Consider the following 57,671-nt stretch of genomic DNA (forward strand, 5'->3'; position numbering starts at 1 on the left):
ACGCGCCATTTTCTCGCTGAACGACCCGCGTTGGGGTCGGGGCGACGGCAATGGCCAGCGCTCTGACGACGGGCGCCGCCCGTCGGGCAATAACGGCAACAAGGGCGGCAACGGCGACAAGGGCGACGGTCCGCCGGATCTCGACGAAATGTGGCGCGACTTCAACCGCCGCGTGTCCGCTTTGTTCGGCCGCAAGGGCAAGGGGCCGGGCGGCTTCGGGCCGCGCCCGGACAATGGCCAGGGCGCGCGCATCGGCGTGGGCATCGTGCTCGGCGTGCTCATTGCGATCTACGTGGGCAGCGGCGTGTTCGTCGTCCAGGAAGGCCAGGCCGGCGTCGTGCTGCAGTTCGGCCAGTATCGCCACACGGTGGGCCAGGGCGTGCACTGGCGCATGCCGTATCCGTTCCAGACGCATGAAATCGTCAACGTCGGTCAGATCCGCACGGTCGAGATCGGCCGCACCAACCTCGTGCGCCCGGCGAACGTGAAGGACGCGGCGGTCATCACGCACGACGGCGACATTCTCAACGTGCGCCTTACCGTGCAATACCAGGTCAAGCAGCCAACCGACTACCTGTTCCGCAGCGTCGATCCCGACCTCACGGTCACGCAGGCGGCGCAGGCGGCGGTGCGCACCGTCGTCGGCGCGCGCAGCACGAACGACATGCTGTATGCAGACCGCGAGCCGATTCGCGCCCAGCTTGCCGACTCGATCCAGCACGCGCTCGACGAATATAAGACGGGCCTCGGCGTGACCGGCGTAACGATCCAGAGCGTCTCGGCGCCCGATCAGGTGCAGGCGGCGCTCGACGACGAAGCGAAGGCCCGCCAGGACCGCGACCGCGCGAAGCGCGATGCGCAGGCCTATGCCGACCAGTTGCTGCCGCGCGCACAGGCCGACGCCGCGCGTCTCATCGACGAAGCCAAGGCGTACAGCGAGCGCGTGGTTTCGCAGGCGCAAGGCGACGCGCAACGTTTCACGCAGGTCTACGAACAATATGCGAAGGCGCCGGCTGTGATTCGCGAGCGCATGTATCTCGAGACGATGCAGCACATCTATTCGAATGCGACGAAGGTGTTCGTCGACAGCAAGTCGGGCAACAACGTGATTTACCTGCCGCTCGACAAACTCGTCGACATGACGCGTCAGCGCGCCGCCGTGGCGGCGGGCGCAACGGGCGCGGCTGCGGCCTCCGCCTCGGGCGCTGCTGCTGTTGGCGGCGCCGCGGCAGGCGCGGCTTCGGATGCCAACGCGGCTTCCGCGCCGGCAGCCGGCAGCGACGCACAGCCCGTTGTTCAGCCGACTGTTCAACCGACTGTCCAGCCGGGCGTCCAGCAGCAGGGCGCCGCTCCCGCCACCACGGCCAGCGACGCGGCTGCCGCCGCGAGCGACGCCTTCCGTTCGCGCGATGCGTTCCGCTCGCGCGGCCGCGAAAGCGACGTGCAATAAGGGGAGCGCCACTATGAACAAGATCATCGCGCTCGTCGTTGCCGTCGTGGTTGTCGTGCTGGTTGCGTCGTCGGCCATCTTCATGGTCGACCCGCGCCACGTCGCCATAATTTCCTCCTCGGGCGGGGCCAACGCCACGCTCGCGGGTCCCGGGCTGCATGTGAAGCTGCCGCCGCCGTTCCAGACCGTCACGTTCATCGACACGCGCATTCAGGCGTTCGATGCGCCCGATGCCGACCGCTACACGACCTCGGACAAGACCGAACTGCTCGTGAACCCGGTCGTGCGCTATCGCATTTCCGATCCGCTCAAGCTTTTCGCGGCGACGAAGGGCGATGCGCAGACGCTTTCTGACCGCCTCGCTTCGCTCTCGCGCGACGCGCTCGGCGACGCGATCTCGAAGGTCACGCTCACCGAGGCGCTCGCGCAGCAGGAAGCCATCGCCAACGGCGCGCGCGACGCGCTCAGGCAAACCGCCGCCGCGCTCGGCATCGACGTGATAGCGATCGAACTCACGCGCGTCGATTACCCGCCGGAACTCGCGCAGACGATCTTCAAGCGCATGAGCGCCGCGCGCGAACAGGCCGCTGCCGAAATTCGCGAGAAGGGCGCGGCCGAGGCGCAGCAGATCAAGGACGACGCGGAGCGCAAGCAGCAGGGCGTGCTGGCCGATGCCTACGCTCAGGCGCAAGCGATCAAGGGCGAGGGCGACGGCAAGGCCGCCGCGATTGCCGCCGAGGCGTTCGGGCGCGACCCGGACTTCTACCGGTTCTATCAAAGCATGCTCGCGTATCGCGAGAGCTTCCGGCCCGGCGACGTCATCGTGGTCGATTCGTCGAGCGACTTCTTCCGCTTCATGCGTGGTCCGAACGGCGGCGCGAATAGCGGAGACAACGCTCCGGCTTCCGCCAACCCGCGCAAACACTAGACAAAACGAGACACATGCGCCGCGCACTGCGCGGCGTCTTTCTTCGCATGGACATAGCTGGCTCCCTCTTGCTCGCGATCGCGCTGATGCTGATTATCGAGGGCATGTTCCCGTTCGTCTTCCCGACGGCGTGGCGTGACACATTCCGTAAAATCGCGGAACGGCCGCCCCATCACATCAGGATCGGCGGCCTCATCGTGATGGCGCTCGGGCTCGTATTGCTGATGCTGGCGACGTGACGACCTGATGGCCTGATGGTCTCGCGCCGCCGCTGTCTTCCGATGCGGCGTGCGCCTGACGTTTTGGACGGATTCCGAATTATCGGGCCGCGTGGCGTTTCGTCGCGCGCGGCCCCCATTTGTGGCAGGACTCAACCGATGTCGACCTGGTTACTCCCCGAGAATATTGCGGACGTGCTGCCGTCCGAAGCGCGCAAGATCGAAGAGCTGCGCCGCCGCCTGCTGGACCGTTTCCGCGCCTATGGCTACGAAATGGTGATGCCGCCGTTGCTCGAGTATCTCGAGTCGCTGCTCGTGGGCAGCGGGCGCGATCTGAACCTGCGCACATTCAAGCTCGTCGATCAACTGTCGGGCCGCACGCTCGGCCTGCGCGCCGACATGACGCCGCAGGTCGCGCGCATCGACGCGCATCTGCTGAATCGCCAGGGCGTGACTCGCCTGTGCTACGCGGGCAACGTGCTGCACACGCTTCCGCGCGGCCTGCACGCCACGCGCGAACAGATCCAGACCGGCGCGGAAATCTACGGCCACGCCGGTCTCGAAGCCGACCTCGAAATCCAGCAGTTGATGCTGGATGCACTGCGTCTCGCCGGCCTCGCGAAAGTGCGCCTCGACCTCTCGCACGCGGGCGTGCTCGCGGCGATCTTCGAAGCGGACCCGGCTGCCGCGGCGCTCGGCGACGCTTTGTATGAAGCGCTCGCTGGCAAGGACGTGCCGCGCCTCGCGGAACTCACGCAGAACCTCCAGGCCGCCACGCGCGACGCCCTGCGCGCGCTGCCGTCGCTCTACGGCGACGCGAGCGTGATCGACGAGGCGCGCGCGCGTCTGCCGGCGCTGCCGGGCATCGCTCGCGCGCTCGACGACCTCGCGTTCCTCGTGCGCGAGATCGAGGGTGCGGAACTGATGATCGACCTCGCGGATCTCGGTGGCTACGCGTACCACAGCGGCGTGATGTTCTCGGCTTACGTGGACGGCGTGCCGAACGCCGTGGCCCGGGGCGGCCGTTACGACAAGGTGGGTGAGGCCTATGGTCGCGCTCGCGCGGCAACGGGCTTCTCGCTCGATCTGCGCGAAGTGGCGCGTATTTCGCCGGTGGAGGCGCGCAGCAGCGCGATCCTCGCGCCCTGGCGCCATGACGAGGCGCTGCGCGCCGCGGTCGTCGCGCTGCGCGACGCGGGCGAGGTCGTGATCCAGGCGCTGCCGGGCCACGAACACGACATGGACGAGTTCGCCTGCGACCGCGTACTCATCGAGCGCGACGGTGTCTGGGTCGTCGAAAAGCACGCCTGATGCCGCGTTCGGGTGCACTTCGGCGTGCGTGCGCGACCCCGTCGCACACGCGCGTCGAAGTGCACCTCGCATTGCGCATGCCGTTGAGTGCAAAAGGAAATTCCGCGAAATTCGGGAAAAAAAGGCGGCCTTGCCGCTGAACCCAGGTAGAATACGTTTTTAACCAGCTAACGAAACACCATGTCTGCCAGCGCAGTGAATGTAACCCCGGGACGCAATGTCGTCGTCGTGGGCACCCAATGGGGCGATGAGGGCAAGGGCAAGATCGTCGACTGGCTGACGGATCACGCGCAAGGCGTGGTGCGTTTCCAGGGCGGTCACAACGCCGGCCATACGCTCATCATCGGCGGCAAGAAGACCATTCTCCGGCTGATCCCGTCGGGCATCATGCGCGCCGGCGTCGCCTGCTACATCGGCAACGGCGTGGTGCTCTCGCCCGAAGCGCTCTTCAAGGAAATCGGCGAGCTGGAAGAAGCGGGCGTCGACGTTCAGAAGCGCCTGTTCATCTCCGAAGCCACCACCCTCATCCTGCCGTACCACATCGCCATCGACCAGGCGCGCGAAGCGAAGCGCGGCGCTGCGAAGATCGGCACGACCGGTCGCGGCATCGGCCCGGCCTACGAAGACAAGGTGGCGCGCCGCGGTTTGCGCGTGCAGGACCTGTTCGAGCCGGAAACCTTCGCCGAACGCCTGCGCGAAAATCTCGACTATCACAACTTCGTGCTCACGCAGTACCTGGGCGCGCCGGCCGTGGATTATCAGCAAACGCTCGACACGATGCTCTCGTACGCCGATCGTCTGAAGCCGATGGTCACGGACGTTTCGCGTCGCCTGTACGACGTGAATCACGAAGGCGGCAACCTGCTGTTCGAAGGCGCGCAAGGCACGCTGCTCGACATCGACCACGGCACCTATCCGTTCGTCACGTCGAGCAACTGCGTCGCGGGTGCGGCGTCGGCTGGCGCAGGCGTCGGTCCGCAAAAGCTCAACTACGTGCTCGGCATCACCAAGGCGTACTGCACGCGCGTCGGTTCGGGCCCGTTCCCGAGCGAACTGTACGACGCCGACAACGCCGATCGCCAGGAAGAAGTGGGCCTCACGCTCGCGAAGGTCGGCAAGGAATTCGGTTCGGTCACGGGCCGTCCGCGCCGCACCGGCTGGCTCGATGCCGCCGCGCTGCGCCGCTCGATCCAGATCAACGGCGTGACGGGTCTGTGCATCACGAAGCTCGACGTGCTCGACGGCCTCGACGAAGTGAAGCTCTGCGTCGGCTACAAGGTCGCTGGCCAGGACGTGGACATTCTGCCGCGCGGCGCCTCGCAGGTGGCCGCATGCGAGCCGGTTTACGAGACGTTCGAAGGCTGGAACGAAAGCACCATCGGCATCACGCAGTTCGACGCGCTGCCGAAGAGCGCGCAGGCGTATCTCACGCGCGTGCAGGAAGTCGCCGGCGTGCCGATCGACATGGTTTCGACCGGCCCGGATCGCGACGAAACGATCCTGCTGCGTCATCCGTTCAAGGTCTGAGTAGCAAGAAGGCAGAAGCAAAAATGATTCAAATGATGGACCCGCGCAACGACGAAAAGAACCTGTGGGTGGGCTGGGACGAGTATCACCGGCTGATCGAACTGCTCGCGCTCAAGGTGCACGAGTCGCGCTGGAAGTTCGACCAGATCCTGTGTCTCGCGCGTGGCGGCCTGCGCGTGGGCGACCAGCTCTCGCGCATCTACGATCTGCCGCTGGCGATCCTCGCAACGAGTTCGTATCGCGAAGCCGCGGGCACGGAGCAGGGCGACCTGGACATCGCGCAATACATCACGATGACGCGCGGCCACCTGGAAGGCAACGTGCTGCTCGTCGACGATCTCGTCGATTCGGGCGTCACGCTCGCTCGCGTGCAGGAGCATCTCAAGGAGCGTTACCCGGCGGTGACGGGCGTGCGCTCGGCGGTGCTCTGGTACAAGGGCTGCTCGAAGGTCACGCCGGACTATTTCGTCCAGCATCTGCCGACCAATCCGTGGATCCACCAGCCGTTCGAGGAGTGGGACACGGTGCGCCCGCACAATCTCGGTGCCTGGATCAAGCGCGGTTTGCAGCAGGCGCAAGACGGGCAGAAGTAATCGGGCGTTGTACCGCCGCCGGTTTTTCGGACCCGAGGCGCACAGTTCCAGAGACGGAGTCTTCACGGCTCCGTTTTTTTATGCGCATCGCTCACGTTCCCGAGCGCCGGCGCAGGCGGGCAGACGGCATCTGGGGCCGGTGCTAAACTGCGCGGGGACAAGGGGATGTCGCAGTGCCGCGACGACCGCTCGGTTTCCGCCGCAGCCCGGTTTAGAATAGCGCTCGTTTTTTCCGCCTCGCAACGGATTACCGCGTATATGACAACTAGCACACACGTGGCCAAGCAGCCGCTACCTACTCTCGCCGTAGCGGCCATCGGCGTGGTGTTCGGCGACATCGGCACAAGCCCGCTGTATTCGCTGAAAGAGGCGTTCAGCCCGTCACACGGCATTCCGCTCAACGACACGTCCATTCTCGGCGTCATCTCGCTGCTGTTCTGGGCGATCGTGATCGTCGTGAGCGTCAAATATGTCCTTTTAGTGATGCGCGCCGACAACAACGGCGAAGGCGGCGTGCTGGCGCTCATGGCCCTCGCCATGCGCTCGTTCAGCCGCAAGAGCAGGTCGGCCGCGCTGCTCACGGCGCTGGGCATCTTCGGCGCGTGCATGTTCTATGGCGATGCCGTTATCACCCCGGCCATCTCGGTCATGTCGGCGGTGGAAGGCCTCGAAATCGCCGCGCCCAAGCTTTCGCATCTGGTGCTGCCGCTTACGATGGTGATCCTGATCCTGCTGTTCTGGATCCAGCGGCACGGCACGGCGCTCGTCGGCCGCCTGTTCGGCCCGATCATGGTGCTCTGGTTCGTCACCATCGGCGTGCTCGGCGTCTCGCGCATCGTGCAGGCGCCCGGCGTTCTCGCCGCGTTCAGCCCGTATTACGCGGTCAGCTTCATGGGCGCGCACATGCTGCAGGCCTACGTGGTGCTCGGCTCGGTCGTGCTGGTGCTGACCGGCGCGGAAGCGCTCTACGCAGACATGGGCCACTTCGGCGCGAAGCCGATTCGCTGCGCCTGGTACACGCTCGTGATGCCTTCGCTCGTGCTCAACTACTTCGGTCAGGGCGCGCTGCTGATGCAGAACCATCGCGCGATCGAAAATCCGTTCTTCCTGCTGGCGCCCGATTGGGCCTTGCTGCCGCTCGTCGTGCTCTCCACGGTGGCGACCGTGATCGCCTCGCAGGCCGTGATATCGGGCGCGTACTCGCTCACGAGTCAGGCCATTCTGCTCGGCTACGTGCCGCGCATGAAGGTGCTGCACACGTCGGACCTCGCCATCGGCCAGATCTACGTGCCGGTCGTGAACTGGATGCTGCTCTTCATCATTCTTTGTATCGTCGTTGCCTTCAAGAGTTCGGACAATCTGGCCGCCGCGTACGGTATCGCGGTGACGGCGACGATGGTGATCACCACGGTGCTCGTCGCCGTCGTGATGACGAAGGTGTGGAAGTGGAACAAGGCGCTCGTTGCCTGCATCATCACGGTGCTGCTGGCCGTCGACCTCGGTTTCTTCGGCGCGAATCTGCTGAAGGTCGAGGAGGGTGGCTGGTTGCCGCTCGGCATCGGCGCGCTGCTGTTCTTCCTGCTGATGACCTGGTTCAAGGGCCGCATGATCGTGAAGGACCGCACGGCCGCCGACGGTATTCCGCTCATGCCTTTCCTGCAGGGGCTGCTCGCGCATCCGCCGCATCGCGTTTCGGGCACGGCCATCTACCTCACGGGCAGCGAATCACTCGTGCCGGTGAGCCTCCTGCACAATCTCAAGCACAACAAGGTGCTGCACGAGCGCACGATTTTCCTCACGTTCGTGATCCGCGACATTCCGTATGTGGCGGACGCGGAGCGCGTGACGGTGAAGGATATCGGCGGCGGGCTCTTTCTCGTGAAGGCCGATTACGGCTTCAACGAAACGCCCGACGTGCAGGCGGTGCTCGACGAAATTTCGCGCACGCACAACATGACGTTCGAGATGATGGACACGTCGTTCTTCCTCGCGCGCGAAACGGTCGTGCCGACGCAACTGCCGGGTATGTCGATATTCCGCGAGCGCGTGTTCGCGTGGATGCATCAGAACGCCGCGAAGCCTACCGACTTCTTCAGCATTCCTGCGAACCGCGTGGTCGAACTCGGGACGAAGATCGAAATCTGATACCGCTGCGTTTCGACGGGCAACAAAAAAGGCACCCACGGGTGCCTTTTTTGTTGCGTGCGCAACGTGAGCCGCTGCGGCCCGCGTTGCTTCGTACAGACGTTAGCGTTGCTTGAGCTTCGCGAATGCCGCCGCCATCGCGCCGGCCGGTTCGGCATCGCGCGAACGCTGGCCGCTGCCGCGGTTGTCGCGATTTCCGCTGCCGCGATTGTCGCGATTGCCCGGCTGGCTAGCGCCGCTGCTGCCGCCACTGCGCGACGCGCCCGCGCCCGCGCTTGCGATGTCGTCGTCCAGACGCATCGTGAGTGCGATGCGCTGACGCTTCACGTCGACGTCGAGCACTTTCACCTTCACGACCTGGCCGGCCTTCACGACTTCGTGCGGGTCCTTGATGAATTTCGTCGACATGGCGGAGACGTGCACGAGCCCGTCCTGATGCACGCCTACGTCGATGAACGCGCCGAACGCGGCGACGTTCGTCACGACGCCTTCGAGCAGCATGCCCGGCACGAGGTCGGACACTTTCTCGACGCCGTCGCGGAACGTCGCCGTCTTGAACTCGGGGCGCGGATCGCGGCCCGGCTTTTCCAGTTCGCTCAGGATGTCGCGTACCGTCGGCAGACCGAAACGTTCGTCGACGAACTCGGTGGGCGCGAGTCCCGACAGCGCTTCGCGGCTGCCGAGCACGTCGCCGATCGTGCGCTTGATTTTCGCGAGCATGCGCTCGACGACGGGGTACGCTTCCGGGTGCACCGACGAGCGATCGAGCGGATTGTCGCCGCCGTTGATGCGCAGGAAGCCCGCCGCTTGCTCGAACGTCTTGTCGCCCAGACGCGGCACCTTCTTCAGATGCTCGCGCGAAGGGAACGGGCCGTTCGCATCGCGGTAATCGACGATATTGCGCGCGAGCGTCGAATTGAGGCCGGACACGCGGGCGAGCAGCGCCACGGAGGCTGTGTTCGCATCGACGCCCACGGCGTTCACGCAGTCCTCGACGACAGCGTCGAGCGAGCGCGCGAGTTCGCGCTGGTTGACGTCGTGCTGATACTGGCCCACGCCGATCGCCTTCGGCTCGATCTTCACGAGTTCGGCGAGCGGGTCCTGCAGACGGCGCGCAATCGATACGGCGCCGCGCAGCGACACGTCGAGTTCGGGGAATTCCTTCGCCGCCAGTTCGGACGCCGAATAAACCGACGCGCCGGCTTCGGAAACCACGATCTTCTGCAGCTTCAGTTCGGGGTGCCTGGAGATCAGTTCGCTCGCGAGCCTGTCGGTTTCGCGCGAGGCCGTGCCATTGCCGATGCTGATCAGTTCCGCCTGTGTGTGCGCGGCGATGCGCGCGAGCTTCGCGAGCGAGCCGTCCCAGTCGCGGCGCGGCTCGTGGGGGTAGATCGTGTCCGTGGCGAGCAGCTTGCCCGTGCGGTCGACCACGGCGACCTTCACGCCCGTGCGCAGGCCCGGATCGAGGCCGATCACGGCCTTGGGACCCGCGGGAGCGGCCAGCAGGAGATCCTTGAGATTGCGCGCGAACACGCGGATCGCTTCGTTTTCGGCCTGCTCGCGCAGGTTCGTGAGCAACTCGTTTTCGATATGCGGCTGCACCTTCACGCGCCAGCACCAGCGGCACACGTCGGAGAGCCATTTGTCGGCCGGACGGTTCTGGTTCGCAATGCCGAAGTGGCGGGCGATCATCGCTTCGCCCGGATGCGGCACCTGCGCGTCCTGCTCGCCGCCAAGGCCCAGCTTGACCATCAGCACGCCGGCGTTGCGGCCGCGGAAGAGGGCGAGCGCGCGATGCGACGGCACGGTCTTGATGGTCTCGGAATAGTCGTAGTAGTCGCGGAACTTCTCGCCTTCCTCGTTTTCCTTGCCCTCGACCACGCTCGACATCACCACGCCCTGGTTGAAGAGCCAGTCGCGCAGCTTGCCGAGCAACTCGGCCGTTTCGCCGAACTGCTCGGAGAGGATGTCGCGCGCGCCGTCGAGCGCGGCCTTCACGTCGGCGACGCCCTTTTCCGCGTCCACGTACTGTGCCGCTTCCGTTTGCGGATCGAGCAGCGGATTCGCGAGCAGCGCGTCGGCAAGCGGCTGCAGGCCGGCTTCGCGGGCGATCTGCGCGCGCGTGCGGCGCTTGGGCTTGTACGGCAGATAGAGGTCTTCGAGGACCTGCTTGCTGTCGGCGGCTTCGATGGCGTTGCGCAATTCGTCGGTGAGCTTGCCTTGTTCCTCGATGCTCGCGAGGATCGACGCGCGGCGGTCTTCGAGTTCGCGCAGATAGAGCAGGCGCTCTTCGAGCGTACGCAGTTGCGTATCGTCGAGATTGCCCGTGACTTCCTTGCGGTAGCGGGCGATGAACGGAACGGTCGAGCCTTCGTCGAGAAGCTGCACGGCGGCTGCGACCTGGCGCGGCTGCACGCTCAGTTCAGTGGCGATACGCTGGACGATCTTGAGTGCTACGGTTTCCGTCATAGGGTCTGGATATTCCTGCGAGGATCGGTTTGCGGTCCGGCGGCCGATGCGGGCTCGAGGGCCCCGGGGCGCGAGGTGTGCGAAAAGGCACGTTGCGGGACGCGCCCGCCGGCCGGTGGAGCGGGGCATTTTGCCATAAATGGCCGAGCGCTCAACCCGGGGGGTGTTAGAATTTCAGCCATGTTCCGCTGCCCACAGAAGACGTTGACGACCTCCCGCTTCTCCCCTGATTTGCCTCTTGCCCGGTTTTGCGCGCCTTCTGGCGTCACTCGGCGGCTCCCCGCTCTTGGGGCAATGTGTGCCGTCGCGTTGAGCCTCGTGGCGAGCGTTCCGGCCCTCGCGCAGGCGGTCGGGGTATCGGGCCCGCTACAGCAGCAAGGTGCGGCAGCTACGCCGGCAATGCCGCTCGCCGCATCCGCTGCGGCTGTGAACGCCGGCGCGCCGCAGAGCGATTTCGACGCGCGGCAACAGGTGCTGGACCGTCGTACCGCGGAGAACGACTACCAGTTTGCAGTCGCGCAGCACAACTGCTACAGCACGTTTTTCGTGAATCATTGCATTGGCAAGGCGCGCGACAAAATGCGTGTCGTGCAGGCCGATATTCGCCGCGAGCAACTGGCGCTCGACGACGAAAAGCGCGCCGCGCACGCGCAGCAGCGCGATCAGCAGGCCGCGTTGCAGCGCGCGCAGGACGAAGCCAATGCGCCGCAGCGCGCCGCCAATGAAGCGGCAAGCGCGCAGGCGTTTGAGCAGAAGCAGCAGCAACACGCGCTCGATCAGGCGCAGCGTCAGGCCGAGGCCCCGCAGCGTGCGGCGAACGAGCAGGCGTATCAGGAAAAGCAGCGCCAGCACGCGCTGGCCCAGGCACAGCGCCAGGGCGAGCAATCTCAGCGCGATGCGAACCAGGCGGCATACGACCAGAAGCAGGCGAACTACCAGAATCAGCTTGACGAAGCGCGCCGCCAGGGCGAGCAAAAGGCTCAGGAGCGCGCCGACAAAACACAGCGCTATCAGCAGAAGCAGGAAGACGCGGCGAAGCATAAGGCCGATGTCGAAGAGCGTCAGAAACAGGCGGCCGAGAAGGCGCAGCAAAAGCAGCAACAAGAACAACAGCAGCAGCTACAGCAAAAGCAGCAGCAGGAACAACAACAGCAGGACCAGTAGCACGAGTAGCACGCTTTTTTCAGCCGGACTGCAACCTCAGGCGCGTCGTCCTTCGCAAGCGCGCGCCGCATATGTCGAGGAGGCGAGCATGCGCGAGCATCGTGAAGTCAAGGCCGAGGTCCTTCGTGACCGCATTCTGCAACTCGAATCGGAACACGGCGATCTGGACCGCCTGATAGACAGGATGTCCGACACCCCGGACTATGACGATCTCGAACTGCAGAGGCTGAAGAAGCGCAAGCTCAAGGTCAAGGACAACATCCTCCTGCTGCAACTGCAGCTGGACCCCGATTCAACGAAGACTTCGGACGGGCACGCCTGATCCCGGTCCCGGCAGGCGCCGGGGCGCGGCAGTCGGCGGGTCGCGCCCTTCCGGACCGAGCAGGAACCGCTTGCCTTGAATTCAACGACCGTTTCCCGTTCCCGGCCCGCGCGCGAAGGCGGCGCGCCGGAGGCCGACGCGCGCGCGACGCCAACAGCCGCGCCGCCGATGTTGAGCGCACGCCGCGCCGCCGAGCTTGAACAGCTTTTCGCGGCCGACGGCTTGCTCGCCCGCGAGATCGACGGCTATCGCCCGCGCGCTGCGCAGATCGAAATGGCGCGCGCGGTCGCGGCCGCAATGGAAGCCGCCGCGCAATCCCAGCCCGATCCCGCCATGTTCGAACTCCAGTCGCGCCCGGCGCGGCGGCTCGAACGCGGCGCGCCGGCGCAGCCCGGCGCCGGGGAAGCGGTGGGCGCCGCAGCCGAAAACGGCGACAACACGCTGATCGTCGAGGCGGGCACGGGCACCGGCAAGACCTATGCGTACCTCGTGCCGGCCATGCTGTGGGGCGGCAAGGTGGTCGTCTCGACGGGCACGAAGCACTTGCAGGACCAGCTCTTCGCGCGCGACATTCCCACGGTGCGCGACGCGCTTGCGGTGCCCGTGAGCGTGGCGATGCTCAAGGGCCGCGCCAACTATCTGTGCCACTACTACCTTCAACGCACGGCTGACAACGGCCGGCTGCCGTCGCGCCAGGAAACCGCGTATCTGCAGGAAATCGTGCGTTTCGCGAAGATCACGCGCTCGGGTGACAAGGCCGAGCTTGCGAGCGTGCCCGAGACCGCGGCGGTCTGGTCGATGGTCACGTCGACGCGCGATAACTGTCTTGGCCAGGAGTGTCCGCATTACAAGGACTGCTTCGTGATGCAGGCGCGCCGCGAGGCGCAGCAGGCCGACATCGTGGTGGTGAACCACCATCTGTTCTTCGCCGACATCATGCTGCGCGACACTGGCATGGCCGAACTGCTGCCGAGCGCGAACACGATCATCTTTGACGAAGCGCATCAACTGCCCGAAACGGCTACGCTCTTTTTCGGCGAAACGCTGTCCACCGCGCAGTTCCTCGAACTCGCACGCGATTGCGTGGCCGAAGGCCTGAGCCATGCGCGCGACGCAGTGGAGTGGGTCAAGCTCGGCGCGGCGCTGGAGCGCGCCGCGCGCGACGTGCGCCTCGCGTTCAAGGAAGATTCGCTGCGGCTGTCGATCACGCAGTTGCCCGAGGATCATCCGCTCTTCGATGCGCTCGACGCGTTGCAGACCGAACTGGGCGCGCTTGCCACGGCGCTCGCGGGGCAGGCTGAACGCGCCGAATCGCTCGGCGCCTGCTTGCGCCGAGCGCGCGAACTGCAAGGCATCCTCGCGGGCTGGACGGTGCCGCAGGGGGCCGCCGCGCCGTCGCGCGAAACGCGCAGGCCCGATGCGGACGGGGGAGACGAAAGCGCTCACGCCGCGGACAACGCAGACGAAAAAGTCCGCTGGGTCGAGGTGTTCTCGCATACGGTGCAGTTGCACGAAACGCCGCTTTCCGTGGCGCCGATCTTCGCGAAGCAGCGCGCCGGCGTGCCGCGCACGTGGGTCTTCACGTCGGCGACGCTTTCGGTGCGCGGCGACTTCACGCACTACGCCGCGCAGATGGGCTTGAGTTCGCGCCGCTCGATGACGCTGCCGAGCCCGTTCGACTACCCCACGCAAGGGCTGCTTTACGTGCCGCGCAATATGCCGCAACCGTCGTCGCCGCAGTTCACCGACGCCGTGTTCGACGCGGCGCTGCCGGCGATCGAAGCGTCGGGCGGCGGCGTGTTCATGCTATGCACGACGTTGCGTGCCGTCGATCGCATTGCGCAGAAGCTGCGCGACACGATCGAAGCGCGCGGCTGGAATACGCCATTGCTCGTGCAGGGCGACGCGAGCCGCACAGAGTTGCTCGAGCGCTTTCGTGCCTATGGCAATGCCATTCTCGTGGGCAGCCAGAGCTTCTGGGAAGGCGTGGACGTGCGCGGCGATGCGCTCTCGCTCGTGGTCATCGACAAGCTGCCGTTCGCGCCGCCCGACGATCCGGTGCTCGCGGCGCGCCTCGATGCGCTGGCGAAAAAAGGTCTGAGCCCGTTTGCGGTCCACCAGCTTCCACAGGCGGTCATTACCCTCAAGCAGGGCGCGGGGCGCTTGATTCGCGCGGAAACCGACCGCGGCGTGTTGATGATTTGCGACACCCGTCTCGTCGACAAGCCGTATGGCCGTCGTATCTGGCAAAGCCTGCCGCCGTTCAAGCGGACGCGGGAGATCGAGGTGGTGCAGGCGTTCTTCGAAGCGAAGAACGAGGAGGCGCAGGAGCAGGGCGAGGCAGGCTAAGCCTTCAGCATGCGCGTTGCATAACAAAAAAGCCACGAATGTGAGTTCGTGGCTTTTTTGCTTGCCCGCCGTATGTCCGCAGCGCGTTTGACGCAAGCAGCAGACTGTACGGCGATTCGCCGCGATACCCGCCGGAACCGGAGTTCCGGACGAGCGTCGCGCGAACGCAACTTACTGGCTTGCGCCCGAAGCAGCAGCCGGAGCCGAAGCGCCTGCGTCCGAAGCAGCAGCGCCAGCGTCCGAAGCAGCGGCGGTAGCCGAAGCAGCAGCGTCGCTCGCAGCAGCAGCAGCGCCCGAAGCAGCAGCTGCGGAATCCGAAGCAGCAGCAGCCGGTGCCGAAGCAGCAGCAGCATCGCTAGCCGGCGCAGCAGCCTGGTCGCTGCTCTTGTTGCACGCAGCCAGTGCAACAGCTGCCAGCAGGGATGCTACGAGGAGGGATTTCTTCATGATCACGTCCTTTTATGGTTAAAGGTAAGCAACAGCGCAAAATAATACCGGTAAATGTGCCCCAACACCGACCTGAGCCGCTGGTGGAGACGCACTGCAAGAGCGTGAATCTTCCCTACGGCCTGGCCGGAAATTATAGGCACTTTCGTATCGACCGTCGACAAATCCGGGGACAATACGTTGTCTTTCTCATACAAGCACTATCTTAGTACGGTATAACAGTCCGAAGCGCTTAGGCAAGCACCCCGACCCGAATCCAGCCCGCACGATACCACTCGTGTAGTAACGCTGTCACACACGAATCGTGTGAGAGTGTTACAAAGCGTTTCCCGTCTATAGAGCGTCCGTCGGCGAGTGCCGGCAGCCACTTTCTTGCTTCTTTGAGCAAGTACTGTTCCCCGTTCAGGTAATACGACCGCGAATCGTAAAGCAGGATTGTCCTGCGGTCGAGTCTTATCCCGCTTTTTGCCGCTTGCGCAACGAAACGGGCTTCGTCGAAGGGTTTTTCGGGGGCGTCGAACACCACGTTGGCTTTCGGTTCGGACAGCCAGGAGCCGACGAACGAGGAGACGTCGGCGCCGCTCCAGCGCACTTTAGCAAGCACGCCGGCAACACGCTCCACGAGTGCCGGCGGCAACTGTGCGGGATGCGCAACGGCGGGCTGGTCGGGGTCGCGGTAGAGCGCGGGCTTCGCGTGCGCCTGATCGGCGCCGCGCTCGGCGAGCCAGTAGAGGAACTGGCTCGTCAATTCGTTGGTGGAAGGCGATCGAAAGCCGATCGAGCACGTCATGCATTCGCCTTCGGCGACGCCGTCGTGCGCGATATGCGGCGGCAGGTACAGCATGTCGCCCGGTTCGAGCACCCACTCTTCTTCCGGTTCGAAGTTCGCGAGAACCTTGAGCGGCAGGCCTTCCTGCAGCGACAGGTCGCGCTGCGCGCCAATGCGCCAGCGGCGCTTGCCGTGAACCTGCAGCAGGAAGACGTCATACGAATCGAAGTGCGGTCCCACGCCGCCTCCGTCCGATGCGTACGAGATCATGAGGTCGTCGAGTCGTGCATCGGGCGCGAAGCGAAAGCGCTCGAGCAGGGCGCGCGCGCGGTCGTCGTGGAGGTCGGCGCCTTGCACGAGCAGCGTCCACTGGCGGGTCTTCGGCGAGGGCAGTTCGTCGGGGGAGAATGGACCGTGTTCGAGCGCCCAGCGGCGGCGGAAATGCGTGATCAAACGCGACTCGACATCGTCGCTGTCGGCGAGCGCGAAGAGCGCGTCGCGCGAGAGCGGGGCTTCGATGCCGGGAATCGCCTGGCGGATCAACAGCGGCTTTTTCTGCCAGTATTTGCGCATGAATTGCGCCGGCGTCAGGCCGCCGAGCAGCGGCGTGGCGACATCGGGCGCGGGGCATGCCACGGGGAGGGAGGCGCGCCGCTTGCGCGCGTCCACCGGGTGGTCTGGGGACCGCTTCGGCATCGTATAATGTGGTCTGTAATCTGGAGGAACGAATGAAAATTGCAAAGGACACCGTCGTGTCGGTCGCTTACAAGCTATCGGATGCGCAGGGCAATCTGATTGAGGAAAGCGACGAGCCGATGGTCTATCTGCACGGCGGCTATGATGGCACGTTCCCCAAGATCGAGGAAGTGCTGGACGGCCAGGAGCCTGGCTTCGAAACCCAGATCCAGCTTGAGCCGCAAGATGCTTTCGGGGAATACGATCCCGAACTCGTGAAGATCGAGCCGCGCAACCGCTTTCCGGAGCCGCTCGAAGTCGGCATGCAGTTCGAAGGCACGCCCGAAGAAGGCGACGAAGATCTCGACACGCTTATTTACACGGTGACGGATGTCGCCGAAGACAAGGTCGTGCTCGACGGCAATCATCCGCTGGCGGGCATGGCGCTGCGTTTCGCGCTCACGGTCAAGGAAGTGCGCGTCGCGACCGAAGACGAAATCGAACATGAGCACGCGCATGGCGCGGACGGCCTCGAAATCGTCGACGAAGACGAAGAAGACGACGGCGACGAAGGCAACTCGAAACCTACCCTGCACTAAGCCCCTGCACCAAGCCCCAAGCTTCTGCATTAAGCGCCAGTCAATGCGCGAAGCCGCCCGACGCCGGTGCGCCGGGTGGCTGCAGCGGGCTGCCGCTATTCCCACCTTCCTGGCCGTTCTGGCCATTCGTACCATTTAGTCCATTCTCACCGGCGCCAGGCGTTGCGGGTGCAACGTCGGGCGATTGCGGCATGCCCGGAATTTCGGTCACGTCCGGCATCGACGAGACCTCGGGCATTTCCGGCATCGCGGGCGCCGCTCCGGCGCCAGGCAGGTTCGACGGCGGCTGCGCGGGCAACATCGGCAGATGTTTCGGTACATCGCGCACGCTCACGCGCAGCGGTGTGCGGCGCGACATGTCGGCGTCCACCTGCAGCCATTGCGTCATTGGATCGCGCAGTGAAAACGCGATGCGCGTGACGTTTTCTATCTTTGCTCCCTTGTCGTTGCGCAACGGCTGATCGATCGTGAAGCCGTGCGCGAGCTTCGAGTCGTCCGCATTCACGATGATGATTTGCCCACGGAAAATCTCGGCGAGCTTCAGGAGGCTGCGGCGCAACTCGAGATAGCCGTCGCGCGGCGCGCGGTGAAAGCGCAGCCACGCGAAGCGGTCAGGGCGCTCGTAGTGCTCGGGCATCGCGTCGGCCTGCATGAAGATGACGATCGCGCGCGCGTTGCGTCGCTTCGCATACTCGCCCGCATGTTCCAGCCAGAAGCCGTTCGCAATCACGCGGTCTTCGAACTCGCCGTTGCGGCCGCCTGCATTGAGATAGTGATTATTCCCGTCCGGCACGTTCAGCCCAATGAATACGGTATCGCCTAGTTGCCAGCGCACATTTTCACGATACGGGCGGAAGCGCGACACCTCGCTCTCGCGCGTGAGCGTCAAGGGAGTCTGGCCGAGTGCGTTGGGATCGGAGAAGAAGTTCTGGCGCAGGAAATCGAGCCGCTCGGCGGGGTCGTAGGCGCCCGAGCCGTTCATGCCGCAAGTGACCCAGTCGCGTTCGCCGGGCACGAACACGACGGGAGAGCGCGACGCCTCCAGGATGTCGTGCCGCCGCTCGTAGAGATGGTCGGCGCAGGTTTCGCGGGCGCCTTTGAGGTTGCCGTCGTACACGGTGAAGGCAATTTGCGGATCGCGGCCGATTGCGTCGAGTAGCCGCTGCGCCCACGCTTCGTCGGACTGCGAGGTGAGCGCGTTCGCCACGACCGCGAAGGCATAACGGGGTGCCTGCGCCAGCGCCGTGAGCGGCGAAGCCAGCGACGATACCAGCATCAACGCGCACGACACACGGCGCATTATTTTCAGATAGCGCGAACGGCGGCTGCCGCGGCCCGGCGGTTGCGGTGGCCGCGGCAGCGTCGCGAGGCGACGCTCAGCGTTTGGCGTCCGGCGCTGTGGCCAGCTCATGCAGTTCGTACAACAGGTCGAGCGCGTCGCGCGGGCGCAGTTCGTTCGGGTCGAGTTCGCGCAGGCGCTGCGCGACGAGCGCCGCCCCGCGATCCTCCTCCACGGCTGGCGCGGTGCGGTCTTCCAGGTATGCCGCTTCGTCGTCGTAGTCGGCGGCGGGCGCGGCGAACAGGTCGAGTTGCGGCGTGGGTTGGCCTGCCGATTGCTGCTCCAGATGCACGAGATGTTTGCGCGCGGCGCGGATCACGGCGGCCGGCACACCCGCGAGTTGCGCGACCTGCAAGCCGTAGCTCTGATTCGCCGGCCCTTCCTGCACCGCGTGCAGGAAGACGATGCCGTGGCCGTGTTCGACGGCCGAAAGATGCACGTTCGCCGCCTGCGCGAATTCGGCCGGCAGTTGCGTGAGTTCGAAGTAGTGCGTGGCGAAGAGCGTGTGGCAGCCGTTGTGCGCGAGCAGATGCCGCGCGATGGCCCACGCGAGCGCGAGGCCGTCGAACGTCGATGTGCCGCGCCCGATCTCGTCCATCAGCACCAGACTTTGCGGCGTGGCGTCGTTGAGAATGGCGGCGGCTTCGGTCATCTCGACCATGAAGGTCGAACGGCCGCCCGCGAGGTCGTCGGCGGCGCCGATACGCGTGAAGATGCGGTCGATCGGGCCGAAGCGCGCATGCTTTGCCGGCACGTAGCTGCCCACGTAGGCGAGCAGGGCGATGAGCGCGGTTTGCCGCATGAACGTCGATTTACCGCCCATGTTCGGGCCGGTGATGAGCAGCAGCTTGCGCTCGGCGCAAAGCTGGCAGTCGTTGGCGATGAACTGTTCGACCTGCGCTTCGACGACGGGATGCCGGCCTTGCTCGATCTCGATGCCGGGTGCGTCCGTGAACGTGGGGGCATTCCAGTCGAGCGCGCGGGCACGTTCCGCGAACGCGGCCAGCAGGTCGAGTTCAGCGAGCGCCGCGGCCACGCGCTGGCAGTCGGGAATGAAAGGCAGCAGCGATTGCAGCAGCGCGTCGTAGAGCGCCTTTTCGCGCGAGAGCGCGCGTTCCTGCGCCGAGAGCGCCTTGTCCTCGAACGTCTTGAGTTCGGGCGTGATGTAGCGCTCGGCGTTCTTGAGCGTTTGACGGCGGCGATAGTCGTCGGGAACCTTGTCGGTCTGGCCACGCGTGACTTCGATATAGAAGCCGTGCACCTTGTTGTACTCGACGCGCAGATTGCCGATGCCGGTGCGCGTGCGTTCGCGCGTTTCGAGGTCGAGCAGGAACTGGCCGCAGTTCTCGGAGATGTCGCGCAGTTCGTCGAGGTCCGCGTCGTAGCCGCGCGCGATCACGCCGCCGTCGCGCACCATCGCCGCGGGTTCCGGCGCGACCGCGCGCTGCAGCAGCGCCGCGCACTCGGCCGGCGGTTCGAGCGCCTCGGCGATGTGCGCGAGCAACATGGCCGCGCCGCTTGCGGCCGCCACCTGTTCGCGCAGCGCGGGCAACGCCGCGAAGGTGTCGCGCAGGCTGGAAAGATCGCGCGGTCGCGCCGAAAGCAACGCGAGCCGCCCCGTGATGCGCTCGACGTCGGCGATCTGGCGCAAGGCGCCGCGCAACGTATCGACGCTCGCATGCGCAGGCGCTTCGAGCAGCGCGCCGATGGCCTGCTGGCGCATCTGCGCGATCGCGGCCTGGCGCGGCGGGTGATGTAGCCAGTGGCGCAGCAGGCGGCTGCCCATGGCCGTGCTGCACGTATCGAGCAGCGAGCAGAGCGTGGGCGATTCGGTGCCGCGCAGCGTTTCGGTGAGTTCGAGGTTGCGGCGCGTGGCCGGATCGAGCCCGATGTATTCCGATTCGGCTTCGACCTTCAGGCTGCGCACGTGGCGCAGTTGCTGGCCCTGCGTGGCCGCGGCATAAAGCAGCAGCGCGCCCGCCGCGCCGCAGGCGCTCGTGAGCGTTTGCGCGCCGAAGCCGTCGAGGCTCGCCACATCGAGCTGGTCGCACAGGCGCTGCTTGCCCGAGCCAATGTCGAAATGCCAGGCGGGCACGCGCGTGAGCGCGCGCGAACCGGCGGGCGGCGCCCATGCGGCGGTTTCCGCAGGCATTTCCGCGACGAGCATTTCCGCGGGCCGGATGCGTTCGAACGCCGTGGCGACCTGTTCCGGCGCGACTTCCGCGAGACGCAGTGCGCCGCTCGCGAGATTGAGCCACGCGAGGCCGACGTTGACGGTCACGCCGCGCCGGTTGTGGCCGGGGCAGACTGCCATCAGGTACACGTCGTTTTTGTCGGACAGGAGCGCTGCGTCCGTGAGCGTGCCGGGCGTGACCACGCGCACGACCTTGCGCTCGACTGGCCCCTTCGACGTGGCCGGGTCGCCGATCTGTTCGCAGATCGCCACCGATTCGCCCAGCTTCACGAGCTTCGCGAGGTATTGCTCGACCGCGTGATGCGGCACGCCGGCCATCTTGATCGGATTGCCCGCCGACGCGCCGCGCTGCGTGAGCGTGAGGTCGAGCAGGCGCGCGGCTTTCTCGGCGTCTTCGAAGAACAGCTCGTAGAAGTCGCCCATCCGGTAGAACACGAGCGTGCCCGGATGGTCGGCCTTGATGCGCAAATATTGCTGCATCATGGGAGTGTGTTGCGCGATGTCGGCTGCGCCGGCGGTGTGTGTAGCCATCCTCGGTGTCTTGCTAGGGGTTCAGGGCGTGAGTTTAACGCGCGCCGATTGCATGTAAAGCCAGCCTTTCGGCTAACGCCGTTTCCGCGGAGCCAGTCATTCGTCGACGAGCGCCTGCAGGTCCACGGTGCGCGCGTTTGCCGCACTGCGCCGCATGGCGAGCCAGATCAGCGTGGAAACGAATACGCCGAATACGACGATGATCCACTGCACAGGCACCTTCGCGGTGAGCAGCAGCGCATACGCGCCGAGCATGAACAGCACCGCGAGATTCTGGTTGAAGTTCTGTACCGCGATCGAGTGCCCCGCCGAAAGCAGCGTCGCGCCGCGATGCTGGAGCAGGGCGTTCATCGGCACGATGAAAAAGCCGGCGAGCACGCCGAGCAGCACCATCAGCGGGTACGCGAAAAGCAGATAGAAGGGCACGATGAATGTGCCGAAGCGCACGCCCATGCCCTGCGGAAAGAGGCCCTTGCTGTAGAACGCCATGCCGATCGCCACCGCGCCGCACAGCACGCCCACGGGCAGCACGCGCAGCGAGGCGCGCAGCGACACCCACGCGGCGGCCGCGCCCGCGCCGAGCGCGATGCCGAGCCCGGTCACGCCCTGCATCACGGCGGCTTTCGAAAGCGAGAGTCCGAGGTTCGCGTCGGCCCACTTGAGCACGAGCAGTTGCAGCGTGACCGCCGCGCCCCACATCAGGGTCGTGACCCAGAGTGCGATCTGGGCGAGCTTGTCGGTCCAGAGCACGTTGAAGCTATGCGTGAAATCGCTCAGAAGCCGCGCGGGCTCCTTGAGGCGGTTTTCGTAACGCGCGAGCGTGTCGGGAATGGCGATGTTGATGATCGCGGCGCACACGTACGTGATCATCACGGCGAGCATCGCGAGGTCGGCGGCCGAGTGGATGAGCGGCAACCGATGATGCGTGACGAAGCGCCCGGCGTAGGTCGAAACGAGTGCGCCGCCCATCATCGTGCCGACGATGGTGGAGAGCACCGTCGCCGATTCGAGCCACGCGTTGGCGGCGACGAGTTTTTCGGCCGGCAGCAATTCCGTCAGGATTCCGTACTTTGCGGGCGAGTAGGCCGCCGCGCCGAAGCCGACCACGCCATACGCGATCATCGGATGCACGCCCGCGATCATCAGCAGGCAGCCGCACGCCTTGAGCGCGTTCGAGACGAACATCACGTGGCGCTTTTGCAGGGCGTCGGCGAACGCGCCGACGAAAGGCGCGAGCACCACGTAGGAAATCGTGAAGAAGATCTGCAGGAGCGGCGTCACCCAGGCGGGCGACGCAATTACCGTGAGCAGCGCAATCGCCGCGATGAGGAGCGCGTTGTCGGCGAGCGACGACACGAACTGCGCGGCGATTATCGTGTAGAAGCTTTTTTTCATCGGATGCGTACGTGGTCCGCTTGCAGTCAGGCCACGGCTGATACGGACAGACGACAAAAAAGCGGCCGAAGCCGCTCGATGCGCATGGGGGAGCCCGGCGCTGACCCGGCGCGCGCTTCGCAGGCGTCGCGGCGGAACAACGCTTGCACCGCGACGCGCATGGGCGCTTACGCCGCTTTCGTGACGCGCGTGTACTTCGAGAGGATCGGCACCATCTGCGCGTAGACCTTCGGGTTGCCCGCGACGACTTCGCCCACGTGCAGGAAATCCGAGTCGCCCGTGTAGTTGCCGATCAGACCGCCGGCTTCCGTCACGAGCAGGCCGCCCGCGGCGACGTCCCACGGATTGAGGCCCTGTTCGAAGAAGCCGTCCATGCGGCCGGCCGCGACGTTGGCCAGATCGAGCGCGGCCGCGCCCGGGCGGCGCAGGCCCGCGCACGCGTTGGTCATTTCGGCGAACAGTTCGCAGTAGCTGTCGAGGCCGTTCTTCTCGCGGAACGGGAAGCCGGTGCCGATCAGGCCGTCGGCGAGACGGTCGCGACGGCCCACGCGGATGCGGCGGTCGTTCAGGAACGCGCCGCGGCCGCGCGAGGCGGTGAAGAGATCGTTGCGCGTCGGATCGTAGACCACGGCCTGCGTGACGAGGCCCTTGTGCGCGAGCGCGACCGAAACGCAGTAGTACTGGAAGCCGTGGATGAAGTTGGTGGTGCCGTCGAGCGGATCGATGATCCACTGGTATTCGGATTCGTTTTCCGACAGGCCCGATTCCTCGGCGAGGATGGAGTGATCGGGGTAGGCGGTCCTGAGCGTTTCGATGATGGCGGCTTCGGCCGCTTTGTCGACTTCCGTGACGAAATCGTTGTGCTGCTTCTTCGCGACCTGCACGAGGTCGAGGTCGAGCGACGCGCGGTTGATGATCTGTCCGGCGCGGCGCGCGGCCTTGACAGCGATGTTGAGCATGGGATGCATGAGCCAGGATCCTTGTTGTCCGGCGCTCGCGAAGGCTGGATGCGCGCCGGTGGTGCAAAAGATAAAAGCGTCTAACGATTGGACAGGGCGCGGGCCTCGAAACGGACCTGCGGAACCTGTCCCGTCAACGGAGACGAATTGGATAAGAGCGGGGCGCGGCGGCGCTGTTTGCCGGCAACTGGCCAGCAGGTTGCCCGGCGTCTGGCGGGCAGCCATGCGGCTGCACGATTGGCCCGACGCGCGCGAAACCGCCATTTTACCCGAGTCTCGGCGTTTCCATGGCTTCTCCCGGGCAGGATATCGGGATTTTCATGGATATGACGTTCGGCCAGTGTGCGCGCCTGCTCAAGCTCGAAGCACGGCGGCGGCGCGAGGCGCGCTAACATAGACATTCCAATTCCTTTTTCGCGGTTAGAGAACCATCTTGACGCACCCCGATTCGCCCGATTCGTCCGACTCTCCCGTAACTTCGCCGGCTTCCGGCGATGCGCACGAGCCGCTGCGCGGCGGCTTCACGTCCACCCGCTTCGTGCTCGTCGAGCCGAGCCATCCCGGCAACGTCGGCGCGGCGGCGCGCGCGCTGAAGACCATGGGATTCTCGCGCCTCGTGCTGGTGGCGCCGCGCGTGCCGCAGGTCCACTGCGACCCGGAAGCCGTGGCGATGGCGAGCGGGGCCGACGACGTGCTCGCGGCCGCCCATATCGTGCCGACGCTCGCCGACGCGCTGGCGGGCGTGCAATGGTCGCTCGCGCTCACGGCCCGCACGCGCGAGTACGGGCCGCCGCCCGCCGCGCCGCGCGAGGCGGTGCAGCACGCGTGCCGGCAGGTGGCGCACGGCGGCGACATCGCGCTCGTGTTCGGCAACGAGCGCACGGGTCTGTCGAACGACGACGTCGAGCGCTGCAGCGCGCTTGCCCATATTCCGGCCAATCCCGCCTATAGCTCGCTCAATCTTGCCCAGGCGGTCCAGGTGCTCTCGTACGAGCTTCGCCTCGCTTATCTCGGCGAGAGTGCGCCCGCCCCGGCGTTGGCGGCGGCAGGCGGCGCGGCCGCGACCTCCCAGCCCGGCGGCGGCTCGCCGCTCGCGACGAGCGACGACATCGAGCGCATGTACGTGCATCTGGAAAATGCGCTCATCGCGCTCGAGTTTCTCGATCCCGCCAATCCGAAAAAACTCATGTCACGCCTGCGGCGCCTCTTCGCCCGCTCGGGGCTCGAGCGCGAGGAGGTCAATATCGTGCGCGGCATCGCCAAGCACATTCTCATGCTCAAGGGCAAAGGCGACGGTAAGGGCGAGAGCCGCTGATTCCCGGCTGCGGCGTCCGACCTTGCCGCCCGCGGGGACTTCCGACCTCCAATCGGCTTTGCGCCTACAATCGGCTGAACCCGGCTAAAAATTCATAAGCAAATGCGCGCGGCTGCAATAGCCGCTGCGCCGTTTCCCCATGTTTCACACGTTTTTAGCGTGACTGCCATGTTCAAGAGACTTCGCGAAGACATTGCCACGATCCGCGAGCGCGATCCCGCCGCCCGCAGCGCGTGGGAGGTCCTGACCTGTTATCCGGGTCTGCATGCGCTCGTGCTGCATCGCTTCGCGCACGCATGCTGGCGCGCGAAGCGCCGCTGGCTTGCGCGTTACGTTTCGCAGATCGCGCGTTTTCTGACAGGCATCGAGATCCATCCGGGCGCGACCATCGGCCGGCGTGTGTTCATCGATCACGGCATGGGCGTCGTGATCGGCGAGACGGCCGAAGTCGGCGACGACTGCACGATCTATCAGGGCGTCACGCTCGGCGGCACGTCGCTTACGCGCGGCGCCAAGCGCCACCCGACGCTCGGGCCGGGCGTCATTGTCGGCGCGGGCGCAAAGGTGCTCGGCGGCTTCACGGTGGGCGCCGGCGCGAAGATCGGCTCGAACGCCGTGGTCGTGAAGCCGGTGCCGGAAGGCGCGACGGCGGTGGGCAACCCCGCGCGCGTCGTCGCGCCCGCGAAGACCGCGCCGGCGCAGATGAGACCGGCTTCGGCGCGCGAAGGCTTCTTCGCGTACGGCATCACCCCCAACGCGGACGATCCCGTTTCGCTCGCGATCCACGGACTGATCGACCACGCGGCCACGCAGACGCAGCGCGTCGACGCCATCGTGGTCGCGCTGGAGCGGCTCGGCGCGCGTCTCGAGGCGCTGCATGGCGCCGACGCGGCACTCGCCGAATTGCGTCGTTTGTCGGAGGGACTGGAATGCGGCGCCTCTCAAGCCGAAGCGGCGAGCCGCGAGGAAGCGAAGGCGGCGGCGCGCGTTTGACGCGTAGAGCCGCCAAGGCGCTGGAAGCCGCGCACTTCAGTCCAGCGGCAAGACCCTGAACCCTTCGGCATCCACGCGCAGATAACCGCCGCGTGGCTTGCCGTGATCGAGATCCCAGTCGGGCAAAACCCAACGCGTGCCGCCGGGCTCCTGGTGGCGCGCCGGCCTGTGCGTGTGGCCGTGCACGATGGTGTTCGCACGCGCGCGCTTGAAGAGCGCCGCCACGCCTTTGTCCGTGACGTCGTACTTGGGCAGCCGCGGCCCGCTGCGCTTGTTCTCGCTCGCGTGGCGCGCACGCTCGGCGATCGCGCGGCGCCAGCGAAACGGCCACGCGAGAAACAGCAACTGCACGAGCCGGTTGCGCGCGAGCTTGCGAAAAAGCTGATAGCCGTGATCGTCGGTGCACATCGCGTCGCCGTGCGCGAGGGCAAGACGCGTGCCGAACGCGGTGATCGCGATGGGATCGGGCAGCCAGATCGCGCCCGCGGCTTTCATGAAGCGCTTGCCCATCAGAAAGTCGCGGTTGCCGTGCATGATGTAGAGCGCGATGCCGCGCTCGGAGAGCGTGTGCATCAGTGCGGCCATGCGCGCGGGGAACGGATCGGAGAGCATGTCGTCGCCGATCCAGTATTCGAAGAGGTCGCCGAGTATGAACACCGAGTCGGCCTGATCGGCCGTGACCCGGATGAAGCGCTCGAACGCGGCGACCGTACGCGGAATCCCTTCGTTCAGATGCACATCGGAAATGAACAGGAACGGGCGAGCCGCGTGCGGGCGCTTGCCCTCGCCGGGCACGCCCGCGGCAGCGTGTCGTAAAGCCTTTTCCTGCAGCATCGATGAAGGGTGTGCGTGAGAGTTGAGTGAAGCTTATTCGACGACGACGGCCTTCTCGATCACGACGTCATCGACCGGCACGTCCTGATGGAAGCCCTTCGAGCCCGTCTTGACCTTCTTGATCTTGTCGACCACTTCGAGGCCTTCCACGACCTTGCCGAACACGGCGTAGCCCCAGCCTTGCGGCGTCGGCGACGAGTGGTTCAGGAAGTCGTTGTCGGCCACGTTGATGAAGAACTGTGCCGACGCCGAATGCGGGTCGTTGGTGCGAGCCATGGCGATCGAGCCGCGCTCGTTCTTCAGGCCGTTGTTCGCTTCGTTTTCGATCGACGCTTCGGTCGGCTTTTGCTTCATGCCGGCGTCGAAGCCGCCGCCCTGGATCATGAACCCGTCGATGACGCGGTGAAACACCGTGCCGTCGTAGTGGCCGTTCTTCACATAGTTGAGGAAGTTGGCGACCGTTTTCGGGGCCTTCTCGGCGTTCAGTTCGAGCTTGATGACGCCGTGGTTCGTGTGCAGTTCGACCATGATGGATCCTTTGCCTGTGGCTGGGGGAATGAACGTCGCTGCATCGGCAAGAGGCGGGGCGTGGTGCCCGACGCGTGTGCCGGCGCCGCGACGTGCGACGGGTGAGGGCGGCGTTGCCGCCCGGTTAGCCGATGATTAACTGGCGTGTTGCCGGCGTTTTACGTGCTGACTCATTTGGCGACTACGGTTGCCGACTCGATCACGATTTCCTTTTGCGGCACGTCGGCCATCGGGCCGCGCGAGGTGGTGGGCGCCGCTTCGATCTTCTTCACGACGTCCATGCCCTGCGTAACTTTGCCGAACACCGCATAGCCGTTGCCGTCCGGGTTCGGATAGTCGAGGCCGGCGTTGTCGACGGTGTTGATGAAGAACTGCGCGGTGGCCGAATTCGGGTCGCTCGTGCGCGCCATCGCGATCGTGCCCGTGAGGTTCTTCAGGCCGTTCCTGCTTTCAAGCGCGATGGGCGCGCGCGTGGGCTTCTCGACGAAGCTTTGCGTGTAGCCGCCGCCCTGGATCATGAAGCCGCGAATCACGCGATGGAAGATCGTGCCGTTGTACTGGCCGGCCTTCACGTACTGCAGGAAATTGTCGACGGTCTTCGGCGCCTTCTCCGGATAAAGCTCGACGCGAATGTCGCCTTCACTGGTCTTGAAGAGCACTTGCGGATGCGCGGCGGCCAACTGGCCGTTTTGCGCAAAGGCGGGTGCGTTCGCGATCAGGGCGGCGCTGCCGAGCGCCAACATCAACCATTTCATGAGTATCCTCGGAAGTGCGGGAAAAACGTGTCGCAGCGCGCGAGCGCGCCAGGTGTTGGTTCGAAGGCTAGTTGGACGGCGCGGGCGACGGCGCCACGAAAGGCGGCATCGCGAGCGAGCCCGTCTGGCCGCCGAACTGGTACGCGGGGTTGCTGAGCGCAGGCACGACGGCCGACGGGCTCACCCCGGATGCACTTTCTGCCGCTACTGCGCCTGACTTCTTCGGCGCGGGCGGCGGCGAGATGATCTTCGCGATGTCGGCCTGGCGCTGCTGCGTGGCGCCGCTCGCATGGCCGAGCGTTTGCGCGCGGCGGTATGACGCATCGGCCAGACGCAGATACAGATCGCCGAGATTTTCCCACGCGAGCGTGTACGACGGATTCGCCTTCACCGCCGTTTCGAGCGCGACGCGCGCCTCCTCGTAGCGGCCGTGCTTCGCGTACAGCGCTGCGAGATTGTTGTAGGGCTCGGGCAATTCGGGGTAGAGCTGCGTGAGTTCGGTGAACGCCTCGATCGCGTCGTCGTCGCGGTTCAGGCGCGCGAGAATGGTCGCGCGCTTGAATTTCGCCTGCACGTCGCGCGGGTTCGTCTTGATGCGCGCGTCGAGCTGGCTGAGCGCGCCAGCCCAGTCTTGCTGGCTGATCGCCGCGTCGGCGCCGGGCGTGGCGTCGGACGTCGCGGGAGGTGCGGCATGCGCGATGCTCACGCTGCACAGCAGGATCGCGACGCTCGAGAGAGCCGACGCGGCAAGGGTCGCAGCACGGGGCGCGCGGCCGCTGGAAGGTTTCATAGGGTGAGGTCGCGGTGTTATACTCCGAGCCATTCTAACAAAAGGTCTGTGCGTTTTCGTCGCGCGCTTTGTCCCTCGCCCGCTTGGTCCACATTTGGTCCACATTTGGTCTACGGTATGTTCGCGTTATGTTCGCGCGATGTGCATATGACGGACGGGCGCTTGCGCGAGTCGCCGGACTTTTCAACGCCACTCGTGGTCGTCTCCGCTGAAAACATTAGCCTGTTTGCAGTCCGGACGCCGACAGACAGCAGCCTGAGCAACGCGGGCCATCGCCCGCTGGCTGCGGTCGGCGCCGCCGCGGATTTCTTTCGACACACGTATCCACCGCCTTTATGGAATCACTGCGCATCTACAACACGCTCGCGCGTGACAAGCAAAATTTCGTGCCACTCGAGCCCGGCGTCGTGCGTATGTACGTCTGCGGGATGACGGTGTACGACTATTGTCACGTCGGGCATGCGCGTGTGATGGTGGTGTTCGATATCGTGCAACGCTGGCTGCGCGCGCTCGGCTACAACGTGACCTACGTGCGCAACATTACCGACATCGACGACAAGATCATTCGTCGCGCGGTGGAAAACGGCGAGACGATCAAGCAGCTCACCGACCGTTTCATCGCAGCGCTGCACGAAGACGCGGACGCGCTCGGCATCCAGCGCCCCGATCACGAGCCGCGCGCGACGCAATACATTCCGCAGATGCTCGACATGATCGGCAAGCTCGAGCGCAACGGCTACGCGTACCAGGGTACGGACGGCGACGTGAATTACGCGGTGCGCAAGTTCGCGAACTACGGCGCGCTCTCGGGCAAGTCGATCGAAGACCTGCGCGCAGGCGAACGTGTGGCGACGAACGATGCCAAGCAGGATCCGCTTGACTTCGTGCTGTGGAAACAGGCAAAACCGCAGGAGCCGGCCGACACGAGCTGGGACTCGAAATTCGGGCGCGGGCGTCCGGGCTGGCATATCGAATGCTCGGCCATGGGCTGCACGCTGCTCGGCGAGCACTTCGACATTCATGGCGGCGGCCAGGACCTGCAGTTTCCGCACCACGAGAACGAGATCGCCCAGAGCGAAGGCGCGACCGGCAAGACGTTCGTCAATACGTGGATGCATAACGGCTTCGTGAATATCGACAACGAGAAGATGTCGAAGTCGCTTGGCAACTTCTTCACGATCCGCGAAGTGCTGGCGAAGTACGATGCCGAAGTGGTGCGCTTTTTCATGGCGCGCGCGCATTACCGCTCGCCGCTGAATTACAGCGACGTGCACCTCGACGACGCGCGCAACGCGCTCACGCGTCTTTACACGTCGTTGAAGGACGTGACGCCGGACGCGGGCGAGCTTGACTGGAATGAGCCGTACGCGCAGCGTTTTCGCGCGGCAATGAACGACGACTTCAACACGCCGGTGGCGATCGCCGTGCTGTTCGAACTCGCGAGCGAAGTGAACCGCACGCGCGACGCCGTGCTCGCGCGTCAGTTGCAGCGCCTCGCACGCGTGATCGGGCTGCTCGTTCGCGAGCCGCGCGTGTTCCTGCAGCAGGCTGCGGGCGCGCAAGATGCGGGCGCGCTCGACGTGGCGGCGATCGAAGCGAATATCGCGGCGCGCACGGCGGCCAAGCAGGCGAAGCAATATGCGGAGGCGGACCGGATTCGGGCCGAACTGCTCGAAGCCGGTGTCGCGCTCGAAGACAAACCGGGCGGGTTGACCGAGTGGCGCCGCGTGTAAGCGGGCTGTCCAGTTTCCACTGATCGATTCGCGAGGCAGGAGGCAGGATGGCAACGGCCACGAAGACGCAGACCAGGCGGTCTGCGTCGCTAACGGGCAGAAATGCGGGCAGAAATGCAGGCAGAAACGCGAGCGCAACCGCGGGCGCAGCCGCAGGTGCAAAGCGCGCGCTCAATGGCGCGGCCGGGAAGGCCGCGACCAAGCCTGCGAAGACGGCGCACGTGAAGGCCAATGGCGCGTCCGCGTCGCATGAGGTGCTCGACGGCGCGGCGATCGAGGCCGCGCTTTCCAATGGTCCGGCGGTGCTCGAAGCCGTAGAGCCGGCGGCGAGCATGCTCGGCGATCTCGAGTTCGAAGTGCAGCGTCCCGACTATTGGGACAAGGCCTGTGCGGACCTCGTCAAGCGCGACCGTATTCTCAAGAAGCTGATTCCTAAATTCGGCCCCGTGCATTTGCTGAGCCGCGACGATCCGTTTGTCACGCTCGCGCGCTCGGTAGTGGGCCAGCAGATTTCGACGGCGGCGGCACAAGCGCTCTGGCAGCGTGTGGAAGCCGCCTGCCCGAAGCTCGTGCCGCAGCAGTTCCTGAAACTCGGTCACGAAAAGCTCGCCGCATGCGGGCTCTCGAAACGCAAGACGGAATACATCCTCGATCTCGCGCAGCATTTCGTTTCGGGTGCGCTGCACGTGGGCAAGTGGACGTCGATGGACGACGAGGACGTGATCGCGGAACTTACGGCAATTCGCGGCATTGGCCGCTGGACCGCCGAGATGTTCCTGATCTTCAATCTCGCGCGCCCGAACGTGCTGCCGCTCGACGATCTCGGCCTGATCCGCGCGATCAGCGTCAACTATTTCAGCGGCGAGCCGGTCACGCGCAGCGAAGCGCGCGAAGTCGCGGCCAACTGGGAGCCGTGGCGTACTGTCGCGACCTGGTATATGTGGCGCAGCCTCGAACCGTCGTGAAGCCTAAGCGCGCCGTGAATTATTAGGAAAAATCCTATCGATCCGAGAAATCGATAGTTCTGAGCCGATTTCGGCGCGCGCTGGCGCGGTTAGAATACGCGCTGCCGCAAAGTGAAGGATTCCCACACATGAAGACCACGTTTCTGGATTTCGAACAGCCGATCGCTGAACTGGAAGCGAAGATCGAAGAACTGCGCTTCGTTCAGGACGATTCGGCCGTCGATATTTCGGAAGAAATCGAGCGGCTGTCGAAGAAGAGCCAGCAGCTCACGAAGGACCTCTATGCGAACTTGAGCCCGTGGCAGGTTTCGCAGATCGCGCGTCACGCGCAGCGTCCGTACACGCTCGATTACGTGCACGAGTTGTTCACCGATTTTCACGAACTCCACGGCGACCGCTCGTTCGCGGATGACCTTTCTGTCGTCGGCGGCCTCGCGCGTTTCAACGGCCAGGCCTGCATGGTGATCGGCCATCAGAAGGGCCGCGACACGAAGGAGCGCGCCGCGCGCAACTTCGGCATGCCGCGCCCCGAAGGCTATCGCAAGGCCGAGCGCCTGATGCGTCTTGCCGAGAAGTTCGGCCTGCCCATCTTCACGTTCGTCGACACGCCGGGCGCGTACCCGGGCATCGGTGCGGAAGAGCGCGGCCAGTCGGAAGCCATCGGCCGCAATCTCTATGTGATGGCCGAACTCAAGACGCCGATCATCACGACGATCATCGGCGAAGGCGGTTCGGGCGGCGCGCTCGCGGTCGCCGTGGCTGACACGGTCATGATGCTGCAGTTCTCGACCTACTCGGTGATCTCGCCGGAAGGCTGCGCGTCGATTCTGTGGAAGAGCGCGGCGAAGGCGCCGGAAGCCGCGGAAGCGCTGGGCCTCACGGCGCACCGCCTCAAGGCGCTGGGTCTCATCGACAAGATCGTGAACGAGCCGCTCGGCGGCGCGCATCGCGATCCGAAGGGCATGGCCGCGCTGCTGCGCCGCGCGCTGGCCGACTCGCTGCGCCAGTTCCAGGGCATGAGCATCGCCGACCTGAAGCAGCGCCGTTTCGAGCGCCTGATGGCCTACGGCAAGTTCAAGGAAACGACGCCGGGCGCGTAAGGCGCGCGACGTCAGCGGTTTCCAGCGTCAGCGGTCGTACTGTGACCGACCATCCCGAATCCGACGCCGGGCGCATCGTTCTCGATGCGCTCGGCGTTGTGCTTTCCACGCTTGCGAACGACGCACGCATCGCGATTGCGTATAGCGGCGGGCTCGACTCGTCCGTGCTGCTCGACGCAGCCGTGCGGGCGGCTGGCGCGGCGCGTATCGTCGCGCTGCATGTGCATCACGGCCTGAGTCCGGATGCGAATGCCTGGCTCGCCCATTGCGAGGCGACCGCGCGCGCTTACGGTGTGACGTTCGACGCGAGGCGCGTGCAGGTGGCGCGCGACAACGCGGCCGGCGTTGAGGCAGCGGCCCGCGACGCGCGCTACCGCGCCCTCGACGCGATGTGCGCGGCGCACGGCGTGCAGGCGCTCTGGCTCGCGCATCATGCGGACGATCAGGCCGAAACGGTGCTGCTGCAATTGCTGCGCGGCGCCGGGCTCGCGGGGCTCGCGGCGATGGCGCCTGCGAGCGCGAGCGCGAGTGGCGTGGCTCGCATGCGGCCGCTGCTTGCCTTGTTGCGCGCGCAACTGGAACGGTACGCGCGCGCACACGGCCTGCGGTGGATCGACGACGAATCGAACGACGACACGCGCTACGCACGCAACGCCTTGCGTCACGATGTGATGCCGGCGCTCTCGGGCCATTTCCCCGGTTATCGCGATGCGCTCGCGCGCACGGCGGCGCATGCGGCTTCTTCGCAGCGTCTGCTCGACGATCTTGCACGCATGGACTTGCGCGAGGTCGGATGCGAAGGCGATAGCGCACTCTCGCACACCGCGCTGCTCGTGCTCGACGAGGCGCGCGCGCTCAATCTACTTCGCTACTGGATGCGCTCGCTCGGCCTGCCCGCGGCATCGGCGGCGCGGCTCGCGGATATGCTGCGGCAGTTGCGCGCCATTGCGCGCGACGATGCGAACGGTCACGCGTTGCGCGTCGAACACGCCGGTCAGCGCTTGCGCGCGTATCGCGGCATCGTCTCGTGGGAAGCTGCGTGGGCAGGCGATGAACGCGGAGGCGAGGGCGCGGCGCTTTCGCGCGAGCCCGTGTCGTTGAACTGGGCCGGCGAGGAAATCTGGCGCCTGCCGTCATGGCGCGGGACGTACGTTTTCGCGCCCGCCACGCCCGACGCCGCCGACGCCGTTCCCGAGCATGTGCTCGCGAGCGCGCCGCTCATCGCGCGTGAGCGCAGCGGCGGCGAGCGTCTGCGCGACGAAGCCGCGAACGTGAGCCGCACGCTCAAGAACCTGTTCCAGACGCGTGGCGTGCCCGCATGGGAGCGTGACGTGCCGCTGCTTTTCGTGGGCGAGACGCTGCTGTTCGTGCCCCGTATCGGCGTGAACCGCTCGGCGTTCTGCACGGCGCAAAGCGAGTCGCGCGCGGGCTGGCGTCGCATCGAATGGCGGGAAGATTTAGTGATCGCCTGAACCCGGCGGCAGCGTTGCAATCGTGCCCCCGCAAATCCTTGCCCCGCAAGCTTTTTCCCGCTCCGCAAACGGGTTTCGTCTTGTAATTTTGACGTCAATCGGGTAGTGTAAGTCGTTTGTCCAGCCCGCTTTTTCGCGTTCATGGGCGCCGTCAAAAGCGGCGTGTGCCATGAAGGCGCGATTTTTCCTTCGAGCGGTATCCGACGATTGCAGGGACGTCGTAGCGGCATGCGGGCGGGGCGCAAGTGCAAGCACAGGCATGTGACAAGCGCGCATCGACACCCGTGCGCCGACCTTTGCGCCCCTGAGGGCAAAACCCGCGCGTGCTGCACGCACTGAAGCCGCCGCCATGGCCTTAAGCGCCCCGGCGGCCCAGTCCTTCAGTGCGCCAGCGCGGTAACATCTCCAGTTCAGAACGACAATGGCACTCATCGTACACAAATACGGCGGCACCTCGATGGGCTCGGTCGAGCGCATCAAGAACGTCGCCAGGCGCGTCGCCAAATGGCACAAGGCAGGCCACAAGATGGTCGTCGTGCCTTCGGCGATGTCCGGCGAAACCAATCGTCTGCTCGGCCTCGCGAAAGAAATTTCGCCGCAGCCCAGCCCGCGCGAACTCGACATGATTGCGTCGACCGGTGAGCAGGTGAGCGTCGGTCTCCTCTCGATCGCCCTGCAGGAAGCCGGCGTCGACGCCATCAGCTACACCGGCTGGCAAGTGCCGGTCAAAACCGACAGCTCGTTCACCAAGGCCCGCATCAACGACATCGACGGCGAGCGCGTGCTGGCCGACCTCGACGACGGCAAGGTGGTCGTGATCACGGGCTTCCAGGGCATCGATCCGGAAGGCCACATCACGACGCTCGGCCGCGGCGGCTCGGACACTTCGGCGGTGGCGGTGGCCGCCGCGCTGAAGGCCGACGAATGCCTGATCTACACGGACGTCGACGGCGTCTACACGACCGATCCGCGCGTGGTGGACGACGCTCGCCGTCTCGATCGCATTACGTTCGAAGAGATGCTGGAAATGGCCAGCCTCGGCTCGAAAGTGCTGCAGATCCGCTCGGTGGAATTCGCGGGCAAGTATCAGGTGAAGACGCGTGTGCTCTCCAGCCTGACCGACCCCATGATGAACCTCGACGAGGAAATGTCCTCGGGCACCCTGATTACTTTTGAAGAAGACGAGACCATGGAAAAAGCAGTCATCTCGGGTATCGCGTTCCAGCGCGACGAGGCCCGCATCGCCGTGATGGGCGTGCCCGACAAGCCGGGCATCGCGTATCAGATCCTCGGCCCGGTGGCGGACTCGAACATCGACGTCGACATGATCATCCAGAACCAGAGTGTGGCCGGCAAGACCGACTTCACGTTCACGGTGCCGCGCGGCGACTATCAGCGCGCGATGGATGTTCTCAACAACACGGTGAAGGGTCATGTGAGCGCCGAGCAGGTGCTGGGCGATCCGAAGGTGTCGAAGGTTTCGGTGGTCGGCGTGGGCATGCGCTCGCACGTGGGCGTGGCGAGCAAGATGTTCCGCACGCTCTCGGAAGAGGGCATCAACATCCAGATGATCTCGACCTCGGAAATCAAGATCTCCGTGCTGATCGACGAGAAGTACATGGAGCTGGCGGTCCGCGCGCTGCACAAGGCATTCGACCTCGAGCACGCGTAAATCGCGCTGCGCACGCGTTGCATTCGAGTCGTATGACGCGGATGTGACGCGGTTTTTCCGCCCGATTCTGATTCGAGATGCCGCGCACGATGTTCGATGTGCGCTTGCAGAAAAAACTTTGCAAAAAAAGCGTCGTATGAATTGACCGGGAGGCGCTAACCCGCTATTATCTTGGCTTCGTTGCGCTGCCTCCCTGGCGCGAACGAAGTTTTCGGGAGACGTGGCCGAGAGGTCGAAGGCACTCCCCTGCTAAGGGAGCATCTGGGCCAAAACCTGGATCGAGGGTTCGAATCCCTCCGTCTCCGCCAGTCATGGCGGCGAAACCCCGCAAGTCTCGGCTTGCGGGGTTTTTGTTTTTGGGCTCCCCGTTTTGCTGGGCGCGCCACCATCGACCAGCAATATTGCTGGCTCATTTGCTGAGGAGTGCGATGGATCCTTTATGGCCGAAGGCGTATCGGCTCGGGCGTCGCACCGAACGCATTTGGGCGAGATAGTTCGTAATGCGAATGAAACGTAGTCGGTCGCGGGAAACCCGCACACATACACCGAAGGTTCTGTTGACGCCCGCACGCTTTCGCGCCAGCGATGATATCCTCCGCAGCGCCGTAGTTCGCGATCCGCGCGTTCGCATCGCGTTGCGCGCCACAACTCCTTGCCCGCGTGTAACGAGACGTAACGACATCGAACGCAGACCAGGTTTGTGCATCAGTTATTACAAGTTTGAAATATGCCGGCCAAAGCCGTGCGTTATATTGGCTTCAACAAAACATCAAACCCGAAAGGTGAGTCCATGAAGTTCCCACGTGTTGTTGCAATGCTGCTCGGGGTCGCGGCTATCGGCGCATCGAGCGCCGCCATGGCTGGCGTGAGCGTTGGTGTCAACATCGGTATTCCGGCCCCGGTTTATGTCGCTCCGCAGCCGGTCTACGCGCCGCCGCCCCCGCCGCCGGTCGTCTATCAGCCGGCTCCCGTCTATGGGGCGCCGCCGGCTATCGTGATCGGCTGGCACGGCGATCGTTACTGGGACGGCCGCCGCTACTGGGCGCGTGACGACTGGTATCGTCATCATGGCGGCTATGGCGGTCCGGGCCGTGGGCACTGGGACCATGGCGGCCCGCCGCCGGGACACTGGCACTAAGCCGCCAATAAGTTGGCGCCTGGCCGCGAGGCCAGGTTGCAGGCGTAGCGCCAAAAGAAAAGCCGCCCCATGGGCGGCTTTTTCGTTGCGGCCGTTGCGCGCGCAACGAGACGCGCGCAACGCGTGCAATGTGAATCAGAGCGGCTTACTCCAGCCCGGCCATACCGCCCACCACGGCGTTGAAGCCCGAATCGACGTGCATGATTTCGGCGGTCACGCCGGCTGCCAGATCGGAGAGCAGGAACGCGGCGGAATTGCCGACCTGTTCGATGGTCACGTTACGTTGCAGCGGGGCGTTCTGCTCGACGAAGTCGAGAATCTTGCCAAAGCCCTTGATGCCGCTTGCCGCGAGCGTCTTGATCGGGCCAGCGGAGATGCCGTTCACGCGCACGCCCTGGCCGCCGAGCGCCACCGCGAGGTAGCGCACGCTCGCTTCGAGCGCGGCCTTCGCCACGCCCATGGTGTTGTAGTTCGGGATCGCGCGTTCGGCGCCGAGATAGGTCAGCGTCAGGAGCGATGCGTTCTGGGCGAGCATCGGCTTGGCCGCCTTGGCGAGCGCGGGGAAGCTGTATGCGGAGATATCGTGCGCAATGCGGAAATTCTCGCGGGTCATGCCGTCGAGGAAATCGCCCGCGATGGCTTCGCGCGGCGCGAAGCCGATCGAGTGGACGAGGCCGTCGAGCGTGTCCCAGTGCTGCTTCAGATCTGCGAAGAGCGCTTCGATTTGCGCGTCGTCGGCCACATCGCAGGGGAACACGAGGTCGCTGTCGAATTCGCGCGCGAACTCGGTGATGCGGTCCTTGAAGCGGTCGCCAACGTACGTGAACGCCAGTTCCGCGCCTTCGCGCTTGCATGCCTGCGCGATGCCGTACGCGATCGAACGGTTCGACAGCAAGCCGGTCAACAGAATGCGTTTGCCAGCGAGGAAGCCCATGAATTCTCCTAAATCAGGTCATTGCGCCAGGCGCCTGCAGGGGCGGCGCCGCGTGGTTTGGGTAGAATTCTCTCACAACTGACAAGGCAGCCCGGACAATTACCGATCTATGACGACAGGAACGCGAGGCAGGACGGCGCACGGCGCGCTTGGGGCAACCGTTCCTGCGGCACGCTTCGCAATGGGCAAGAGGCTGGCGGCCGCGTGTCTCGCGCTTGCATTCGGACTGATGGCCATGCCGTCCGCGCACGCGGTCTACGCCATCGCGCAGTATGGCGAGCCCAAATATCAGCAAGGATTCGCGCACTTCGATTACGTAAATCCGGACGCGCCCAAGGGTGGCACGCTCGTCCTCGCCAATCCCGACCGCCTCACGAGCTTCGACAAGTTCAACCCCTTCACGCTGCGCGGCAACGCGGCGCCGGGACTCGGCATGCTGTTCGAGAGTCTCACGACGGGGAGCCTCGACGAAGTGGCCTCGGCCTACGGCCTGCTCGCCGACGATATCCGCATCGCGCCCGATGCGCTTTCGGTGACATTCCACATCAATCCCAAGGCGCGTTTTTCGAACGGCGACCCAGTAACGGCCGAAGACGTGAAGTTCTCGTTCGATACCCTGAAGAGCCGCCAGGCCGCGCCCTCCATGCAGGCGTATTTCAGCGAGATCACACGCGCGGTGGTGGTCGATCCCGCGACGATCCGCTTCGAGTTTCGCAGCAACAATCGCGAGCTGCCGCTCATCGCGGGCGGCATGCCGGTGTTCTCGCACAAGTGGGGTCTGCGCCCGGACGGCAGCCGCATCGCGTTCGACCAGCTCGCGTTCGAGCAGCCGATCGGCAGCGGCCCGTATGTGATCGACCGCTACTCCAACGGACGCACGATCACCTACAAGCTCGACCCGAACTACTGGGGCAAGGAACTGCCGGTGCGCGTGGGCACCAATAACTTCGAGCGCATCACCTACAAGCTTTATTCGGATGATGTGGCGCGGCTCGAAGCCTTCAAGGCGGGCGAGTACGACGCGCTCGTCGAATACGTCGCGCGCAACTGGGTGCGGCGCGATGTCGGCAAGCGCTTCGACAGCGGCGAACTCATCAAGAAAGAGTTTGCGCAGCACAACGGCACCGGCATGCAGGGCTTCGTCATGAATTTGCGCAAGCCCGTGTTCCAGGACGTGCGCGTGCGCCGCGCGCTCGACCTCGCGCTCGATTTCCAGTGGCTCAACCGCATGCTGTTCTACAGCCAGTACCGTCGCATCGACAGTTGGTTCGCGAACACGCAGCTACAGGCGAAGGGCCTGCCGTCGCCGGGCGAGCTTGCGTTGCTCGAGCCGTGGCGCGAATCGCTCGACCCCGCCGTGTTCGGTCCGCTGCCCTCGCAGCCCGATACGACGCCGCCGGGATCGCTGCGCGCGAATCTGCTCAAGGCGCGCGCGCTTCTCGCCGAAGCCGGATGGACCTACCGCGACGGCGCGCTGCGCAACGCGAAGGGCGAGCCGTTCACATTCGAAGTGCTCGACGATACGAGCGCTTCGGGGCAGTGGGCGCCGATCATGGCGCAGTACACGCAGGCGCTCAGGCGGCTCGGCATTCAGGTGAACTATCGCTCGGTCGATTTCGCGCTCTACCAGAAGCGGCTCGACGCCTTCGACTTCGATATGACGACCATCAAGTTCCCCGACGTTCAGGTGCCCGGCGCGGAACAGATCGACCGCTTCGGCAGCAAGGCCGCCGACGAGCCCGGTTCGGGCAATCTGCTGGGCCTGAAATCGCCCGCCGTAGATGCGATCCTCAAGGCGCTTACGCGGGCGCAAACGCTCCAGCAACTGCTTGATGCCACGCATGCGCTCGACCGGGTGCTGATGCACGGCTACTATGTGGTGCCGCAGTGGTACAGCGGGACGCACCGCGTGGCGTTCAGGAATACGCTGGCGTATCCGGCGAAACTGCCGCTGTACTATGGCGCGAACGACTGGATCATCTCGACGTGGTGGTTCAATCCACAGGCGCCGCAAGCGGCGGGTCATTAACAACGGACACGACGGAAGCAACGAATCATGTGGAGCTACATCGTCAAACGCCTGCTGCTGATGATCCCGACGCTGCTCGGCGTGCTCACGCTGACCTTCGGCGTGATCCAGTTCGTACCGGGCGGTCCTGTCGAGCAGGCAGTGCGCGAATTGCGGCGGGGCGCGGAGCAGGGCATGCCGTTCGGCATGCGCGCGCATTCGGGCGTGGACGCGCAGCAGATCGCGCAGCTCAAGCAGCTTTACGGCTTCGACAAACCGCCGCTGCAACGCTATTTCCTGATGCTCGGGCGCTTTGCGCGCTTCGATCTCGGACAAAGCTATTTCCATCATCTGAGCGTGTGGTCGCTCATCATTTCCAAGCTGCCGGTGTCGATCAGCATTGGCCTGTGGACCTTCTTCCTCACGTACCTCATATCGGTGCCGTTGGGCATCGCCAAGGCGGTGCGCAACGGCTCGCGCTTCGACCTCGTGACGAGCCTCGTCGTGCTCGTCGGCTACGCGATTCCGGGCTTCGTGCTGGGCGTGCTCCTGCTCGTGCTGTTCGGCGGCGGCTCGTTCCTGCAACTCTTCCCGCTGCGCAATCTCACCTCCGATAACTGGGACACGCTCTCGCTCGGCGGCAAGATACTCGACTATCTCTGGCATATCACGCTGCCCGTGACGGCTTCGGTGGTGGGCAGCTTCGCCGTGACGACCATGCTCACCAAGAACGCCTTCCTGGAAGAGATTCGCCGCCAGTACGTGCTGACCGCGCGCGCCAAAGGGCTCTCGGAGCGTACCGTGCTCTGGAAGCACGTGTTTCGCAATGCGTTGCTGCCGCTCGTGGTGGGGTTCCCGGCGGCGTTCATCGGCGCGTTCTTCACCGGCAGTCTGCTGATCGAAACGCTTTTCTCGCTCGACGGACTCGGGCTGCTTTCGTACGAATCGGTCGTGCGGCGCGATTATCCGGTCGTGCTCGGCACGCTGTACCTCTTTACGTTGATCGGACTGCTAACCAAACTGATTTCCGATCTCTGTTACGTGTGGGTCGATCCCCGCATCCAATTCGAACAACTGGAGCGCTGAGTTGAACCGAGTCCGCGCCGGCGCCGAGCCCGAATTGCGCACCGAGAGCGTGCGCGCCTTCAAATCGCCCACACCCGCGCGCCGCGTATGGCTGCGCTTCAGACAGCAACGCCTGGGCTACTGGAGCCTGATCGTGTTTCTCGTCGCGTTCGCGGCGAGTCTTGCCGGCCCGCTCTGGTGCAACGACAAGCCGATGGTCGTGCGCTACGAGGGGCATCTGTATTTCCCCTTGTTCAGGGACTATCCCGAGACTGCGTTCGGCGGCGATTTCCCCACGCCCGCCGATTATCTCGACCCGTATATTCGTCATCGCTTCGACGCGCCGGGCAACTTCGCGATCTATCCGCCGAACCCGTACTACTACGACACGCTCAACTATTTCGCGAAGGTGCCGAACCCCGCGCCGCCGTCGCGTCAGAACTGGCTCGGTACCGACGAAAGCGGCCGCGACCTGTTCGCGCGACTGCTCTACGGCTTTCGGGTATCGGTGGAGTTCGCGCTCGTGCTGACCGCCATCGGCACGCTGCTCGGCGTGCTGGCGGGCGCGGTGCAAGGGTATTTCGGCGGCAAGGTCGATATCTTCGGGCAGCGCCTCATCGAGATCTGGAGTTCGCTGCCGGAGCTTTATCTGCTGATCATCTTCGCGGCGATCTTCGAGCCGGGTTTCGTACTGCTGATCGTGCTGCTGTCGCTCTTTGGCTGGATCGGTTTGTCCGACTACGTGCGCGCCGAATTCCTGCGCAACCGCAACCAGGACTACGTGCTCGCCGCGCGCGCGATGGGTCTTTCGAACTGGCAGATCATCTGGCATCACGTGCTGCCCAACAGCCTCACGCCCGTCATCACGTTCCTGCCGTTTCGCATGAGCGGCGCGATTCTCGCACTCACGAGTCTCGACTTTCTCGGGCTTGGCGTGCCCGCGCCCACGCCGAGCCTGGGCGAATTGCTCGCGCAGGGCAAGCGCAATCTCGACGCATGGTGGATCGCGCTCTCGACTTTCGGCGTGCTGGTGGCGACGCTGCTGCTGCTCACCTTCATCGGCGACGCGTTGCGCAACGCGCTCGACACGCGCATTTCCGACGCCATGAAGGCCGGAGGCAACCAGTGAGCGCCGTGCCGCAGGACATCGCCGCGCCGCTCCTTTCGATCGAGCATTTGAGCGTGCGCTTTAACGAGACGCTCGCCGTCGACGACGTGACGCTCGCGATCGGGCGCGGCGAGCGCGTGGCGCTCGTCGGCGAATCGGGCTCGGGCAAGACCGTGACCGCGCTGGCGGTTCTGAGGCTCCTGCAAGACGCGCGGATGGACGGCGCGATCCGCCTCGACGGCGACGATCTGCTCGCGAAAAGCGAGCGCGCGATGCGCGGCCTGCGCGGCAACGACATCGCGATGATCTTCCAGGAGCCGATGTCGGCGCTCAATCCGCTTTACACGATCGGCGAGCAGATCGCGGAAACCATCGTGCTGCACGACGGCGTTTCGAAGAAGGCGGCCTACGAGCGGGCGGTGGGATTGCTGGAGCGCACCGGCATTGCCGAAGCGCGGCGGCGCGTGTCGAGCTATCCGCATCAGCTTTCGGGCGGCCAGCGCCAGCGTGTGATGATCGCGATGGCGCTCGCGTGCCGTCCGCGCCTGCTGCTCGCCGACGAGCCGACCACGGCGCTCGACGTGACGATCCGCGGCCAGATCGTCGATCTGCTGCTCGAACTGCAGCAGGAGGAGGCGGCGCGGCGCGGCATGTCCGTGCTGCTCATCACGCACGACCTGAATCTCGTGCGCCGCTTCGCGCAGCGCGTGGCCGTGATGGAGAAGGGCAAGCTCGTGGAGTCGGGCAGCATCGAACAGATTTTCGAGGCGCCGCAACATCCCTACACGCAACGGCTCATCGCGAGCCGGCCCGAGCGCCATGTGCTGCCCGTGCTGCCGATCGCGCCGGTTCTCTTGCAGACGAAGGACGTGATCGTCGACTTCGCCACCACGCTGCCGGGTTTTCGCGGCTGGTGGCGCAAAGGGCGTTATCGCGCGGTGAACGACGCGAACATCGCGGTGCGCCAGGGCGAGACGCTCGGCATCGTCGGCGAGTCCGGGTCGGGCAAGACGACACTCGCGATGGCGATGTTGGGGCTGCAACGAACGGCGGCCGGCGTCGTCGAGTTCCAGGGGCGGCCGATCGCGAGCTATCAGGGGCGCGAGCGGCTGTCGTTGCGCTCTCATCTGCAGGTCGTCTTTCAGGATCCGTTCAGTTCGCTTTCTCCTCGCCAGACCATCGAGCGCATCGTGGGGGAGGGGCTCGCGCTGCATCGGCCTGATCTTCCCGCCGAGGAGCGGCGCAAACGCGTGGTCGGCATGTTGCGCGAAGTGGGCCTCGATCGCACGGCCTTGCAACGATATCCGCATGAGTTCTCGGGCGGCCAGCGTCAACGGATAGCGATTGCGCGCACGCTGGTGCTGGAGCCGCGCGTGATCGTGCTCGACGAACCGACCAGCGCGCTCGACGTCTCGATCCAGCAACAGGTACTGCGATTGTTGACGGATTTACAACGCAAATACAACCTGGGCTACGTCTTCATCAGCCACGACCTCGAGGTGATCGGTGCGATGGCGCACCGGGTGGCGGTGATGCAGAACGGGGCAATCGTGGAGTCGGGAGAGGTTTCGAATATCTTCGATCGACCGGCTCATCCTTACACCCGAAAATTGCTGAAAGCCGCATTCGATCGCTAGGCTTTGGCTGAACTTTAGGGTGACTTTCGGTGAAATTCACCAATGAGGTGAATGTCGCGATTGAATTTTTCTATTTGTTTTGACACACAAATACTTACTGGCTAGTATCGTCCAAACTTTTCTACTAACTCCCTGATTTACGGGAAATTTCTACCGACCAATGCAGCACCGATACCTGACCCAGGCTTGCACGCGCGTCGTCGCCGGGATGTTCATCGGCGTACTGATGGCCGCAGCTCCCGGCGCGTTCGCCGACGAAGTAAGCAGCTTTAACCAGAATGCCTCATTTTCGCCGGGCAGCGCGGCGAATCTGCAGTCCATCCCCGCCGTCCAGAACGCTCTCCAGAATGCCAACCAGGCGACCCCGGCGGCGGCTCCAGCGCCCACCGAAAGCGGCGCCAAGGCGTTTCTCTCCGGCATGGCCGGCAAAGCCGGCGACGTCGTTGTCGGCGCACTCAACATGATTGGCGTGCGCTACCGCTGGGGCGGCAACACGCCCGACTCCGGCCTCGATTGCAGCGGCTTCGTGCGCTACGTGTTCCAGGACACGCTTGGCATGTCGCTGCCGCGCCGCGCCGAAGAAATGAGCCGCGTGGGCGAGAAGGTCAGCATGAGCAACCTGAAGCCCGGCGACCTCGTGTTCTTCAATACGATGCGCCGCACGTTCTCGCACGTCGGCATCTATATTGGCGACAACAAGTTTGTGCATTCGCCCTCCACCGGCAGCACGATCCGCGTCGACGACCTCGACGACGGTTACTGGGAAAAGCGTTTCACGGGCGCACGCCGCATCGAAACGTCGTTCACGCCGGACCAGCAGCAAAACCTCAAGCGCGTGAGCGCACAGTTCGACGGCAACGGCGGCAACTGATCACGGGTTTGGCGGTTCAAAAGCCTGCTTCTCGCGAAGCAGGCTTTTTGCGTTTGCGGCCGCCCCAACCCCGTTAACTATCAGCAAGGGGCGTTCCCGTCCGGCGATCAGGCTGTGAGGCGTACCGCGGCAAGCTTGCGCTCGAGTTCGGGCATGATGCGCGCCGCCGCTTCTTCACCCGCGAGAATGGCCGCGTTGCGCTGCGTGAAGTCGCTGCTCGCCATGGCGTTGAGATTCGGGCGGATCACGACGTCGGCATACTTGTCGAGTTCGTACGTCTTGATCGTCTGGCCCATGATCGTGAAGGTCTGCATCAGCACGTCGAACTGGCTCAGGGTCGAGGCCGTTTCCGGGCGCGCCGAGATGTCCACGGCGATCACGAAGTCCGCGCCCATCCTGCGTGCGAACGAAGCGGGCACGGGGCTCACGAGGCCGCCGTCCACGTATTCGTGGCCCGCGATCTTCACCGGCTCGAAAATCGACGGAATGCTGCACGATGCGCGCACGGCAATGCCCGTGTTGCCGCGCTGGAACAGGATCGGCTGACCGGTGCGCAGATCGGTCGCGACGACGCCGAGCGGCTTCGCCATTTTTTCAATGGGGCGGTCGTGCAGCGTGGTGTTCAGATAGTTCTGGAGCGCGACGCCCTGCAGAAGGCCGCGCGTGCGAAACGGCATCGCCCAGTCGCTGATGGAGGCTTCGTCCATCGTCAACGCGAGCTTGTTGAGCGCGAAACCGTTCATGCCCGAGGCGTAAAGCGCCGCGACGACCGAGCCCGCGCTCGTGCCGACAACGAAATCGACCTGCACGTTGCGCGCCTCGAGCGCCTTGATCACGCCGATGTGCGCGAAGCCGCGCGCCGCACCGCCGCCGAGCGCGAGGCCCACGCGTATCGGGCGCGCGGGTTTGGCGACGGGCGGTACAGGCGCAGTTGTGACGGGCGGCGGGACACTGGCGGTTTGCGTGCCCGCGGTCGTGCAGGCGGCAAGGACAGTGGAAGCGGCCGCAAGCGAAAAGTGGCGGCGGCTCAGCGAAGGCGATGACTGCTTCAAGAAGGTTCTCCATGCGGTCCGCGTTCGGGTTCGATCAGGAACGACGCGGGACCCCGGTCTCTCGCGCGCGGGCGGCCGAGTATCTGTGTTGCGCGCGCGGCGCCGCGGCGTGGAAGCGGCGCGCCGACATCATAAGGCAAAGCGCGGCCGGTTTAGCGCGCGTGCATGTAACGCGATGTGTCGGCGCATGACAATGCGTCTGCGGGGTGGCGAGCGCGATGACATTGGCAGGAAAGAAGCGCGGCGCTCTCAAGCGCGCCGGACCTCGCCCCCGGGCCGAAGCAGTGCATGGCGGGTATAATCCCGTCTCTAATTTTCCGGATTCCCGTTCGCGCGCGAGCCTGTGCGCCCCGGCGCTCCCGCGCTCGCCGCGCAGGTCGAATGTGTGCCGCGAACCCTGGCCATCCGCGGCCGTGGCTGCTTTTACCGCCAGCGCCGCGCCCCGGATGGCATCGTCCTCGAGTAATCGCCCATGACTACCTCTGTCGTCCGTACCCGTTTCGCGCCGAGCCCGACCGGCTTCATCCATCTCGGCAACATCCGTTCCGCGCTGTACCCGTGGGCGTTCGCTCGCCACAACAAGGGCGTTTTCGTGCTGCGGATCGAAGACACCGACCTCGAACGTTCGACGTCGGAATCGGTCGATGCGATCCTGGAAGGCATGGAATGGCTCGGTCTGAATTTCGACGAAGGCCCGTTCTACCAGATGCAGCGCATGGACCGCTATCGCGAAGTGCTCAAGGAGATGCAGGAGCAGGGCCTCGTCTACCCGTGCTACATGTCGACCGAAGAACTCGATGCGCTGCGCGAGCGTCAGCGCGCCGCCGGCGAGAAGCCGCGCTACGACGGTACGTGGCGCCCGGAGCCGGGCAAGGTACTGCCCGCGCCGCCGGAGGGCGTGGAGCCGGTGCTGCGCTTCCGCAACCCGCTTACGGGCGTAGTGGCTTGGGACGACGCCGTGAAGGGCCGCGTGGAGATCTCCAACGAAGAACTCGACGACCTAGTGATCGCGCGCCCTGACGGCACGCCCACCTACAACTTCTGCGTGGTCGTGGACGACCTCGACATGAAGATCACGCACGTGATTCGCGGCGACGACCACGTGAACAACACGCCGCGCCAGATCAACATCCTGCGCGCGCTGGGCGCCGAGCCGCCGGTCTATGCGCACTTGCCCACGGTGCTCAACGAGCAGGGCGAGAAGATGAGCAAGCGTCACGGCGCGATGAGCGTGATGGGCTATCGCGACGCGGGCTATCTGCCGGAAGCGGTGCTCAACTATCTTGCGCGTCTGGGCTGGTCGCATGGCGACGCCGAAGTGTTCACGTGCGAGCAGTTCGTGGAGTGGTTCGACCTCGAGCATCTGGGCAAGTCGCCCGCGCAGTACGACCACAACAAGCTCAACTGGCTCAACAACCACTACCTGAAGGAAGCGGACAACGCGCGCCTCGCCGAACTGTCGAAGCCGTTCTTCGCTGCGCTTGGTGTGGACGAGGCGGCGCTCGCGAGCGGCCCGTCGCTCGAAGGCGTGGTCGCGCTTTTCAAGGACCGTGCGAACACGATCAAGGAGATCGCGGAGAGCGCGATGATGTTCTACCGCGAGCCGCAGCCGGAAACCGAAGCGCTCGCGCAGCACATCACCGAAGCCGTGCGCCCCGCGCTCGCCGATCTTGCCGCCGCCCTCAAGGGAGCGGAATGGACGAAGGAAGGCGTCTCGGCCGCGCTCAAGGCGACGCTTGCCACGCACAAGCTGAAGATGCCGCAGCTCGCGATGCCGGCCCGGTTGCTCGTGGCGGGTACGACACATACGCCGTCGGTCGATGCAGTGCTCGTACTGTTCGGCCGCGATGCGGTGGTGAGCCGTATCGAGAAGGGCATTTCGGCGGCAAAGTAAATTTTTTGAAGAATTTAGCGCCCGGACCCTAGCGCCCGGGCGGCAGTTCTTGTAGTATTCGGGCTCCGTTGAATACGGAGCGAGAGAGAGTTGCAAATACACAGCATTTGCAGCAAATCTCACGCAAAGAGTCGCTGAATCGGGCAACGATGTTTCAAGGAAACCTCGAAGCGCTACAAAAAACGATTCAAAAGCTCTTGACGAAAGCGAAATTGATGTTTAAAATCTCGCTTCTGTTCTGCAAGGGGGTATAGCTCAGCTGGGAGAGCGCTTGCATGGCATGCAAGAGGTCAGCGGTTCGATCCCGCTTACCTCCACCAACAGAACGCGTCGTACGCAGTAGAGTGTGGTAAAGGCATTATCTGAAAAGATCATGTCCCCTTCGTCTAGAGGCCTAGGACATCACCCTTTCACGGTGAGTACAGGGGTTCGAATCCCCTAGGGGACGCCAGACATGAGCGTCGTCAATGAGATTGGCGGCCATCAGGTGGAAATCAACGGTTATCCATCTGACTGTGTCGAACTGGAGCGGTAGTTCAGTTGGTTAGAATACCGGCCTGTCACGCCGGGGGTCGCGGGTTCGAGTCCCGTCCGCTCCGCCAGATCGAGCCCGTTCAGAAACTGTGAGCGGGCTTTTTAGTTAAAGTGACGATTACAGGCGCAAGCCCGTGTTGTCCCCTTCGTCTAGAGGCCTAGGACATCACCCTTTCACGGTGAGTACAGGGGTTCGAATCCCCTAGGGGACGCCAAATCAAAATGCGGCGCCAAAGCAGTGTGGCGACGCCGCCAGCGGGAATCGACCGACGCCCGCCGGTGACCGTGCCAAGTGAGCATGGTAAATGAGCAGCACGCTGGAGCGGTAGTTCAGTCGGTTAGAATACCGGCCTGTCACGCCGGGGGTCGCGGGTTCGAGTCCCGTCCGCTCCGCCAGATTCAAAGCCGTTCGGCAGTTGCGAACCGGTGCAGTTCCAAGGCGTTAGCCTGTGTTGTCCCCTTCGTCTAGAGGCCTAGGACATCACCCTTTCACGGTGAGTACAGGGGTTCGAATCCCCTAGGGGACGCCAAATCAAATTGCGGCGCCAAAGCAGTGTGGCGACGCCGCCAGCGGGAATCGACCGACGCCCGCCGGTGACCGTGCTAAGTGAGCATGGTAAATGAGCAGCACGCTGGAGCGGTAGTTCAGTTGGTTAGAATACCGGCCTGTCACGCCGGGGGTCGCGGGTTCGAGTCCCGTCCGCTCCGCCAGAATGAAGCCCGTTGGATACGTCCAACGGGCTTTTTCTTTTTCCGCAGACGTTTCTTCCACGTCCACGGCTTTTTTCCCGCCGCGTGATTTCGTTTCGATGTACGGACAATCTGCGATTGTCGGCGGCGGCGCGTTATCGTAGCGTTGTCGAAACTTCGTTTCCCCGCTCGCCGACATGTTCGCACCCAACGACATTCCGTCGCCGTTTCAACTGCGCCGCGCCACCATGGACGATTTCGAGTTCGCGGAGACGCTCACGCGCAACAACATGGGTGGTTACTATCTGCGGCATCACCTTGTCTGGCGAGGCGATCTCTTTCTGGCGAGCTATCGCGAGTCGGAGAATTTCATTCTCGAACTGGAGGGCGAGGCGATCGGCGTGCTGCGCGTGACGCAGGAGGGCGACTCGCTGCACATTCGCGACGTGCAGATCGCCCAGGGGTATCGCGGCAATGGCGCCGGTACGTTCCTGCTGGACATCTCCCACCGCTGGGCCCGCGAGCGCGGCCTGCGCGAACTGCAACTGCGCGTGTTCGTCGACAACCCGGCCGCGCGTCTTTATCTGCGCATGGGGTATCGCGTGGCGGGGCCGCGGCTTGCGCGCCTCGGCTCGATCCGGCACATGACGCGGCTTGTCTAACGCGCGTTGACGTCGCGACGCGCTGCCACGGAATCTTCCGGCTCATCGGCGTCGCGATCGCCCGTACCGCGAGCGATGAAGGCGCGCGGACTTTCGCCGAAGGCGCGGCGAAACATCGCCGAAAACGCGCTCTGGCTCTGATAGCCGAGTTCCTGCGCCACGATGGCCATGGGGCGTCCCTGATTGAGCAGCGGAATCGCGCGCGCGAGAATCGCCTGCTGGCGCCACTGCGAAAAGCTCACCCCAAGCTCCTGGCGGAAGAGCCGTGCGATCGTGCGCGTGCTCGCGCCCACGTGTGCGGCCCAGTATTCGAGCGAGCCGGGGCCGGCCGGATCGGCGATCAGCGCCTCGCACAGCGCCCGCAGGCGCTTTTCCTCGGGCATCGGCACGGCGAGCGGCAGCGGCGCCGAGCGCGTGATCTCGTCGAGCGCCAGGGCGCCGAGCAGGCGCTCGCGCGCGGTGGGGATGCCGGGTTCGTCGAGCGCGGCGATCGTCTCGCGCAGGAGGCCCGAGACTTCGACCACGCGGCACGCGCCGAGGCCGGGCGGAATCACCGATTCGTCTACGTAAAGCGTGCGCAGGAACGCGTCTTCGACGATCGCCACTTCGTGCGTGACGTGAGGCGGCACCCAGATCGCGCGCGAGGGCGGCACCATCCAGGTCGTGCCAGGCGTCGCCATGCGCAGCACGCCGCGCGACGAGTAGGCGAGCTGCGCCCACGCATGCGTGTGCTGCGCGATGCACACCCCGGCCGGCATGGGCCGCGAGCGCACGCGGACAGGATGCGTGGGCGTAGGCGCGAACTCGGGCGGGATATCGATGAGTTCGGCGAACGGCGGCGCGTGATTGCGTACGGTGTTGTGCGGATGCTCGGGCATGACGGAGAGGGCGGCGGCGGAGTGGAGCAATCTGGCGCACTCATTGTAGACGCCTCGCGTTCGGCGGCGTGGGCCGCGAGCATTTATGACCAGGCATAATGTGGACGAATCGACAGCGTGCTCGTGTGGCGCGAGCCGCCCTGAAGGAGAGGAAAGTCATGAAATATGTGTTCGTCTACGGCACGCTGCGCGCGGGCGAGATCAACGACATCAACCTCGCGGCGGATAGCAACGGGATCGCGCGTCCGCGTCATCTCGGCCTCACGCGGCTCACGGGACGATTGTTCGACTTCGGGACGTATCCCGGGATGGTCGCCGAGGCGGCGGATGCGCAATCGACGGTCGTCGGCGACGTCTACGAGATCGACGACGCGCTTCTCGCCGTGCTCGACGAAATCGAGCAGGTTTATCCGGGCGTAGACGGCCTCTTCGTATCGAGGCAAGTGGATGTCGAAGTAGAGGGCGAACGAATCGCCTGTCTCTACTATCCGGTTGCGCTGGCCGCCATTGCAGGACGCCCCGAGATCGAGGGCGGCGACTGGGTCGCGCATCGGCGCGCGCGCTGATCGCTCGACACGCGTCGCATGAAAGCAGGAAGGCCCGGCGGATTCGCATCCGCCGGGCCTTTTTCATCGGCTGTTCGTTAGCACTGCCGATCGATCAGATTTCTTCGTACAGCGGCAGCGTCAGGAACTCGACGAAGTTTTCCGACGTCGACATCTGCTCGAAGATCTGCGCGGCGCGCTCGTACGGTTTCGTGTCGCCGCCGACCGACGCCTTCACCTTGTCCAGCTCCTGCGGGATCAGTTCGCGCACGAGTTCGGCCGTGACCTTGCGGCCGTCTTCGAGCTTGCCCTTGGGCGAGCGGATCCACTGCCACACTTGCGAGCGCGAAATTTCGGCGGTCGCGGCGTCTTCCATCAGGTTGTGGATCGGCACGCAGCCATTGCCCGCGAGCCACGAACCGAGGTAGTGGATGCCCACATTGATGTTGTTGCGCAGGCCTGCCTCGGTGATCGGCGCTTCGGGGCGGAAGTCGAGCAGATCCTTGCTCGTGACGTTCACGTCCGCGCGCTGCTTGCCGATCTGGTTCGGCTTGTCGCCGAGCACCTTCACGAACTCTTCCATCGCGATGGGCACGAGGCCCGGGTGCGCGACCCAGCCGCCGTCGTAGCCGTCCGTTGCGTCGCGCGCCTTGTCCGAGCGCACGCCGCCCATGGCCTTGTCGTTGGCGGCCGCGTCGTTCTTGATCGGAATCAGCGCGCTCATGCCGCCGATCGCCGGTGCGTTGCGCTTGTGGCAGGTCTTCAGCAGTTCGAGCGCGTAGGCGCGCATGAACGGCACCGTCATCGTGATCTGCGAGCGGTCGGCGAGGCAGAAGTCCTTGTCGTTCTTGAACTTCTTGATTGCCGAGAAGATGTAGTCCCAGCGGCCGGCGTTCAGGCCCGAGCTGTGTTCGCGCAGTTCATAGAGAATTTCGTCCATCTCGAACGCGGCGAGAATCGTCTCGACCAGCACCGTCGCCCGGATCGTGCCGCGCGGGATGCCCACGCCTTCCTGCGCCGCGACGAAGATGTCGTTCCACAGGCGCGCTTCGAGATGGCTTTCCATCTTCGGCAGATAGAAGTACGGGCCGCTGCCGCGCGAAATCAGTTCCTTCGCGTTGTGGAAGAGAAAGAGCGCGAAGTCGAAAATGCCGCCCGACACGCGCTCGCCGTCCACCGTCACGTGTTTCTCGTCGAGGTGCCAGCCGCGCGGACGCACGATCAGCGTGGCGGTCTTGTCGTTGAGCCTGTAGGTCTTGCCGTTCTGGTCGAGCGAAATCGTGCGGCGCACCGCGTCCTTCAGGTTGAGCTGGCCGACGATCTGGTTTTCCCAGTTCGGCGAGTTCGAGTCCTCGAAGTCGGTCATGTACGAATCCGCGCCCGAATTCAGCGCGTTGATGATCATCTTGCGCTCGACCGGGCCCGTGATTTCCACGCGGCGGCATTCGAGATCCTTCGGCAGCGCCGCGATTTTCCAGTCGCCTTCGCGGATCGATTTCGTGTCGGCAAGAAAGTCGGGGCGCTCGCCGGCGTCGAGGCGCTTCGTGCGCTCGACGCGTGCCTTCAGCAGTTCCTGGCGGCGCGGCTCGAACGCGCGGTGCAGCTTCGCGACGAGTTCGAGCGCTTCGGGCGTGAGGATCGTTTCGAAGCCGGGCTGGATTTCAGCCGTGATCTGCATGCCTTGCGGCAGTTGCAACGTGTTCGCCGTGGTGTTCGCCATTTGCTTGCTCCTTGGTCGGTCAGTTTGTGAATGCGTGGTGGTTGTGGCTCGCGTCGAGCGGCTGGTCCGTCATGCGCCCGGGCTGGGGCGAGGGCGGCTTTGCCGGTCAGACGCGGCGGTTTCGAGAAAGGCGGCGAGTTCTGCCATGCCGCTGCCGGTGCCGTGCGGCGCCACGCCGAGTTCTTCGGCGGGCAGTCGCTGGCGGTTGATCCAGAACGTGGTGTAGCCAAACCAGCCGGCGCCGGCGGCGTCCCAGCCGTTCGACGACACGAACACCAGGTCGCGCGGCGCGGCGTCGAAGGCGGCCGTGCCGAGGGAATACGCAGCGGCGGCCGGCTTGTAGGCGTGCACGCTGTCGACCGAAAGCACGTGGTCGAAAAGGCCGCTCATGCCGGCGCTCTTCACCGCGATGTCGAGCATCTGCGGATTGCCGTTCGAGAGGATCGCAAGGCCCATGCGCGCGCCGTCTCCGCGTCCTTCGTGCATCTGGCGCAGGCGGCGCAGCACGGGCAGCACGTCGGGGAAGGCCGAGAGGCAGGCGTATTCGTCCATCAGACGCTTTTCGCCCGCGCCCGCGAGCGAGAGGTTCAGGCGGCGCGCGGCGTAACGCAGCGCGTCGAGCGTGACGTCCCAGAACGGACGGTAGCGCGCGCCGGCGGGGTCGGAGAGCGTGCGCAACTGCGTGTATTCGATCTGCTTCAGGCGCCAGAGCTGCGAGAGCGCTTCGCCCTGGCCCGGGAACATCTGCTCGGCGGCAGCGACGACCGAGTGCACGTCGAAAAGCGTGCCGTACGCGTCGAAAATCACTGCCTTGGGAAATCGTGTGGTCGATGGTGTCGTTGTGGCCGACATAGCCTTGCACTCCGTATTCAGAGGTCGAGGTCGATTGTATTCATGAGTCGTATCACTGAAAAAGGCGGGATTGATCACTTGATCTTTTACTTTTACCCACCTAATCTGTCGGCCTGATCTCTCTTTTCCACTGTTTCTGTCGCCGAGCGCGCGCAATTTCCACCGATGGACCGCTTTAAACAGATCGAAACGTTCGTCACCGTGGCCGCCAAGGGCAGCCTTTCCGCCGCCGCCCAGGCCGAGGGCGTGGCGCCCGCCATCATCGGCCGGCGCATCGATGCGCTCGAAGAGCGCCTTGGCGTGAAGCTGCTCGTGCGCACCACGCGGCGTATCACGCTCACGTTCGAAGGATCGGCGTTCCTCGAGGACTGCCAGCGCATCATCCACGACATGCAGAACGCCGAGGCGAGCGTGTCCGAGGGAGGGGTGAAGGCGAGCGGGCACCTGCGCGTGTCCGCGCCGGCGGGTTTTGGGCGGCGGCACGTCGCGCCGCTCGTGCCCGATTTCACGGTCGCGCATCCGGACGTGAGCATCGCGCTCGACCTGTCGGACCGCCTCGTCGATCTCGTGAATGAAGGTTTCGATTGCGCCGTGCGGCTGGGCGAATTGCCCGACTCGTCGCTCGTGTCGCTCAAGCTCGGCGAAAACCGGCGCGTGTGCGTGGCGGCGCCCGCCTATCTGTCGCGCCGCGGCGAGCCCGAAACGCCCGCCGATCTCGCGCGCCACAACTGTCTCGCCTTCGGCGCGAGTCTGAACCAGCAGCGCGGCTGGGCGTTTCAGCAGGAGGGCAAGGTGGTGTCGATCCGCGTGGCGGGCACGATGGAATGCTCGGATGGCGCGGTGCTGCACGAGTGGTGTCTGGCGGGCCATGGTCTGGCGTGGCGCTCGTGGTGGGAGGTTGGCGAGGACATCGCGGCGGGCCGGCTCGTGACCGTGCTCGACGCGTTTGCTGCGCCGCCCATCGGCATCCATGCCGTGTTTCCGCAGCGCCGCCATTTGCCGCTGCGCGTGCGCCTCTTTCTCGACTATCTCAAGCATACCTACGGTCAACCCGGTTACTGGGGATAGGAGCCGCAGTGCGTGTTTCCGATATCCGGGATGACCCGCACGCACGGCTTGCACCGATTTTTCGCGCACTACAATCGACCTGAGGGCCCAGGCGCTCGCCCGCGCTTGCCTCCGCGTTCGCCCCTTGACGCCGAACCTCGACGTCGACCTTTGATTTTGGCCGTAATTTGCCCGTAATCCGCAAGACCACGGAGGGCGCCATGTTCAAGCACATCCTCGTTCCGACCGATGGCTCGGAGCTGTCGAAGAAGGCCATCGACGGCGCGATCGACCTTGCACGCACCGTAAGCGCGCGCATCACGGCCTACGCGTGCCTGCCCCAATATCCGTACTCGCCATACGCCGACGTAGTGATCGAGCCGCCCGGCGAGTTCCAGACGCGCAGTGAGCGAGAGGCGCGAGTGCATCTGGACGAAATCGAGGCGGCGGCGCGCAACGCGGGCGTGATCTGCGAAAGCCGCACGAGCGTGCATCCGTCGCCTTATCTCGGCATTATCGAAGCCGCCGAAACGGAAGGCTGCGACGTTATTTTCATGGCCTCGCACGGACGTCGCGGGCTCGGCAGCCTGCTGATCGGCAGCGAGACGCAGCGCGTGCTCACCCATACGAAGATTCCGGTGATCGTGTATCGCTAGCCTGGCGCTTTTCCCCGGATTCGCGATGAAGCACGAGGCCACGCTCGCCCGGTGCGTTGGCCGGGCGAGCCGCGAGCCGGATTCTGTCCAGCGCGCGCGGCCTGTGTCCTCTACCGCTTCCTCCCTGAACCGCCTGCGGCATGTGCCCGCTTTGCGCCGTTGGGCGGCCGGCGCGCCCCGCCAAGGTACGCGTGCCGACCGCCTCTCCATGCGCGGCCGCTTGCGCCGCCGATACCCGCGGTTGCTGCCGTTGCTGCCGGTGGTCTTACGCCACCTTCTTGTCGAAGAATTGCTCGTCTTCCGTCGAACCGTGCAGCGCCGTCGTCGACGCGTCGCGCTCGACCGTCTGCGTCACGGCGTCGAAGTAGCCCGTGCCCACTTCGCGCTGATGCTTCACCGCGGTGAAGCCTTTCTCGGCCGCGGCGAACTCGGCCTGCTGTAGTTCGACGAACGCGCTCATGTTTTGGCGTGCATAGCCGTGCGCGAGGTTGAACATCGAATAGTTGAGCGAGTGGAAGCCCGCGAGCGTAATGAACTGGAACTTGTAGCCCATCGCGCCCAGTTCGCGCTGGAAGCGGGCGATGGTCGCGTCGTCGAGATTCTTCTTCCAGTTGAACGACGGCGAGCAGTTGTACGAGAGCAGCTTGCCCGGGAACTGCTTGTGGATCGCTTCGGCGAACTTCTTCGCGAATTCGAGATCGGGCTTGCCCGTTTCGCACCAGATCATGTCGGCGTAGGGCGCATAGGCGAGGCCGCGCGAGATCGCCTGCTCGAGGCCGTTGCGGGTGCGGAAGAAACCTTCCACCGTGCGCTCGCCGGTGAGGAACGGGCGGTCGTTGTCGTCGATGTCGGACGTCACGAGGTCGGCGGCTTCGGCGTCGGTGCGCGCGAGCAGCACGGTCGGCACGCCGCAGACGTCGGCGGCCAGCCGCGCGGCCGTGAGCTTGGCGATGTTCTCGCGCGTCGGCACGAGCACCTTGCCGCCCATGTGGCCGCACTTCTTCACCGAAGCGAGCTGGTCTTCGAAGTGCACGCCGGCCGCGCCCGCTTCGATCATCGCCTTCATCAGCTCGAATGCGTTGAGCACGCCGCCGAAGCCCGCCTCAGCGTCGGCCACGATCGGCTGGAAGAAGTCGGTGTAGCCTTCGTCGCCCGGATTCTTGCCTTCGGACCACTGGATCTGGTCGGCGCGCGTGAGCGTGTTGTTGATGCGCTTGACCACCTGAGGCACCGAATTGGCGGGGTAGAGCGACTGGTCCGGGTACATCTCGCCGGCGAGGTTGGCGTCGCCCGCGACCTGCCAGCCCGAGAGATAGATCGCCTTGAGGCCGGCCTTAACCTGCTGCATGGCCTGATTGCCCGTGAGGGCGCCCAGCGCGTTGATGAACGGCTCGTTGTTCACGCCTTGCCAGAGCTTCTCGGCGCCATGCTTAGCGAGCGTGTGCTCAGGCTGGATCGAGCCGCGCAGACGCACCACGTCGTCAGCGGTGTAGTTGCGCTTGATGCCCTTCCAGCGCGAATCGCTTTCCCATTGCTGCTGGAGTTGCTGGGCTTGCTGTTGACGGGTCGACATGATGTGCTCCTCGGACTTGGGCGTTTCGTTTGGCGAACTCTTATATAAGAGTCTAGGCAAATCGATCTGCCGGCAACAGGTGGGCATTGAGCTTTTTCGAGGTTTTTTATTTCAATAAAATCATGCGGTTATGTCTTTAATTTTGCGATGTGGAAGACTGTTTTCCATCTTGCAATCACGCCCTTTGTGCCACGCAGCACGATTTTTTACGAAGCAAAAAAATTTTCCACATCGTGAAATGCGGGCGGGAATAAAAAAAGACCGGTGCCTGAGCACCGGTCCTTGGCATTGCGCTACGGCAGCGGGGTAGCCCGAAGGCCGCGCCACGCGCCGCTAGTCGACTATTTAGCTGTCGCGACGTGCGCCACGCGGGCCGTCGTTACGGCGCGCGCCGTAACCGCCGCCGCCTTCGCGCGAGCGGCCGTAGCCTTCGCGTTGCTGGCCGTAGCCGCCACGGTTGCCTTCGCCGCCGCGCGAACCGCCGCCAAAGCCGCCTTCACGCGAACCGTAGCCGCCTTCACGGGCGCCGTAGCCGCCGCGCGAGCCTTCCGGCTTGTTGCCCCAGCTATTGCCGTTGCGATCGCCGCCGTTGTTGCCGCCATTGCCGCCACGGGCGCCGTAGCCACCCGGCTTGCCGTTGCCGCCACCGTTGCCGAAGCGACGGCCACCGCCATTGCCACCGCCCGGACGGCCGCGGCCGCCGAAGCCGCGGTTAGCCGGCGGCGCCTTGCGCGGCTCGAAGCCTTCGACGACGTTCACGGGCAGCGGCGCGCGCACGAAGCGCTCGATGCGCTTGAGCGCGCCTTGCTCGGCGTGATGCACGAGGCTCACCGCGACACCCGAGCGGCCCGCACGGCCGGTACGGCCGATACGGTGGACGTAGTCTTCCGCGAACTTCGGCAGGTCGTAGTTGAACACGTGCGTGATGCCGGGGATGTCGATACCGCGCGCCGCGACGTCGGTCGCGACGAGCACGCGCACGCGGCGCTCGCGCAGCGCACGGATCGTGCGGTTACGCGCGCCTTGCGGCAGGTCGCCGTGCAGCGCGGCGCTTTCGAAACCCGCGTCGGCAAGCTTGCCGGCGAGCTGGTCGGCGTCCATCTTCGTCGCCGTGAACACGATGGCCTGGTCGAGGCTCTCGTTGCGCAGCAGGTGGTCGAGCAGACGATCCTTGTGATCGCGGTCGTCCACGTAGTGCACGGTTTGCGCGATGTTCGAGTTCGCCTCGACCTTGCGCACGATCTCGATGCGCTCCGGATCCTTCAG

The 57,671-nt window shown here is 64.9% G+C and carries 47 protein-coding genes and 8 tRNA genes (2 of these 55 cut by a window edge); 37 read left to right on the forward strand and 18 right to left on the reverse strand.

Translation table 11 applies throughout. The features are described 5' to 3' along the window. The 7 genes from hflK to U5768_RS07640 form a co-directional block, all read left to right on the forward strand. Positions 1-1,450: the 3' portion of an FtsH protease activity modulator HflK gene (gene hflK, locus U5768_RS07610; protein ID WP_322029776.1), read on the forward strand. Its footprint begins 38 nt before the window's first position; the window shows 1,450 of its 1,488 coding nt (coding positions 39-1,488); its start codon lies beyond the left edge, outside the window; it ends in the stop codon at positions 1,448-1,450. A 13-nt stretch (positions 1,451-1,463) separates the two neighbouring features. Further along, the gene (locus U5768_RS07615) at positions 1,464-2,378 is read left to right on the forward strand and encodes a protease modulator HflC (RefSeq protein WP_322029777.1); all 915 of its coding nucleotides are present in this window, start codon (positions 1,464-1,466) and stop codon (positions 2,376-2,378) included. A 47-nt stretch (positions 2,379-2,425) separates the two neighbouring features. After that, positions 2,426-2,617 carry a DUF2065 domain-containing protein gene (locus U5768_RS07620; RefSeq protein WP_322030057.1) on the forward strand — a complete coding sequence of 64 codons (192 nt, stop codon included), beginning with the start codon at positions 2,426-2,428 and terminating at the stop codon, positions 2,615-2,617. A 138-nt stretch (positions 2,618-2,755) separates the two neighbouring features. Continuing rightward, on the forward strand, positions 2,756-3,907 hold the full coding sequence (locus tag U5768_RS07625; RefSeq protein WP_322029778.1) for an ATP phosphoribosyltransferase regulatory subunit: 1,152 nt from the start codon (positions 2,756-2,758) through the stop codon (positions 3,905-3,907). Between the two features lie 180 nt (positions 3,908-4,087). Further along, positions 4,088-5,434 carry an adenylosuccinate synthase gene (locus U5768_RS07630; protein ID WP_322029779.1) on the forward strand — a complete coding sequence of 449 codons (1,347 nt, stop codon included), beginning with the start codon at positions 4,088-4,090 and terminating at the stop codon, positions 5,432-5,434. Positions 5,435-5,457: 23 nt separating this feature from the next. Further along, positions 5,458-6,027, forward strand: a complete 570-nt coding sequence (locus tag U5768_RS07635) for a phosphoribosyltransferase (RefSeq protein WP_322029780.1) — start codon at positions 5,458-5,460, stop codon at positions 6,025-6,027. A gap of 258 nt (positions 6,028-6,285) precedes the next feature. Continuing rightward, on the forward strand, positions 6,286-8,172 hold the full coding sequence (locus U5768_RS07640) for a potassium transporter Kup (RefSeq protein WP_322029781.1): 1,887 nt from the start codon (positions 6,286-6,288) through the stop codon (positions 8,170-8,172). Between the two features lie 102 nt (positions 8,173-8,274). Here the strand turns inward: U5768_RS07640 and U5768_RS07645 are convergent, their stop codons facing one another. Next, positions 8,275-10,641, reverse strand: coding sequence for a Tex family protein (locus tag U5768_RS07645; RefSeq protein ID WP_322029782.1), 2,367 nt, complete (start codon positions 10,639-10,641; stop codon positions 8,275-8,277). 180 nt (positions 10,642-10,821) lie between these two features. Between U5768_RS07645 and U5768_RS07650 the strand changes: the two genes are divergently transcribed. From U5768_RS07650 to U5768_RS07660, 3 genes are all read left to right on the forward strand, one after another. Continuing rightward, positions 10,822-11,805, forward strand: a complete 984-nt coding sequence (locus U5768_RS07650; protein ID WP_415913872.1) for a colicin transporter — start codon at positions 10,822-10,824, stop codon at positions 11,803-11,805. A gap of 88 nt (positions 11,806-11,893) precedes the next feature. After that, the gene (locus tag U5768_RS07655) at positions 11,894-12,127 is read left to right on the forward strand and encodes a DUF465 domain-containing protein (RefSeq protein ID WP_322029783.1); all 234 of its coding nucleotides are present in this window, start codon (positions 11,894-11,896) and stop codon (positions 12,125-12,127) included. A gap of 75 nt (positions 12,128-12,202) precedes the next feature. Beyond that, complete coding sequence (locus U5768_RS07660) at positions 12,203-14,476, forward strand: ATP-dependent DNA helicase (protein WP_322029784.1); 2,274 nt, start codon at positions 12,203-12,205, stop codon at positions 14,474-14,476. Positions 14,477-14,647: 171 nt separating this feature from the next. On the opposite strand, the gene U5768_RS07665 is transcribed toward U5768_RS07660, so the two are convergent. Continuing rightward, a complete protein-coding gene (locus tag U5768_RS07665; protein ID WP_081771656.1) occupies positions 14,648-14,923 on the reverse strand; it encodes a hypothetical protein in 276 nt (91 codons plus the stop codon). Positions 14,924-15,155: 232 nt separating this feature from the next. Further along, positions 15,156-16,388 carry a cupin domain-containing protein gene (locus U5768_RS07670; RefSeq protein WP_322029785.1) on the reverse strand — a complete coding sequence of 411 codons (1,233 nt, stop codon included), beginning with the start codon at positions 16,386-16,388 and terminating at the stop codon, positions 15,156-15,158. A 32-nt stretch (positions 16,389-16,420) separates the two neighbouring features. On the opposite strand from U5768_RS07670, the gene U5768_RS07675 reads away from it, so the two are divergent. Next, positions 16,421-16,966: a peptidylprolyl isomerase gene (locus U5768_RS07675; RefSeq protein WP_322029786.1), complete on the forward strand. Its 546-nt coding sequence runs from the start codon at positions 16,421-16,423 to the stop codon at positions 16,964-16,966. Positions 16,967-17,006: 40 nt separating this feature from the next. Here the strand turns inward: U5768_RS07675 and U5768_RS07680 are convergent, their stop codons facing one another. The 4 genes from U5768_RS07680 to U5768_RS07695 all read right to left on the reverse strand — a co-directional run bounded on the left by U5768_RS07680 (position 17,007) and on the right by U5768_RS07695 (position 23,393). Next, complete coding sequence (locus tag U5768_RS07680) at positions 17,007-18,242, reverse strand: hypothetical protein (protein ID WP_322029787.1); 1,236 nt, start codon at positions 18,240-18,242, stop codon at positions 17,007-17,009. A 100-nt stretch (positions 18,243-18,342) separates the two neighbouring features. Next, a complete protein-coding gene (gene mutS / locus U5768_RS07685) occupies positions 18,343-21,030 on the reverse strand; it encodes a DNA mismatch repair protein MutS (RefSeq protein ID WP_322029788.1) in 2,688 nt (895 codons plus the stop codon). A gap of 96 nt (positions 21,031-21,126) precedes the next feature. Then, entirely contained in the window at positions 21,127-22,425 is a 1,299-nt protein-coding gene (lplT, locus tag U5768_RS07690) for a lysophospholipid transporter LplT (protein WP_322029789.1), read from the reverse strand. Positions 22,426-22,592: 167 nt separating this feature from the next. Then, a complete protein-coding gene (locus U5768_RS07695; protein WP_322029790.1) occupies positions 22,593-23,393 on the reverse strand; it encodes an inositol monophosphatase family protein in 801 nt (266 codons plus the stop codon). A gap of 499 nt (positions 23,394-23,892) precedes the next feature. Here U5768_RS07695 and U5768_RS07700 point away from each other — a divergent pair, with 499 nt between their 5' ends. Both U5768_RS07700 and cysE read left to right on the forward strand, forming a co-directional pair. Further along, entirely contained in the window at positions 23,893-24,699 is an 807-nt protein-coding gene (locus tag U5768_RS07700) for an RNA methyltransferase (RefSeq protein ID WP_322030059.1), read from the forward strand. Positions 24,700-24,867: 168 nt separating this feature from the next. Continuing rightward, complete coding sequence (gene cysE / locus U5768_RS07705; protein ID WP_322029791.1) at positions 24,868-25,692, forward strand: serine O-acetyltransferase; 825 nt, start codon at positions 24,868-24,870, stop codon at positions 25,690-25,692. A gap of 36 nt (positions 25,693-25,728) precedes the next feature. Here cysE and U5768_RS07710 read toward each other — a convergent pair whose 3' ends face one another. The 4 genes from U5768_RS07710 to U5768_RS07725 all read right to left on the reverse strand — a co-directional run bounded on the left by U5768_RS07710 (position 25,729) and on the right by U5768_RS07725 (position 28,599). Then, complete coding sequence (locus U5768_RS07710; protein WP_322029792.1) at positions 25,729-26,526, reverse strand: UDP-2,3-diacylglucosamine diphosphatase; 798 nt, start codon at positions 26,524-26,526, stop codon at positions 25,729-25,731. A 33-nt stretch (positions 26,527-26,559) separates the two neighbouring features. Then, entirely contained in the window at positions 26,560-27,054 is a 495-nt protein-coding gene (locus tag U5768_RS07715) for a peptidylprolyl isomerase (protein ID WP_322029793.1), read from the reverse strand. A 170-nt stretch (positions 27,055-27,224) separates the two neighbouring features. Beyond that, positions 27,225-27,809 carry a peptidylprolyl isomerase gene (locus tag U5768_RS07720; RefSeq protein WP_322029794.1) on the reverse strand — a complete coding sequence of 195 codons (585 nt, stop codon included), beginning with the start codon at positions 27,807-27,809 and terminating at the stop codon, positions 27,225-27,227. 67 nt (positions 27,810-27,876) lie between these two features. Next, a complete protein-coding gene (locus tag U5768_RS07725; RefSeq protein ID WP_322029795.1) occupies positions 27,877-28,599 on the reverse strand; it encodes a tetratricopeptide repeat protein in 723 nt (240 codons plus the stop codon). A 335-nt stretch (positions 28,600-28,934) separates the two neighbouring features. Here U5768_RS07725 and cysS point away from each other — a divergent pair, with 335 nt between their 5' ends. The 7 genes from cysS to U5768_RS07760 all read left to right on the forward strand — a co-directional run bounded on the left by cysS (position 28,935) and on the right by U5768_RS07760 (position 36,679). Next, positions 28,935-30,332, forward strand: a complete 1,398-nt coding sequence (cysS, locus tag U5768_RS07730) for a cysteine--tRNA ligase (RefSeq protein WP_322029796.1) — start codon at positions 28,935-28,937, stop codon at positions 30,330-30,332. A 47-nt stretch (positions 30,333-30,379) separates the two neighbouring features. Further along, positions 30,380-31,297 (forward strand): DNA-3-methyladenine glycosylase, encoded by a 918-nt coding sequence (locus U5768_RS07735; RefSeq protein ID WP_322029797.1) that lies wholly within the window; start codon positions 30,380-30,382, stop codon positions 31,295-31,297. 128 nt (positions 31,298-31,425) lie between these two features. Continuing rightward, positions 31,426-32,397 (forward strand): acetyl-CoA carboxylase carboxyltransferase subunit alpha, encoded by a 972-nt coding sequence (locus U5768_RS07740; protein ID WP_322029798.1) that lies wholly within the window; start codon positions 31,426-31,428, stop codon positions 32,395-32,397. Positions 32,398-32,438: 41 nt separating this feature from the next. Next, positions 32,439-33,869 carry a tRNA lysidine(34) synthetase TilS gene (gene tilS / locus U5768_RS07745; protein WP_322029799.1) on the forward strand — a complete coding sequence of 477 codons (1,431 nt, stop codon included), beginning with the start codon at positions 32,439-32,441 and terminating at the stop codon, positions 33,867-33,869. 421 nt (positions 33,870-34,290) lie between these two features. Beyond that, a complete protein-coding gene (locus tag U5768_RS07750; protein WP_322029800.1) occupies positions 34,291-35,541 on the forward strand; it encodes an aspartate kinase in 1,251 nt (416 codons plus the stop codon). Between the two features lie 214 nt (positions 35,542-35,755). Continuing rightward, a tRNA-Ser gene (locus tag U5768_RS07755) sits at positions 35,756-35,849 on the forward strand. A 482-nt stretch (positions 35,850-36,331) separates the two neighbouring features. Beyond that, a complete protein-coding gene (locus tag U5768_RS07760; RefSeq protein ID WP_322029801.1) occupies positions 36,332-36,679 on the forward strand; it encodes a hypothetical protein in 348 nt (115 codons plus the stop codon). A gap of 145 nt (positions 36,680-36,824) precedes the next feature. Here U5768_RS07760 and fabI read toward each other — a convergent pair whose 3' ends face one another. Continuing rightward, complete coding sequence (gene fabI / locus U5768_RS07765; protein ID WP_322029802.1) at positions 36,825-37,613, reverse strand: enoyl-ACP reductase FabI; 789 nt, start codon at positions 37,611-37,613, stop codon at positions 36,825-36,827. Between the two features lie 109 nt (positions 37,614-37,722). Here fabI and U5768_RS07770 point away from each other — a divergent pair, with 109 nt between their 5' ends. The 5 genes from U5768_RS07770 (at position 37,723) to U5768_RS07790 (ending at position 44,302) form a co-directional block, all read left to right on the forward strand. Continuing rightward, the gene (locus tag U5768_RS07770) at positions 37,723-39,642 is read left to right on the forward strand and encodes an extracellular solute-binding protein (protein ID WP_415913866.1); all 1,920 of its coding nucleotides are present in this window, start codon (positions 37,723-37,725) and stop codon (positions 39,640-39,642) included. 27 nt (positions 39,643-39,669) lie between these two features. Beyond that, positions 39,670-40,707: a microcin C ABC transporter permease YejB gene (locus tag U5768_RS07775; protein WP_322029803.1), complete on the forward strand. Its 1,038-nt coding sequence runs from the start codon at positions 39,670-39,672 to the stop codon at positions 40,705-40,707. Position 40,708: 1 nt separating this feature from the next. Next, positions 40,709-41,815 (forward strand): ABC transporter permease, encoded by a 1,107-nt coding sequence (locus tag U5768_RS07780; protein WP_415913867.1) that lies wholly within the window; start codon positions 40,709-40,711, stop codon positions 41,813-41,815. After that, on the forward strand, positions 41,812-43,431 hold the full coding sequence (locus U5768_RS07785) for a dipeptide ABC transporter ATP-binding protein (protein ID WP_322029804.1): 1,620 nt from the start codon (positions 41,812-41,814) through the stop codon (positions 43,429-43,431). Before U5768_RS07780 ends, U5768_RS07785 begins: the two co-directional genes overlap by 4 nt. Positions 43,432-43,591: 160 nt before the next feature. Next, positions 43,592-44,302 (forward strand): C40 family peptidase, encoded by a 711-nt coding sequence (locus tag U5768_RS07790; protein ID WP_322029805.1) that lies wholly within the window; start codon positions 43,592-43,594, stop codon positions 44,300-44,302. Positions 44,303-44,409: 107 nt separating this feature from the next. Here U5768_RS07790 and U5768_RS07795 read toward each other — a convergent pair whose 3' ends face one another. After that, positions 44,410-45,354 (reverse strand): patatin-like phospholipase family protein, encoded by a 945-nt coding sequence (locus U5768_RS07795; RefSeq protein WP_322029806.1) that lies wholly within the window; start codon positions 45,352-45,354, stop codon positions 44,410-44,412. 472 nt (positions 45,355-45,826) lie between these two features. Here U5768_RS07795 and gltX point away from each other — a divergent pair, with 472 nt between their 5' ends. The 9 genes from gltX (at position 45,827) to U5768_RS07840 (ending at position 49,134) form a co-directional block, all read left to right on the forward strand. Beyond that, a complete protein-coding gene (gene gltX, locus U5768_RS07800) occupies positions 45,827-47,248 on the forward strand; it encodes a glutamate--tRNA ligase (protein ID WP_322029807.1) in 1,422 nt (473 codons plus the stop codon). Between the two features lie 244 nt (positions 47,249-47,492). Next, positions 47,493-47,568: transfer RNA gene (locus U5768_RS07805), tRNA-Ala, on the forward strand. Between the two features lie 55 nt (positions 47,569-47,623). Continuing rightward, a tRNA-Glu gene (locus U5768_RS07810) sits at positions 47,624-47,699 on the forward strand. Positions 47,700-47,773: 74 nt separating this feature from the next. Continuing rightward, a tRNA-Asp gene (locus tag U5768_RS07815) sits at positions 47,774-47,850 on the forward strand. A 71-nt stretch (positions 47,851-47,921) separates the two neighbouring features. Continuing rightward, positions 47,922-47,997: transfer RNA gene (locus tag U5768_RS07820), tRNA-Glu, on the forward strand. Between the two features lie 104 nt (positions 47,998-48,101). Continuing rightward, positions 48,102-48,178: transfer RNA gene (locus U5768_RS07825), tRNA-Asp, on the forward strand. Between the two features lie 58 nt (positions 48,179-48,236). After that, positions 48,237-48,312 (forward strand) — tRNA-Glu (locus tag U5768_RS07830). Positions 48,313-48,416: 104 nt separating this feature from the next. After that, positions 48,417-48,493 (forward strand) — tRNA-Asp (locus tag U5768_RS07835). 176 nt (positions 48,494-48,669) lie between these two features. Beyond that, the gene (locus U5768_RS07840) at positions 48,670-49,134 is read left to right on the forward strand and encodes a GNAT family N-acetyltransferase (protein ID WP_322029808.1); all 465 of its coding nucleotides are present in this window, start codon (positions 48,670-48,672) and stop codon (positions 49,132-49,134) included. Here U5768_RS07840 and U5768_RS07845 read toward each other — a convergent pair. Next, positions 49,131-50,012, reverse strand: a complete 882-nt coding sequence (locus U5768_RS07845; RefSeq protein WP_322030062.1) for a helix-turn-helix transcriptional regulator — start codon at positions 50,010-50,012, stop codon at positions 49,131-49,133. The genes U5768_RS07840 and U5768_RS07845 overlap by 4 nt on opposite strands. A 158-nt stretch (positions 50,013-50,170) precedes the next feature. On the opposite strand from U5768_RS07845, the gene U5768_RS07850 reads away from it, so the two are divergent. Further along, positions 50,171-50,578, forward strand: coding sequence for a gamma-glutamylcyclotransferase family protein (locus U5768_RS07850; protein WP_322029809.1), 408 nt, complete (start codon positions 50,171-50,173; stop codon positions 50,576-50,578). 94 nt (positions 50,579-50,672) lie between these two features. Here the strand turns inward: U5768_RS07850 and aceB are convergent, their stop codons facing one another. Beyond that, positions 50,673-52,277: a malate synthase A gene (gene aceB / locus U5768_RS07855; RefSeq protein ID WP_322029810.1), complete on the reverse strand. Its 1,605-nt coding sequence runs from the start codon at positions 52,275-52,277 to the stop codon at positions 50,673-50,675. Positions 52,278-52,346: 69 nt separating this feature from the next. Next, positions 52,347-53,129: a haloacid dehalogenase type II gene (locus tag U5768_RS07860; protein ID WP_322029811.1), complete on the reverse strand. Its 783-nt coding sequence runs from the start codon at positions 53,127-53,129 to the stop codon at positions 52,347-52,349. 165 nt (positions 53,130-53,294) lie between these two features. Here U5768_RS07860 and U5768_RS07865 point away from each other — a divergent pair, with 165 nt between their 5' ends. Both U5768_RS07865 and U5768_RS07870 read left to right on the forward strand, forming a co-directional pair. After that, positions 53,295-54,197, forward strand: a complete 903-nt coding sequence (locus U5768_RS07865) for a LysR family transcriptional regulator (RefSeq protein WP_201697182.1) — start codon at positions 53,295-53,297, stop codon at positions 54,195-54,197. Positions 54,198-54,397: 200 nt separating this feature from the next. After that, on the forward strand, positions 54,398-54,832 hold the full coding sequence (locus tag U5768_RS07870) for a universal stress protein (protein WP_322029812.1): 435 nt from the start codon (positions 54,398-54,400) through the stop codon (positions 54,830-54,832). Positions 54,833-55,097: 265 nt separating this feature from the next. On the opposite strand, the gene aceA is transcribed toward U5768_RS07870, so the two are convergent. Together aceA and U5768_RS07880 are read right to left on the reverse strand one after the other, a co-directional pair. Next, a complete protein-coding gene (gene aceA / locus U5768_RS07875; protein ID WP_322029813.1) occupies positions 55,098-56,405 on the reverse strand; it encodes an isocitrate lyase in 1,308 nt (435 codons plus the stop codon). A 345-nt stretch (positions 56,406-56,750) separates the two neighbouring features. Next, on the reverse strand, positions 56,751-57,671 hold the 3' portion of the coding sequence (locus U5768_RS07880) for a DEAD/DEAH box helicase (RefSeq protein ID WP_322029814.1). It continues 798 nt past the right edge of the window; the window shows 921 of its 1,719 coding nt (coding positions 799-1,719); its start codon lies beyond the right edge, outside the window — the gene reads right to left on this strand; its stop codon occupies positions 56,751-56,753.

Origin of the sequence: Paraburkholderia sp. J76, assembly GCF_905220295.1 — a bacterium.
In the GTDB taxonomy this organism is placed as follows: Bacteria; Pseudomonadota; Gammaproteobacteria; order Burkholderiales; family Burkholderiaceae; genus Paraburkholderia.

Bases quoted from the DNA above. Each gene is read 5' to 3' on its own strand.
- U5768_RS07865 (WP_201697182.1), top strand. From the start codon at position 53,295: ATGGACCGCTTTAAACAGATCGAAACGTTCGTCACCGTGGCCGCCAAG.
- U5768_RS07645 (WP_322029782.1), bottom strand. From the start codon at position 10,641: ATGACGGAAACCGTAGCACTCAAGATCGTCCAGCGTATCGCCACTGAA.
- U5768_RS07640 (WP_322029781.1), top strand. From the start codon at position 6,286: ATGACAACTAGCACACACGTGGCCAAGCAGCCGCTACCTACTCTCGCC.
- aceB (WP_322029810.1), bottom strand. From the start codon at position 52,277: ATGGCGAACACCACGGCGAACACGTTGCAACTGCCGCAAGGCATGCAG.
- U5768_RS07720 (WP_322029794.1), bottom strand. From the start codon at position 27,809: ATGAAATGGTTGATGTTGGCGCTCGGCAGCGCCGCCCTGATCGCGAAC.
- U5768_RS07790 (WP_322029805.1), top strand. From the start codon at position 43,592: ATGCAGCACCGATACCTGACCCAGGCTTGCACGCGCGTCGTCGCCGGG.
- U5768_RS07740 (WP_322029798.1), top strand. From the start codon at position 31,426: ATGAAGACCACGTTTCTGGATTTCGAACAGCCGATCGCTGAACTGGAA.
- U5768_RS07775 (WP_322029803.1), top strand. From the start codon at position 39,670: ATGTGGAGCTACATCGTCAAACGCCTGCTGCTGATGATCCCGACGCTG.
- U5768_RS07850 (WP_322029809.1), top strand. From the start codon at position 50,171: ATGAAATATGTGTTCGTCTACGGCACGCTGCGCGCGGGCGAGATCAAC.
- U5768_RS07845 (WP_322030062.1), bottom strand. From the start codon at position 50,012: ATGCCCGAGCATCCGCACAACACCGTACGCAATCACGCGCCGCCGTTC.
- U5768_RS07650 (WP_415913872.1), top strand. From the start codon at position 10,822: ATGTTCCGCTGCCCACAGAAGACGTTGACGACCTCCCGCTTCTCCCCT.
- U5768_RS07715 (WP_322029793.1), bottom strand. From the start codon at position 27,054: ATGGTCGAACTGCACACGAACCACGGCGTCATCAAGCTCGAACTGAAC.
- U5768_RS07620 (WP_322030057.1), top strand. From the start codon at position 2,426: ATGGACATAGCTGGCTCCCTCTTGCTCGCGATCGCGCTGATGCTGATT.
- U5768_RS07695 (WP_322029790.1), bottom strand. From the start codon at position 23,393: ATGCATCCCATGCTCAACATCGCTGTCAAGGCCGCGCGCCGCGCCGGA.
- U5768_RS07760 (WP_322029801.1), top strand. From the start codon at position 36,332: ATGAAGTTCCCACGTGTTGTTGCAATGCTGCTCGGGGTCGCGGCTATC.
- U5768_RS07710 (WP_322029792.1), bottom strand. From the start codon at position 26,526: ATGCTGCAGGAAAAGGCTTTACGACACGCTGCCGCGGGCGTGCCCGGC.
- cysE (WP_322029791.1), top strand. From the start codon at position 24,868: ATGTTCAAGAGACTTCGCGAAGACATTGCCACGATCCGCGAGCGCGAT.
- gltX (WP_322029807.1), top strand. From the start codon at position 45,827: ATGACTACCTCTGTCGTCCGTACCCGTTTCGCGCCGAGCCCGACCGGC.
- U5768_RS07750 (WP_322029800.1), top strand. From the start codon at position 34,291: ATGGCACTCATCGTACACAAATACGGCGGCACCTCGATGGGCTCGGTC.
- U5768_RS07655 (WP_322029783.1), top strand. From the start codon at position 11,894: ATGCGCGAGCATCGTGAAGTCAAGGCCGAGGTCCTTCGTGACCGCATT.
- mutS (WP_322029788.1), bottom strand. From the start codon at position 21,030: ATGGCTACACACACCGCCGGCGCAGCCGACATCGCGCAACACACTCCC.
- U5768_RS07625 (WP_322029778.1), top strand. From the start codon at position 2,756: ATGTCGACCTGGTTACTCCCCGAGAATATTGCGGACGTGCTGCCGTCC.
- aceA (WP_322029813.1), bottom strand. From the start codon at position 56,405: ATGTCGACCCGTCAACAGCAAGCCCAGCAACTCCAGCAGCAATGGGAA.
- U5768_RS07670 (WP_322029785.1), bottom strand. From the start codon at position 16,388: ATGCCGAAGCGGTCCCCAGACCACCCGGTGGACGCGCGCAAGCGGCGC.
- U5768_RS07680 (WP_322029787.1), bottom strand. From the start codon at position 18,242: ATGCTGGTATCGTCGCTGGCTTCGCCGCTCACGGCGCTGGCGCAGGCA.
- U5768_RS07860 (WP_322029811.1), bottom strand. From the start codon at position 53,129: ATGTCGGCCACAACGACACCATCGACCACACGATTTCCCAAGGCAGTG.
- U5768_RS07735 (WP_322029797.1), top strand. From the start codon at position 30,380: ATGGCAACGGCCACGAAGACGCAGACCAGGCGGTCTGCGTCGCTAACG.
- U5768_RS07840 (WP_322029808.1), top strand. From the start codon at position 48,670: ATGTTCGCACCCAACGACATTCCGTCGCCGTTTCAACTGCGCCGCGCC.
- U5768_RS07870 (WP_322029812.1), top strand. From the start codon at position 54,398: ATGTTCAAGCACATCCTCGTTCCGACCGATGGCTCGGAGCTGTCGAAG.
- cysS (WP_322029796.1), top strand. From the start codon at position 28,935: ATGGAATCACTGCGCATCTACAACACGCTCGCGCGTGACAAGCAAAAT.
- U5768_RS07770 (WP_415913866.1), top strand. From the start codon at position 37,723: ATGACGACAGGAACGCGAGGCAGGACGGCGCACGGCGCGCTTGGGGCA.
- U5768_RS07615 (WP_322029777.1), top strand. From the start codon at position 1,464: ATGAACAAGATCATCGCGCTCGTCGTTGCCGTCGTGGTTGTCGTGCTG.
- U5768_RS07725 (WP_322029795.1), bottom strand. From the start codon at position 28,599: ATGAAACCTTCCAGCGGCCGCGCGCCCCGTGCTGCGACCCTTGCCGCG.
- U5768_RS07635 (WP_322029780.1), top strand. From the start codon at position 5,458: ATGATTCAAATGATGGACCCGCGCAACGACGAAAAGAACCTGTGGGTG.
- U5768_RS07630 (WP_322029779.1), top strand. From the start codon at position 4,088: ATGTCTGCCAGCGCAGTGAATGTAACCCCGGGACGCAATGTCGTCGTC.
- U5768_RS07675 (WP_322029786.1), top strand. From the start codon at position 16,421: ATGAAAATTGCAAAGGACACCGTCGTGTCGGTCGCTTACAAGCTATCG.
- U5768_RS07665 (WP_081771656.1), bottom strand. From the start codon at position 14,923: ATGAAGAAATCCCTCCTCGTAGCATCCCTGCTGGCAGCTGTTGCACTG.
- lplT (WP_322029789.1), bottom strand. From the start codon at position 22,425: ATGAAAAAAAGCTTCTACACGATAATCGCCGCGCAGTTCGTGTCGTCG.
- fabI (WP_322029802.1), bottom strand. From the start codon at position 37,613: ATGGGCTTCCTCGCTGGCAAACGCATTCTGTTGACCGGCTTGCTGTCG.